52 protein-coding genes and 3 pseudogenes (2 of these 55 only partly in view) are annotated in these 57671 nt (G+C 70.7%); 28 read left to right on the top strand and 27 right to left on the bottom strand.

Annotated elements, in window-relative coordinates; all coding sequences use genetic code 11:
- On the bottom strand, window positions 1-677 hold the 5' portion of the coding sequence (locus OG828_RS34705; RefSeq protein ID WP_328365595.1) for a class I SAM-dependent methyltransferase. Its footprint begins 73 nt before the window's first position; the window shows 677 of its 750 coding nt (coding positions 1-677); its start codon is at window positions 675-677; its stop codon lies beyond the left edge, outside the window.
- Window positions 671-2053: a glycosyltransferase family 4 protein gene (locus tag OG828_RS34700; RefSeq protein ID WP_328503389.1), complete on the bottom strand. Its 1383-nt coding sequence runs from the start codon at window positions 2051-2053 to the stop codon at window positions 671-673. The genes OG828_RS34705 and OG828_RS34700 overlap by 7 nt, the downstream gene beginning before the upstream one ends.
- Before the next feature lie 455 nt (window positions 2054-2508).
- Between OG828_RS34700 and OG828_RS34695 the strand changes: the two genes are divergently transcribed.
- Window positions 2509-3123, top strand: coding sequence for a TetR family transcriptional regulator (locus tag OG828_RS34695; protein WP_328365590.1), 615 nt, complete (start codon window positions 2509-2511; stop codon window positions 3121-3123).
- 165 nt (window positions 3124-3288) lie between these two features.
- A complete protein-coding gene (locus OG828_RS34690; RefSeq protein WP_328440937.1) occupies window positions 3289-3918 on the top strand; it encodes a response regulator transcription factor in 630 nt (209 codons plus the stop codon).
- Between the two features lie 324 nt (window positions 3919-4242).
- On the opposite strand, the pseudogene OG828_RS34685 reads toward OG828_RS34690, so the two are convergent.
- The 6 genes and pseudogenes from OG828_RS34685 to OG828_RS34660 all read right to left on the bottom strand — a co-directional run.
- Window positions 4243-5814 (bottom strand): annotated as a pseudogene (locus OG828_RS34685) (ATP-binding cassette domain-containing protein); the annotation flags it as partial.
- A 253-nt stretch (window positions 5815-6067) separates the two neighbouring features.
- Window positions 6068-7780: an ABC transporter ATP-binding protein gene (locus OG828_RS34680; protein WP_328503388.1), complete on the bottom strand. Its 1713-nt coding sequence runs from the start codon at window positions 7778-7780 to the stop codon at window positions 6068-6070.
- A gap of 131 nt (window positions 7781-7911) precedes the next feature.
- On the bottom strand, window positions 7912-8040 hold the full coding sequence (locus OG828_RS34675) for a SapB/AmfS family lanthipeptide (RefSeq protein ID WP_210577625.1): 129 nt from the start codon (window positions 8038-8040) through the stop codon (window positions 7912-7914).
- Between the two features lie 35 nt (window positions 8041-8075).
- Complete coding sequence (gene lanKC / locus OG828_RS34670; protein ID WP_328503387.1) at window positions 8076-10886, bottom strand: class III lanthionine synthetase LanKC; 2811 nt, start codon at window positions 10884-10886, stop codon at window positions 8076-8078.
- Between the two features lie 374 nt (window positions 10887-11260).
- The gene (locus OG828_RS34665) at window positions 11261-11494 is read right to left on the bottom strand and encodes a ferredoxin (protein ID WP_328503386.1); all 234 of its coding nucleotides are present in this window, start codon (window positions 11492-11494) and stop codon (window positions 11261-11263) included.
- Between the two features lie 4 nt (window positions 11495-11498).
- The gene (locus OG828_RS34660) at window positions 11499-12956 is read right to left on the bottom strand and encodes an aldehyde dehydrogenase (protein WP_328440934.1); all 1458 of its coding nucleotides are present in this window, start codon (window positions 12954-12956) and stop codon (window positions 11499-11501) included.
- A 181-nt stretch (window positions 12957-13137) separates the two neighbouring features.
- Between OG828_RS34660 and OG828_RS34655 the strand changes: the two genes are divergently transcribed.
- Together OG828_RS34655 and OG828_RS34650 are read left to right on the top strand one after the other, a co-directional pair.
- Window positions 13138-14166, top strand: a complete 1029-nt coding sequence (locus tag OG828_RS34655) for an MBL fold metallo-hydrolase (RefSeq protein WP_328504993.1) — start codon at window positions 13138-13140, stop codon at window positions 14164-14166.
- 26 nt (window positions 14167-14192) lie between these two features.
- Window positions 14193-14636, top strand: a complete 444-nt coding sequence (locus OG828_RS34650) for a nuclear transport factor 2 family protein (RefSeq protein ID WP_328440933.1) — start codon at window positions 14193-14195, stop codon at window positions 14634-14636.
- On the opposite strand, the gene OG828_RS34645 is transcribed toward OG828_RS34650, so the two are convergent.
- Window positions 14626-15288 (bottom strand): phosphotransferase, encoded by a 663-nt coding sequence (locus tag OG828_RS34645; protein ID WP_328503385.1) that lies wholly within the window; start codon window positions 15286-15288, stop codon window positions 14626-14628. The two genes, OG828_RS34650 and OG828_RS34645, sit on opposite strands and share 11 nt — an antisense overlap.
- A 353-nt stretch (window positions 15289-15641) precedes the next feature.
- Between OG828_RS34645 and OG828_RS34640 the strand changes: the two genes are divergently transcribed.
- From OG828_RS34640 to OG828_RS34615, 6 genes are all read left to right on the top strand, one after another.
- A complete protein-coding gene (locus OG828_RS34640) occupies window positions 15642-16853 on the top strand; it encodes a prenyltransferase/squalene oxidase repeat-containing protein (RefSeq protein WP_328503384.1) in 1212 nt (403 codons plus the stop codon).
- Window positions 16850-17506 carry an SCO2322 family protein gene (locus OG828_RS34635; protein WP_328503383.1) on the top strand — a complete coding sequence of 219 codons (657 nt, stop codon included), beginning with the start codon at window positions 16850-16852 and terminating at the stop codon, window positions 17504-17506. The genes OG828_RS34640 and OG828_RS34635 overlap by 4 nt, the downstream gene beginning before the upstream one ends.
- A gap of 49 nt (window positions 17507-17555) precedes the next feature.
- A complete protein-coding gene (locus tag OG828_RS34630) occupies window positions 17556-18689 on the top strand; it encodes an energy-coupling factor transporter transmembrane component T (protein WP_328503382.1) in 1134 nt (377 codons plus the stop codon).
- Entirely contained in the window at window positions 18686-20365 is a 1680-nt protein-coding gene (locus tag OG828_RS34625; protein WP_328503381.1) for an ABC transporter ATP-binding protein, read from the top strand. Before OG828_RS34630 ends, OG828_RS34625 begins: the two co-directional genes overlap by 4 nt.
- Before the next feature lie 8 nt (window positions 20366-20373).
- Window positions 20374-21219 carry an ECF transporter S component gene (locus tag OG828_RS34620; RefSeq protein WP_443062458.1) on the top strand — a complete coding sequence of 282 codons (846 nt, stop codon included), beginning with the start codon at window positions 20374-20376 and terminating at the stop codon, window positions 21217-21219.
- Window positions 21220-21556: 337 nt separating this feature from the next.
- Complete coding sequence (locus OG828_RS34615; RefSeq protein ID WP_210582664.1) at window positions 21557-21976, top strand: transglycosylase SLT domain-containing protein; 420 nt, start codon at window positions 21557-21559, stop codon at window positions 21974-21976.
- 76 nt (window positions 21977-22052) lie between these two features.
- Here the strand turns inward: OG828_RS34615 and OG828_RS34610 are convergent, their stop codons facing one another.
- Both OG828_RS34610 and OG828_RS34605 read right to left on the bottom strand, forming a co-directional pair.
- Entirely contained in the window at window positions 22053-23171 is a 1119-nt protein-coding gene (locus OG828_RS34610; RefSeq protein ID WP_328503379.1) for an amidinotransferase, read from the bottom strand.
- Between the two features lie 191 nt (window positions 23172-23362).
- Complete coding sequence (locus OG828_RS34605) at window positions 23363-24598, bottom strand: cytochrome P450 (RefSeq protein ID WP_328365526.1); 1236 nt, start codon at window positions 24596-24598, stop codon at window positions 23363-23365.
- Between the two features lie 267 nt (window positions 24599-24865).
- Here OG828_RS34605 and OG828_RS34600 point away from each other — a divergent pair, with 267 nt between their 5' ends.
- From OG828_RS34600 to OG828_RS34590, 3 genes are all read left to right on the top strand, one after another.
- Complete coding sequence (locus tag OG828_RS34600; protein WP_328365523.1) at window positions 24866-26035, top strand: steroid 3-ketoacyl-CoA thiolase; 1170 nt, start codon at window positions 24866-24868, stop codon at window positions 26033-26035.
- Window positions 26036-26135: 100 nt separating this feature from the next.
- On the top strand, window positions 26136-29063 hold the full coding sequence (locus OG828_RS34595) for a GH92 family glycosyl hydrolase (RefSeq protein ID WP_328503378.1): 2928 nt from the start codon (window positions 26136-26138) through the stop codon (window positions 29061-29063).
- 351 nt (window positions 29064-29414) lie between these two features.
- Window positions 29415-30026, top strand: a complete 612-nt coding sequence (locus OG828_RS34590; RefSeq protein ID WP_328503377.1) for a hypothetical protein — start codon at window positions 29415-29417, stop codon at window positions 30024-30026.
- Here OG828_RS34590 and OG828_RS34585 read toward each other — a convergent pair.
- Entirely contained in the window at window positions 30013-30297 is a 285-nt protein-coding gene (locus OG828_RS34585; protein WP_328503376.1) for a DUF397 domain-containing protein, read from the bottom strand. The two genes, OG828_RS34590 and OG828_RS34585, sit on opposite strands and share 14 nt — an antisense overlap.
- Window positions 30257-31105 (bottom strand): helix-turn-helix domain-containing protein, encoded by an 849-nt coding sequence (locus OG828_RS34580; protein WP_328503375.1) that lies wholly within the window; start codon window positions 31103-31105, stop codon window positions 30257-30259. Before OG828_RS34580 ends, OG828_RS34585 begins: the two co-directional genes overlap by 41 nt.
- Window positions 31106-31203: 98 nt before the next feature.
- On the opposite strand from OG828_RS34580, the gene OG828_RS34575 reads away from it, so the two are divergent.
- The 3 genes from OG828_RS34575 to OG828_RS34565 are packed head-to-tail and all read left to right on the top strand — an operon-like array spanning window position 31204 to window position 33553.
- Window positions 31204-31596, top strand: coding sequence for an ATP-binding protein (locus OG828_RS34575; RefSeq protein ID WP_328504992.1), 393 nt, complete (start codon window positions 31204-31206; stop codon window positions 31594-31596).
- 3 nt (window positions 31597-31599) lie between these two features.
- Complete coding sequence (locus OG828_RS34570) at window positions 31600-32454, top strand: hypothetical protein (RefSeq protein ID WP_328503374.1); 855 nt, start codon at window positions 31600-31602, stop codon at window positions 32452-32454.
- Window positions 32447-33553, top strand: a complete 1107-nt coding sequence (locus OG828_RS34565; RefSeq protein ID WP_328503373.1) for a ligand-binding sensor domain-containing protein — start codon at window positions 32447-32449, stop codon at window positions 33551-33553. The genes OG828_RS34570 and OG828_RS34565 overlap by 8 nt, the downstream gene beginning before the upstream one ends.
- Before the next feature lie 13 nt (window positions 33554-33566).
- Here the strand turns inward: OG828_RS34565 and OG828_RS34560 are convergent, their stop codons facing one another.
- Window positions 33567-35606: a bifunctional glycosyltransferase 87/phosphatase PAP2 family protein gene (locus OG828_RS34560; RefSeq protein ID WP_328503372.1), complete on the bottom strand. Its 2040-nt coding sequence runs from the start codon at window positions 35604-35606 to the stop codon at window positions 33567-33569.
- A 205-nt stretch (window positions 35607-35811) separates the two neighbouring features.
- Here OG828_RS34560 and OG828_RS34555 point away from each other — a divergent pair, with 205 nt between their 5' ends.
- Window positions 35812-36972, top strand: coding sequence for a DUF2330 domain-containing protein (locus OG828_RS34555; protein ID WP_328503371.1), 1161 nt, complete (start codon window positions 35812-35814; stop codon window positions 36970-36972).
- A gap of 92 nt (window positions 36973-37064) precedes the next feature.
- Window positions 37065-37736, top strand: a complete 672-nt coding sequence (locus tag OG828_RS34550; protein ID WP_328503370.1) for an O-methyltransferase — start codon at window positions 37065-37067, stop codon at window positions 37734-37736.
- Window positions 37737-37750: 14 nt separating this feature from the next.
- Here OG828_RS34550 and OG828_RS34545 read toward each other — a convergent pair whose 3' ends face one another.
- Entirely contained in the window at window positions 37751-38143 is a 393-nt protein-coding gene (locus OG828_RS34545) for a hypothetical protein (protein WP_328365492.1), read from the bottom strand.
- Between the two features lie 81 nt (window positions 38144-38224).
- Between OG828_RS34545 and OG828_RS34540 the strand changes: the two genes are divergently transcribed.
- On the top strand, window positions 38225-38662 hold the full coding sequence (locus OG828_RS34540; RefSeq protein WP_328440916.1) for a J-domain-containing protein: 438 nt from the start codon (window positions 38225-38227) through the stop codon (window positions 38660-38662).
- On the opposite strand, the pseudogene OG828_RS34535 reads toward OG828_RS34540, so the two are convergent.
- Window positions 38651-38953 (bottom strand): annotated as a pseudogene (locus tag OG828_RS34535) (hypothetical protein); the annotation flags it as partial. The gene OG828_RS34540 and the pseudogene OG828_RS34535 overlap by 12 nt on opposite strands.
- Window positions 38954-38981: 28 nt before the next feature.
- Window positions 38982-39560 (bottom strand): hypothetical protein, encoded by a 579-nt coding sequence (locus OG828_RS34530; protein ID WP_328365486.1) that lies wholly within the window; start codon window positions 39558-39560, stop codon window positions 38982-38984.
- Between the two features lie 98 nt (window positions 39561-39658).
- Here OG828_RS34530 and OG828_RS34525 point away from each other — a divergent pair, with 98 nt between their 5' ends.
- A complete protein-coding gene (locus OG828_RS34525; RefSeq protein ID WP_328503369.1) occupies window positions 39659-40177 on the top strand; it encodes a GNAT family N-acetyltransferase in 519 nt (172 codons plus the stop codon).
- A gap of 73 nt (window positions 40178-40250) precedes the next feature.
- On the opposite strand, the gene OG828_RS34520 is transcribed toward OG828_RS34525, so the two are convergent.
- Both OG828_RS34520 and OG828_RS34515 read right to left on the bottom strand, forming a co-directional pair.
- On the bottom strand, window positions 40251-40856 hold the full coding sequence (locus OG828_RS34520; protein WP_328503368.1) for a hypothetical protein: 606 nt from the start codon (window positions 40854-40856) through the stop codon (window positions 40251-40253).
- 54 nt (window positions 40857-40910) lie between these two features.
- Complete coding sequence (locus OG828_RS34515; protein WP_328503367.1) at window positions 40911-42992, bottom strand: MDR family MFS transporter; 2082 nt, start codon at window positions 42990-42992, stop codon at window positions 40911-40913.
- A 159-nt stretch (window positions 42993-43151) separates the two neighbouring features.
- Between OG828_RS34515 and OG828_RS34510 the strand changes: the two genes are divergently transcribed.
- A complete protein-coding gene (locus tag OG828_RS34510; protein ID WP_328503366.1) occupies window positions 43152-44138 on the top strand; it encodes a peptidoglycan-binding protein in 987 nt (328 codons plus the stop codon).
- 272 nt (window positions 44139-44410) lie between these two features.
- Here the strand turns inward: OG828_RS34510 and OG828_RS34505 are convergent, their stop codons facing one another.
- From OG828_RS34505 to OG828_RS34490, 4 genes and pseudogenes are all read right to left on the bottom strand, one after another.
- Window positions 44411-45070 (bottom strand): HAD family hydrolase, encoded by a 660-nt coding sequence (locus OG828_RS34505; RefSeq protein WP_328503365.1) that lies wholly within the window; start codon window positions 45068-45070, stop codon window positions 44411-44413.
- A 196-nt stretch (window positions 45071-45266) separates the two neighbouring features.
- Complete coding sequence (locus OG828_RS34500; protein ID WP_210582640.1) at window positions 45267-45848, bottom strand: TMEM165/GDT1 family protein; 582 nt, start codon at window positions 45846-45848, stop codon at window positions 45267-45269.
- A 246-nt stretch (window positions 45849-46094) separates the two neighbouring features.
- Window positions 46095-47252 (bottom strand): annotated as a pseudogene (tnpB, locus tag OG828_RS34495) (IS607 family element RNA-guided endonuclease TnpB); the annotation flags it as partial.
- A 15-nt stretch (window positions 47253-47267) separates the two neighbouring features.
- Complete coding sequence (locus tag OG828_RS34490; protein WP_328503364.1) at window positions 47268-47558, bottom strand: helix-turn-helix domain-containing protein; 291 nt, start codon at window positions 47556-47558, stop codon at window positions 47268-47270.
- Between the two features lie 269 nt (window positions 47559-47827).
- Here OG828_RS34490 and OG828_RS34485 point away from each other — a divergent pair, with 269 nt between their 5' ends.
- From OG828_RS34485 to OG828_RS34470, 4 genes are all read left to right on the top strand, one after another.
- Window positions 47828-48472, top strand: coding sequence for an HNH endonuclease family protein (locus OG828_RS34485; protein WP_328365464.1), 645 nt, complete (start codon window positions 47828-47830; stop codon window positions 48470-48472).
- A 98-nt stretch (window positions 48473-48570) separates the two neighbouring features.
- Window positions 48571-50208, top strand: a complete 1638-nt coding sequence (locus tag OG828_RS34480) for an alkaline phosphatase D family protein (RefSeq protein ID WP_328503363.1) — start codon at window positions 48571-48573, stop codon at window positions 50206-50208.
- 285 nt (window positions 50209-50493) lie between these two features.
- On the top strand, window positions 50494-52440 hold the full coding sequence (locus tag OG828_RS34475; protein WP_328503362.1) for an FAD/NAD(P)-binding protein: 1947 nt from the start codon (window positions 50494-50496) through the stop codon (window positions 52438-52440).
- 96 nt (window positions 52441-52536) lie between these two features.
- Window positions 52537-52986, top strand: a complete 450-nt coding sequence (locus tag OG828_RS34470) for a DoxX family protein (RefSeq protein ID WP_328504991.1) — start codon at window positions 52537-52539, stop codon at window positions 52984-52986.
- Window positions 52987-53096: 110 nt separating this feature from the next.
- On the opposite strand, the gene OG828_RS34465 is transcribed toward OG828_RS34470, so the two are convergent.
- A complete protein-coding gene (locus OG828_RS34465) occupies window positions 53097-53621 on the bottom strand; it encodes a superoxide dismutase family protein (protein WP_328503361.1) in 525 nt (174 codons plus the stop codon).
- A gap of 292 nt (window positions 53622-53913) precedes the next feature.
- Here OG828_RS34465 and OG828_RS34460 point away from each other — a divergent pair, with 292 nt between their 5' ends.
- Entirely contained in the window at window positions 53914-54519 is a 606-nt protein-coding gene (locus tag OG828_RS34460; RefSeq protein WP_328504990.1) for a DedA family protein, read from the top strand.
- Between the two features lie 109 nt (window positions 54520-54628).
- Here OG828_RS34460 and OG828_RS34455 read toward each other — a convergent pair whose 3' ends face one another.
- Complete coding sequence (locus tag OG828_RS34455; protein ID WP_328365454.1) at window positions 54629-54859, bottom strand: DUF2277 domain-containing protein; 231 nt, start codon at window positions 54857-54859, stop codon at window positions 54629-54631.
- Between the two features lie 133 nt (window positions 54860-54992).
- Between OG828_RS34455 and OG828_RS34450 the strand changes: the two genes are divergently transcribed.
- On the top strand, window positions 54993-55895 hold the full coding sequence (locus tag OG828_RS34450; protein WP_328503360.1) for a ketopantoate reductase family protein: 903 nt from the start codon (window positions 54993-54995) through the stop codon (window positions 55893-55895).
- A 12-nt stretch (window positions 55896-55907) separates the two neighbouring features.
- Here OG828_RS34450 and OG828_RS34445 read toward each other — a convergent pair whose 3' ends face one another.
- Complete coding sequence (locus tag OG828_RS34445) at window positions 55908-56423, bottom strand: GNAT family N-acetyltransferase (RefSeq protein WP_328365448.1); 516 nt, start codon at window positions 56421-56423, stop codon at window positions 55908-55910.
- A 164-nt stretch (window positions 56424-56587) separates the two neighbouring features.
- On the opposite strand from OG828_RS34445, the gene OG828_RS34440 reads away from it, so the two are divergent.
- The gene (locus OG828_RS34440) at window positions 56588-57580 is read left to right on the top strand and encodes an alpha/beta fold hydrolase (RefSeq protein ID WP_328503359.1); all 993 of its coding nucleotides are present in this window, start codon (window positions 56588-56590) and stop codon (window positions 57578-57580) included.
- A gap of 10 nt (window positions 57581-57590) precedes the next feature.
- Here the strand turns inward: OG828_RS34440 and OG828_RS34435 are convergent, their stop codons facing one another.
- Window positions 57591-57671, bottom strand: the final stretch of a protein-coding gene (locus OG828_RS34435) for an iron chaperone (protein ID WP_328440902.1). Its footprint extends 285 nt past the window's final position; the window shows 81 of its 366 coding nt (coding positions 286-366); its start codon lies off the right edge, out of view — the gene reads right to left on this strand; the stop codon is at window positions 57591-57593.

The raw sequence follows: 57671 nt of genomic DNA, 5'->3' as shown, positions 1-57671 counted from the left end.
CCGATCAGCGGGTTCAGCGCCTGCTCGGCGACCCTGGTCGCCAGGGGTTTCTTCATGATGTCCCAGACCAGCAGCTTGTGGTACGCCTTGACCGGCAGCGCCTTGTCGTTGTCGACGCCGAACGCGCACTTGAGCCACCAGTAGGGGCTGTGGAGGGCGTGGGCGTGGTGACTGCCGTACGGCTTGAGCCCCGCCTCCTTGATCTTGCCGACCAGTTCGTCCGCCTTGTAGATGCGGATGTGGCCGCCCTCGACCTCGTGGTAGGCGTCGGACAGGGCCCAGCAGACCTTCTCGGGGCCGTAGCGGGGGACGGTGACCGCGATCCGCCCGCCGGGCTTCAACACCCGCACCATCTCCGCGAGTACGCCCTTGTCGTCCGGGATGTGCTCCATCACCTCGGAGATGATGACGACGTCGAAGGACTCGTCCGGGAAGGGCAGCGCGAGGGCGTCGCCCTCCATGGCGGTCGCGGTGGCCCCCTCCGGTGCCTCCCCCGCCTCCTTCATCGCCGCGAACCACTTCGCGACCTCGCTGATCTCCTCGGCGTTCTGATCCAGGGCCACGACCTGCGCACCCCGCCGATAACACTCGAACGCGTGCCGGCCGGCACCGCAGCCGAGGTCCAGCACACGGTCGCCGGGGGCGAGCGGGAACCGGGAGAAGTCGACGGTCAGCACGTGGCCCTGCTTTCGCGATCGGATACAACGACGTCAACAGCTTCTGCGGCGGCGGAGCGGCCGGGAGGCGTGGCGGCAGAGGGCGTCATCGCCTCGCGGTAACGGGACACCGTCCCCTCGGCGGCCCGCGCCCAGGTGAAGTGCTTCAGCACCCGCTCACGGCCGGCGCGCCCCAGCCGTGCTCTCAACTCCGGGTCCCCGAGCAGCCGGTTCAGGCCGGAGGCCAGCGCTCCCGGGTCGCCCGGCGGCACCGCGAGGCACGTCTCTCCGTCGCGCCCGGCGACCTCCGGGATCGCGCCGCCGGTCGTGGCGAGCAGCGGCGTCCCCGTGGCCATCGCCTCGGCGGCGGGAAGGGAGAAGCCCTCGTAGAGGGACGGCACACAGGCGACCTGGGCGGAGCGGATGAGGTCGACGAGTTCGGCGTCGGAGATGCCCTTGACGAACTCGACGGCGCCTTCGAGGCCGTACCGCTCGACGGCCTGGGCGACCGGTCCCTCCGTGGGACGCTTGCCGACGACGACGAGGTGCGCGTCGGGGTGTTCCGTACGGACCTTCGCCAGCGCCTCGACCAGGAACACCAGGCCCTTCAGCGGAACGTCCGCGCTCGACGTCGTCACGATCCGCCCCGGTACCTGCCGTACCGCGGGATTCGGCGAGAACAGGTCGGTGTCGGCGCCGATATGGACGACGTGGATACGGTCCTCACGGACGCCGAGATCGTCGATGATCTCCTGGCGCGACGTACCGGAGACGGTGAGCACGGACGGCAGGCGGCGCGCGACGCGCTTCTGCATGCGGGTGAAGCCGTACCAGCGGCGCTTGGACCACCGCTGCTGCCAGCCCTCGGCCGCGTCCAGCTCCAGGCGGCGGTCCACGGTGATCGGGTGGTGGATGGTGGTGACGAGGGGTGCGCCCACGTCGCCCAACAGGCCGTAGCCCAGGGTCTGGTTGTCGTGGACGACGTCGAACTCGCCGCGCCGGGCGCGCAGATGACGCCGGGCGCGGAGGGAGAAGGTGAGGGGTTCGGGGAAGCCGCCGGTCCACATCGTCGCGACCTCGAGCGCGTCGATCCAGTCGCGGTACTCGCCGGGCCTGGGGTTCCGGAAGGGGTCCGGGTGGCGGTAGAGGTCGAGGCTGGGGAGTTCCGTGAGGCTCAGGGCGTCGTAACCCTCGTCCAGGACCGGGTACGGCTGGGCGCCGATGACCTCGACGCGGTGACCGAGGCGGGCGAGTTCGCGGGAGAGGTGTCGTACGTAGACGCCCTGGCCGCCGCAGAACGGGTTCCCTTTGTAGGTGAGGAGCGCGATACGGAGCGGTCGCCCGCCGTCGGCTGCCGGATCCTCATCGGACCCCGCCTGACTGGCCTCAGCGGTCACTCTGGGCCCCCTTCTCCACGCACTGTCCCGCGAGATTACGCCGGGACGCTAATCTAGAACAAGTTTCAGACTTGATCGTTCAAGAGGCTCTGAATCTACCGGCAGGTAGGGCTGCTGTGAGCGGAGGATCAGGTGATTCACGCCACGACGGCGCGACCCCCACCAGTGCCTGTCCGGCGGATCAGGTCGCAGGAAAGCCGCGGCGCCTGCTCAGCGCGGCTGAGCGGGGGCGATGGGGGTACCTCCCGCGCGAGCCGAGCGAAGCCGGTTCGAGCGTGGGGGAGCGTGCAGCTGCAAGGCGGAGGAGGGAGTCGACGCGGAGCGTCGGCGACCGACGACAACGCCGCAGATGTGCGTGCCAGACCCCGCGTCTGCGACATGATCCGCCGGGCAGGTACTGGGCCTGCCATGCTGTCTGATCGCACGCCCTCACGGACTGTCACGGAACGGGACCCATGCCTGCGGACGCCAGTACCTCGCACCCCGCCTCTCCGCCCCTCACCGAGCGGCAGGAGGCACGCCGTCGTCGCATCCTGCACGCGAGCGCGCAGCTGGCGAGCCGGGGTGGTTTCGACGCGGTGCAGATGCGGGAGGTCGCGGAGTCCTCGCAGGTGGCGCTCGGCACGCTGTACCGGTACTTCCCGTCCAAGGTGCATCTGCTGGTCGCCACGATGCAGGACCAGTTGGAGCACATGCACGGCACCCTGCGGAAAAAGCCGCCGGCCGGGGAGACGGCGGCGGAGCGGGTCGCGGAGACCCTGATGCGGGCGTTCCGCGCGCTGCAGCGCGAGCCGCATCTCGCCGACGCGATGGTCCGCGCGCTCACTTTCGCGGACCGCAGTGTCTCGCCCGAGGTCGACCAGGTCTCCCGTCAGACGACCGTGATCATCCTTGACGCGATGGGCCTGGAGAACCCCACGCCCGAGCAGCTCTCCGCCGTCCGCGTCATCGAGCACACCTGGCACTCGGCGCTGATCACCTGGCTATCGGGCCGTGCGTCCATCGCCCAGGTGAAGATCGACATCGAGACGGTGTGCAGGCTGATCGACCTGACGACCGAACCGACCTGACGACCGAACCGCCCGGGGAACCCGCCCAACTTCCCTGTCTCCCTTTGCATGTCCAGATTTGGGCCCATGTTCGCCGACGCCGCGGGTAATCGCCCGCCAGGATGGACAGCAGCACACCGGACGAAGTGACCGGTACACGGAACCACGGGACCGAAGGAGCGGGACGTGATCCGGGTATTCCTGGTGCACGACGAGTGTCTCTTACGCTCGGCGCTCGCGGACTGGCTGGCGCGGGAAGGGGACCTGGACGTCTTCGACGCGCCGTGGCACATGGCATCGAAGTGTGTGCGGTCCCTGTCCCCGGACGTGTGCGTGGCGGACCTGAGCTGCTCCGACCCGTACGACATGCCTCCGCTGGAGGAGCTGCCGCTGGGGCTCGGCGCCCCCGACCGGCCCCCTCCGGATCCCGGACCCTGCCGGCTGCTGGTGCTCGGCACCGCGAACAGACCGGGGCCGCTGAGACGGGCGGTCGAGGCGCGGGCCCTCGGCTACCTCAACAAGGAGGGGTCGCCGGAGCAGTTGGTGACCGCCGTCCGGGCCGTCGCGAAGGGGGAGCGTTTCGTCGACACCTCGCTCGGCTTCACCTTCCTCAGGGCCGCGCAGATCCCGCTGACGCAGCGGGAGTTGACCGTGCTGTCACTGGCCGCCGCGGGCGCCTCGTTCGCCGAGATCGCGAGCAGCCTCCATCTGTCCAACGGGACCGTGCGCAACTACATGGCGGCCATCACCCGCAAGACCGGGGCCCGCAATCGGATCGACGCCATCCGGATCTGCCGGGCAGAGGGCTGGGTGTGACGCCGTATCCGGGTGTGCCTCCACGTCCGGGTGCGCCCCTTCCGCCCAGCTCCCGGCGAGATCCCGATAGAGGGCGGACCGTGCGAGCAGTTCCTCGTGTGTACCGCAGTCGGTGTGCGCGCCGTCCATCACCAGGATGCGGTCGGCGCGGCGTGCCGAGCTGATGCGGTGTGCGACGACGACCAGGGCGCCCCCGGCCCGCGCCCGCCCGCGCTCGGCGAACGAACGCTCCGCACGGGCTTCGGCCGCGGGATCGAGATGGCAGGTCGCCTCGTCGAGCAGGACGAGGGGCGCGGGGGCGAGATGGGCCCGCGCCAGCGCCAGCAACTGCCGTTCCCCCGCGGACAGGGACCCGGGAGCCACCTGTCCGTCCGGCCCGCCCAGACGGGCGACGAGCCCGTCCGCGCCGACGGCGGCGCACGAGGCCAGGACTGCGGCATCGGAGGGCGGCTCGGGACACAGATAGGCGACGTTCTCGCGCACCGTCCCCGTGAACACGTACGCCTCCTGCGGCACGAGCACCCGCAGGGCCGCCGACGCCTCCGGCCGCCGCCCGCTCACCGGCACGCCCGACAGCCGCACCTCACCCCGGTCCGGCTCCAGCACCCCCGCGATCAGCGCGGTCAGCGTCGACTTCCCGATCCCGCTGGGCCCGGCCACCGCGAGATGCCCACCCGGAACCAGATCGAGGTCCAGTCCGCGCAGCACCGGCTCGGCATGAGACCCGTAGGCGAAGGTGAGGCCGCGCAAGGAGACGGCGGGCAGGGGCCCCGCGGTGCCGGGCGTGCCCCGATCGGGCGGAAGGGAGGCGCGGGGAGGCCGAGACTCGGCCGGCTCCGGGCCGAAGGTGCGGCCGCGCACCGAGACGGCGGGCCGGGATGCCGCGGCGCCGGGTGTGTCCCGACCGGGCGGAAGGGAGGCGCGGGGAGGCCGAGACTCGGCCGGCTCCGGGCCGAAGGTGCGGCCGCGCACCGAGACGGCGGGCCGGGATGCCGCGGCGCCGGGCGTGCCCCGACCGGGCGGAAGGGAGGCGCGGGGAGGCCGAGACTCGGCCGGCTCCGGGCCGAAGGTGCGGCCGCGCACCGAGACGGCGGGCCGGGGCCCCGGGGCGCCGGGTGTGTCCCGACCGGGCGGGAGGGTGGCGGAGGTGAGGCCGCGTGACGAGACAGCGGGCCGGGATGCCAGGGCACCCGGCGTGTCCCGGTCGAGTGGCGGGCGTGGCTCGGGCAGTTCCGTGTCGTCGGGGGTCAGGCGGTTCAGGACGACGGCGAGGCGGGCGGCGGCGGTGCCGAGGGAGAGGACGAGGCTCTGGAGGGCGGGGAGCAGGGACTGGGTGAGGTAGGCGAGGGCGGCGACCAGGGCGCCGGGGGTGACGCCGTGGCCGAGCAGCCAGGGGGCGCTCGCCAGCAGCAGGACGATCGGCAGGCGGCCCGCGATCCCCACGGCCAGCTCCCGGAGGGTGCCCCAGCGGGCCAGGGCACGGGCGGCCCGGAGCTCCGCGTCGATACGGCGGGCGGTGTCGGCCTCCACCCGTGGCTGGGCGCCGGCCGCCGCGATGTCCCGCAGCCCCGCCAGCGCCGCGTCCAGGTCGGCTGTGACGGCTTCGTCGGCGACGAGGAAGGCGGTCTGCCGCCGGGCCAGCGGCCGCAGCGTCGCCGCGAACAGCGCGAGCCCGGCGACCAGCGGCGGTACGACGATCAGCAGCAGGACGGGGGCCAGTGCGAGCAGACCGGCCAGCGCCGCGACCGCCGCGAGCAGAAAGGTGCGGGAGACCAGCAGCAGGCCTGCCAGGGTGTCGCGGGCGATCTCCACCTGATGGGTCAGCCGGGACACCGCCGCCCCGTCCGGGTTCCGCAGCGCCCGGTGCACGATCCGGCACACGAGGTCGTCGCGCATCGGCTCCACGATTCCGGCCAGCGCCGCGTAGACCCGGGCCGTCCCGAACGCCCCGAGCACCACCGCGAGCGCGGCCCCGGCGAGCCAGCGCACCCCGGTGCCGGATTCGCCCCGCAGGAACCCGTCGTCGAGCGCACGGGCGAGCGCGTACCCGAACAGGAAGGTCTGGCCGGTCTCCAGGACCGACCAGGCGAGCAGCCGTACGACGGCGCGCGGCGCGCGGCGCAGCTGCGGAAGCACCGCCCGGACGGTCTCAGGCATCGACGGCCTCCTCTGCGAACACCTCGCGGTAGGAGGGGAGTTGCCACAGCTGCGTATGCGTTCCCACCGCACGGACCCGTCCGTCCGCCAGCCACACCACCTGCCGCGCGCGGGCGGCCGTGGCGGCGCGGTGGGCGACGATCAGGCAGGTGCGGGCGCCACTGCCGTGCAGGAGCGCGCGGGACACCTTCAGTTCGGTGACGGCGTCGAGGCTGGACATGGCGTCGTCGAGCACGAGCAGCCGCCCGGCGTGCGCGAACGCCCGTGCCAGACCCAGGCGTTGGGCCTCCCCGCCGGACAGCGGCGCGTCGGCGACGGCCGTGCCGTATCCGTCGGGCAGCCGGCGTACGTAGTCGTCGGCGCAGGCGGCGCGGGCCGCGTCGGCGACGGCCCGCTCGCCGGGGTCGTACGCACCGAAGGCGATGGTGCCGCCGACGGTGCCGCCGAGCAGGGCCGGCCGCGCGAAGGCGTACCCGGTCTCGCGGCGCAGTGTCCGACGGGTCAGCGCGGGGAGCGGGACACCGTCGAGGAGGACCGTGCCCGTGTCGGGGTCGGTGAGCCGCCCGGCGAGGGCGGCCAGGGCCGATTTGCCGCTGCCGGAGCGGCCGACGACGGCGACCGCCGTACCGCCCGGCAGCCGCAGGTCGATTCCGCGCAGCACCTCCCGGTCCGCGTGGCGCAGAGTGACGCCGCGGAACTCCAGAGTGCCGTCGCCCGGCGGAAGTTCGCGGACTGTGCCGTACACCGTGACGGGCTGGTCGAGCACCTCGCCGAGCCGTAGCGCCGCGCCGCGGCCGCGGATCAGGCCGCTGAGCTCTTCGACGATCCCGCCGGCGCCGGTGGCCAGGACGGCGTACCGCCATGCGGCCAGCATGCCGCCGACGCTCAGTTCTCCGGCCGCGACGCGGAGTCCGGCGACGACGAGGACGGCGAGTTCGAGCAGGGGCAGGAGCAGGGAGGCCTGCGCGGTGGAGCGGCCCATGATCCGCCAGACGAGGTGTCCCTGCCGGGACAGTTCGGGCAGCGGCGCGAGGATACGGGCCGCGTCCCGTTCGCGGGTACCGGCCGCGGCGATGGTACGGGCCCCGCGCAGCGCCTCCGTGAGGCGTCCCGCCATCTCGCCCTGGGCGCGCAGATAGCGGTCGGTGTGGTCGCCGAAGGTCCGGACGAAGACCTTGACGAGCAGGACGAGCAGGGGCATCCCGATCAGCACCACACCGGCGGTGACGACATCGGTGAGGGCGAGGGCGACCAGCCCGCCGACCGGCGTGACGACGGCAGCCAGCGCGGCGGCGAGCGCCACGGGCACGGTCCCGGCCTGAGCGGCGTTTCCGACGAGCCGCGCCACGAGGTCCCCGTGCGCGAACCGTTCGCCCGCCCGCGGCCCGGCATCGAGCAGATGCCGCAGCACCGTTGTGCGGATCCGGGCCGTCGCTCCCGCGCTGCCACTGGCGGTCACCATGCCCTCCACGGCCCCGGCCAGGACGGCGACCGCGGTGAGGACGGCGCACAGCACCACCCACCTGCCCGCCTCACCGTGCCGTCCGGCCAGCAGCAGATCGAGGGCCCGCCCGGTCACGGCGGGCAGTGCGAGTGCGGTGGCGGCCAGCAGCACACCGGCCACCAGTACGGTCACGGCGGGCGCGGCGCCCTGCCGCACGGTGTCCCGCACGAACCGCCGTGAGACGGCGGGGACTTGAGACATGTGATCCCTCCTGACCCGCTTCGTCCTTCCGTCGGCCTCCTGCGGCCTTTCATCGTCCTTTTGTCGGCATCGCACCGGCCCCGGGCGGCGGAGAAGCCGTCCGGGGCCGGCAGGGAGGCGGTGCCTCGATCTCAGCAGCTGAGCAGGCTCAGGCTGCTCTTGCCGGGGCAGCCGGTGACGCTGAGATTGCTGTTCGCGCCGCCGCCGTCCATGCCGTCGTCTTCGGGGACTTCGAGTGTCTGCAGGTCGAGCAGTGCCATGTCGGTCGTCCTTTCGTGGGGACGGGTTGTGTGTGTCACGACCCTTCTCGGGCCGGTTCGTGGGCCGCCGCAGCGGCGGGCAGCGGCGGAAGGAAGGGGAGCGCCGCGGTGCGGCCGGGGCGGGCCGCGGTGGTGGCGAGCAGGCAGCCCGCGGTGCCGGTGGCCAGGTCCATGGAGAGGCGCATCATCTGCTCGCCGGGGAAGGCGAGTTCGCCCTCGTACGGCATGGCGTACCAGCCGAGTGCGGCGGTCTGCGCGTCCAGGTCGGCACGTGCGGCCCCCGTCCGGGCGAGGTGCAAGATCATCCCCGCGCGCCCGTGGAAGAGGCCGGGCTGCGCGTAGTACCGGGATCGGGCCGCCGGCGCGATGTCGTTGCGGGCCCGGGCGAACTCCTCGTCGTCGGGGCGGTGGACGAGGTAGTCCTCGATGACCGTGCCGATGCCGGCACTGCCCGACCCGAGGTACGGCATGGTGCGGAAGCCCTCGTCCACGGCGAGGGTGCCGGTGTCGTCCCGTACGCACCGGGCGAGGTCGGCGCGGAGCGCGGACGCCGCGTGGTCGAGGAGCCCGCGGTCACCGGTGGACTCGTACAGCCGCAGGAAGAACAGCGCCGGTCCGGTCGCGCCGTCCAGCAGTCCCGCCCGCCTGCCCGCCGAGTGGTCCCGTTCCGCGAGGATGCGGGCCGCCGTCATCGCGTGGTCGCGCAGCCCCGGCTCCGCCGTCGTACGGGCCAGCTGGTCGAGGGTGAGCCCGAGGCCCGCGAGTCCGCCGTGCAGGCCGGGGGCGAGCCGCTGCCATGGCTCGTCGAGGACGCGGCTCATGAGATCGAGCGCACGGCCGGTGTGTCCGAGGCGGTCGAGAAGGTACGCCACCCCGGCGAGGCCGTCGTAGAAGCCGGGCGGTGTCCCGTCGGGCGGCGGATCGGTGTGGTCCAGGAGCCACTGCTCACCCTCCTCCCAGCGCCCGTTCCCCGTCTCGTCGAGCGCGTAGAGGACTCCGGCGGCGCCGTACGCCATACCGAGGCCGCCCCCCTCGGAGAACTGAGCGATGTCACCGGGCACGAGCCGGTCGTCCCGGCCGGGCGTGGCGGAACGGAGGATCGCCCGCACCATGGAGGCGGGGCCGGGCGCGGCATCGAACCGCTGGTCCTGGAGGCCGCCCCGTCCGCGGGCACCGCTGGGGCGCTCCACACCGCCGGCAGCCCGATCGCGAGCACCCGGCGCGCCGCCCTGCGGGGATTCCCGCCGGCCCGCGGGATCGGCGGGGAGCCTGGCCGCGGCGCCGGGCGCGGCATCGAACCGCCGGTCCTGGAGGCCGCCCCGTCCGCGGCCACCGCCAGGGCGCCCCACACCGCCGGCAGCCCGATCGCGAGCACCCGGCGCGCCGCCGGGCTGCCGCTCACCCGTGATGACACGGACCGCCTCGTCCAGGAACTGCCGCGGCAGGTCCGGGAACTGGTCGGCCGCGATCTCCGCGAGGTGCGCGGCCTTGCCGCGGTCGATGACGAGCAGGGACGTCATGGGCAGGAAGAGTGCGAGTCGCAGACAGGCGAGGGCGTAGTGGTCGACGTCGTGGCCTGCGCGGTCGGAGGGGGCGGCGAAGCCGGGGTGGGCGATGGTCTGGCCGTGGTGTTCGCCGACGGGCGTGGCGGCCTCGAAGTCGAGCAGGCGGACGGTCCGGTCGTCCGGCGCGAGCATGATGTTGAGCGGGTGCAGGTCGTTGAAGACCAGTCCGCGCTCGTGCACGGCGGCAACGGCCGTCTCGGTGGCGCGGTGCACCTCTAACGCCCAGCGGGTGTATGCGGCTACGGCGTCCGGGTCCGGTTCGGGCTGGAGCAGCGGATGACGTCGCACGATCGCGGAGTTGAGGGTGCTGCCCGCCAGGAAATCCATCACGAGGAAGCGGTGGTCGCCGAGGGTGAACCAGTCCCGTACCTCGGGTGCGACACCCAGCCCGGTGAGCCGCTCCAGAGCCGCCTTCTCCCGTTCCAGCCGGGTCACGGCATCCGCTCCGTCCACGGTGAGTCCCGCGTACGGCCGGGCCTCCTTCAGCACGACCTCCTCGCCGGTCCGCACATCGGTGCCGGCGTAGACCCCGCCCCCGTTGGAGAAGTGCAGCGCCCGTTCGATGCGGTACGGCAGGTCGCGGGTGGTGGTGGCGTTGCGCGCGTCGAGGTGCGGGCGCAGGAACTCCGGGAGTGTCACCCACGCGGGGGGCCGGAAGGCGGGGTCCCGCCGGTCGGGGACCAGCCGGCCGTCCGGGTCCTCGACGGCGGGGACGACGACGCCGTTCTCGTCGACGCAGTGGCGTTCGGTGAAGCCGCCGTAGCGCACATACAGCGGGCCCTCGTTCCAGCGCAGATCGCTGAGGATCGCGGGGCCCGGTTCGCCGGCCAGCAGGTCGCCCAACTCCTGGAAGATCCGGTGGAGTTCGGTCTCGTCCGCCGGGTAGAGCGTGGCGAACTTGCCGCTGTCACCGCGGGCGGCGTACTTGGAGTTGCGCAGGAGCAGCGGCTGGGCGCCGGGCACGAACTTGAAGGGGATGCCGCGCGGTACGCAGTAGTCCCACAGTCTGGCGGCGGTCTTCTCGGCGTTGTCGAGGCAGGCCGAGACGTGGATCTTCCAGCCCTGGCTGGGGAGCCCGGGGCACGGCGTGCCGTGCTCGTCGACCGGGGCGAGCTGGAGCCAGTCACCGGAGGTGAAGCTCCGCCAGCCTCCCGGGACCGGCCGCTGTGCGGCCTCGTAGAGAGCGGCGGCGCCGGTACCGGCGTCGACGGCGGGCAGACGGTCCGGTGTCTCGTAGAAGATCCGGTCGGCGAGACAGTAGATCTCGTAGCGCCTGTCCATCGGCCCTCCTCGGGGGCGGCGTGGATTCGAGAGTTCCACGCCGCCCGGCGAGGCGGACAGTCGCACATGTCATGAATCCGACATGCGAAACGCACGGGTCCGGACACATGAATGACCGCATGCGAATGACCTACGAGACGGGTTCCCTTCGCCGGTATGACCCGGATCAGGTGACTGGGGGTCGCCTTCCGATCGTCCCACTACTACGACCTTCCGGCCTCTCAGCCCGACCGTCGACGTCGGCAACGGCGGAGACTTCCGTCTTCCGCCAGAGTCGGCTACTTCGGTTGGACTCCCTCACTCGTCCCGTAGGCCTATTACTAGGATAAAACGTCCAAGAGGCGATGCAACCCCCTGAAATGGAAATTTTCCGGCTAATCCTCCGGCGGGAACACCGGCTCGCCGCTCCCCAGCAGGGTGATCATGATGGCCTCCACCGGGCAGCCCTCCGCCGCCGCCAGGATCTGCTCGTTGGCGTCCGTCTCGGGCTCGAGGGGGTGGGACTGCCGTCCGGAGTCGAGGCGGAAGCCGTCCGGGGCGTGGTGGAGGCACTGGGCGGAGCCGATGCAGATGGAGCGGTCGACCTCGACCTGCCAGCGGTCGCCCATGACGCTACGCCTCCCAGCCCGCCGGGAGATGGATCATCTTGTGTTCGAGGTACTCGCCGTAGCCCTCCGGCCCGAACTCCCGGCCCAGCCCGCTGTTCTTGTAGCCGCCGAAGGGGCCCAGCATGTCGAGGCTGAAGGTGTTCACGGAGTACGTGCCGGTACGGACCTGCCGCGCGACCTCGATGCCGTGCTCGACGTCCGCCGTCCAGACGCTGCCGGACAGCCCGTAGTCGGAGTCGTTCGCGATCTTCAGGGCCTCGTCCTCGTCGCCGTAGGGGAGCAGGCAGATCACGGGCCCGAAGATCTCCTCCCTTGCTATCCGCATCGAGTTGTCGACATCGCCGAAGAGCGTCGGCTCGACGTACCAGCCACGCTCGAGGCCCGCCGGACGTCCGCCGCCGGTGAGGATCTTGGCGCCCTCCTCCTGGCCGATGCGGATGTAGTCGAGGTTGCGCTGCTGCTGGCGCTTCGCCACCAGCGGGCCGACCTGGGTGGCCGTGTCCAGCGGGTCGCCGACCACCAGCGCGCCCGCGGCGGCGGCGAGGGCCTCGGCGAACTCGTCGTAGCGGGACCGCGGCAGCAGGATGCGACTCTGGGCTACACACGCCTGCCCGTTGTTCATCCAGGCGGCGGGGACGATCCCGGCGACCGTCGTCTCGACGTCCGCGTCCGGCAGCACGACCGCCGCCGACTTGCCGCCCAGCTCCAGCGTCACGCGGGTGAGGTTGCGGGCGGCCACCTCCATCACGCGCTTGCCCGCGGCGACCGAGCCGGTGAAGGCGACCTTGTCGACGCCGGGGTGCCCGACCAGGTACTCGCTGACCTCGCGGTCGGCCGGCAGGATCGACAGCACGCCCTCCGGCAGCCCGGCCTCCTTCGCGATCTCGCCGAGGATGTACGCGTCCAGCGGCGACTCGGGCGACGGCTTGAGCACGACCGTGCAGCCGGTGAGCAGCGCGGGCGCGAGCTTGGCGGCGGCGACGAACTGCGGGACGTTCCAGGGGACGACGGCCGCGACGACCCCGACGGGCTCGCGGCGCACGAGGATGCGGCCGAGCACGCCGGTGCGCGTCTCCTCGTACACATAGTCCCGCGCGACCGTGATCGCCGCGTCCCAGACCATCATCGCGCCGAGCGCCTGGGCGAGGACGCTCCAGGAGTACGGCGATCCGTTCTCGGAGGAGATCACGCGGGCGATCTCCTCGTGCCGTACGGCGATCGCGTCCTTGATCCGGGTGACCACCGCGATCCGCTCGTCCAGCGACATCCGCGGCCAGGGCCCCTCGTCGAACGCGGTGCGCGCGACGGCGACGGCCCGGTCCACGTCCGCCTGCGACGCGTGCGGGACGCGTCCGATGACCTCTTCCGTATGCGGCGAGATCACCTCGATGACGTCCTTGCCGAGGGGGTCGGTCAACTCCCCGCCGATGAACAGCTGTCCGTGTTCCACGAGCTCGGTCATGGCCGACGCCTCCCGCGAGCTGACTCTGACGCTAACGCTTCTGACGGTTCATCAGATACGAAACTGATACCAGTTCCATTCCGAGGAGTCCACGGATCTCACACCACCGGGACGGATGACTCGGGCTACCTTCGGAACTCGTTCTAGTTATAGTGGCCCGGAGACGGCGATGGGGGAGCTCATGGCGCAGGTGTCCGATCACGGCGGTGGCGTGCGGTCGATCCAGGTCCCCATCCCCGACAATCCCCTCGGGCACACGCTCGTGTACGTCGTCGACACCGACCGCGGACCGGTCCTGATCGACACCGGCTGGGACGACCCGACGTCCTGGGACACCCTCGCCGACGGGCTCGCGGCCTGCGGGACGTCACCCGCCGGCATTCACGGCGTGGTCATCACGCATCACCATCCCGACCACCACGGCCTGTCCGCCAAGGTCCTCGAGGCGTCCGGTGCGTGGATCGCGATGCACGAGGCGGACACGGCACTCGTACGACGGGCCCGCTCGACCGGCCCCGGGCGCTGGGCCTCGTACATGACCGGCAAACTCACCGCGGTCGGCGCCCCCGAGGAACACATCGCGCCCCTGCGCTCCCCCCGCCTCCGCTCCGGCGTCCCCGGCCTCTCCCCCGCCCTGCCCGACCGCGAGATCGTCCCCGGCGAACTCCTCGACCTCCCCGGCCGCCGCCTGCGCGCGATCTGGACGCCGGGCCACACACCGGGCCATGTCTGCCTGCACCTGGAAGAGGAACACCCCTCCCAACTCCCCGGCCACGGACGCCTGTTCTCAGGCGACCATCTGCTCCCCGAGATCACCCCGCACATCGGCCTGTACGAGGATCCCGAGGACGCCACCGTCACCGACCCCCTCGGTGACTACCTCGACTCCCTCGAACGCGTAGGCCGCCTGGCCCCCGCCGAGGTCCTCCCCGCCCACCAGCACACCTTCACCGACGCACCCGCCCGCGTACGGGAGTTGCTCACCCACCACGAGGACCGCCTCACCAGCCTCCTCACCCTCCTCGCCGAACCCCTCACCCCCTGGCAACTCGCCGTACGCATGGAGTGGAACCGCCCCTGGGACCAAATCCCGTACGGCTCAAGGAACATCGCCGTGTCGGAGGCCGAGGCCCATCTGCGCCGCCTGGTGAAGCTGGGGCGGGCGGAGGCGGTGACGGGGACGGATCCGGTGGCGTATGTGGCCGTGTGATCTGCCGGCGTGCGTAGATTTAGTCGATGACCATGGATGACCTTCTGGCCGCCGAGCGCGCCTGTGAACGCCTGATCATCGACTTCGTCCACCGCCTCGACCTCGGTGAACCGTCGTCCGTCGCCGACCTGTTCACCGAGGACGGCAGGTGGGAGTGGCCGGAGGGCGAGCGGGTGATCGAGGGGCGGGACGCGTTGCGGGAGTACTTCGGCTCCCGCCCCGCCGACCGGCTGTCCCGGCGCCTGATGACCAACGTCCTGGTGACGGTGACGTCCCCGGACACGGCGACCGCGACCTCGTACTTCACCACCCACCGCATCGACGGCCACAAGGGCGGCATGGCACCGGCGGGTCCCCCGGTCCAGGTCGGCCACTACGAAGACGCCTTCCGCAGGTCCGCCGAAGGCACCTGGCTGCTGACGTCCCGGACCCTCTTCCTCGCCTTCGTCGGGCCGACGCCTAGGGCATGAGAGACCGGATCAAGTCCTCTGCGTCGCCGAGGAGTTCGACCTCTGTCCGGCTCATCGTCGGGTTGGCCGCGCGCCGTCGTCGGGCCTCTGTCAACGCGTTCTCGGTGACGTGGGAGGGGTCGGTGAGGAGGTTTGTGAGGAGGGTGGTGGCGGGGGCGGTGAGGGGGGTGTCGGTGACGGCCACCTGGGCGAGGATCATTGACGAGATGGCCCAGTCCAGGGCCGGTTCGCCCTCCTCCGTGTTGGTCCAGTCGATCACTCGGGGGCCGTCGGCGGTGAGGATGACGTTCTCGGGGTGCAGGTCCAGGTGAAGGATGCGGGCCGTGCCGGAGCGGCGGGCGGGGATGGCGTGCAGGTCGCGGAGGAGGCGGGCGAGGATGGCACCGCCTTCCTGCGGACCCAGCGAACCGGCGACGAACGCCTCCAGCATCGTCGGACCCGACAGGCGTTCCATCACCAGGTCGGTCCGTGAGGAGTCGGACAGCCGCACGCGCGGGACCGGGTAGCCGTACGCGCGCACATGCTCCATTACGACGCCCTCGGCGGCCTGGTCCCCCCATCCCTGCCGGCTGCGGCGCAGGACCCACGCCGCGTCGATCTCGTACACGTCGGCGTCCCGGCCGGAGCCGATCAGTCTCCCCGGTGGCTGCATGCATCGAGCCTAGGCGGAAGTGCGCCCCGAAGGGGCGCGGGGAACTGCGCGACCAGCCCCCACCGGCCCGCAGGCTCAGAACCGCCCCTCAGCCGTTCGAATACAGGCCGGTAGAGTGGGCAGGTCGTCATCACACCCGTACGGGGGGAAGCCGGTGCGAATCCGGCGCTGACCCGCAACCGTGAACCGGTCGTCGAAGGCCGGTGAGCCGGACTGCCCCGTGCGGATCGTGACCGGCTCAGGTGTACCGGCAACCGGCCGGTGCACGGCACCGTCGAGGTATACGGAGCCGAGCCGCCCGGGGTGTCCCCGTGTGCTGCCCGGCTCCCCGCAGGGAGAGGCATCCGCCGATCATGAACGTCCGCCGCAGCGCCGCGGTCCTGGCCGCCCTCGTCGCGATCGGCGCGGCCACGCCCGCCGTCGCCGCCCCGTCCCCCTCCCCGTCGGCGGCGGTACCGGACGGGCTGTACGGCAGCACCGACCCGACGTACGACGGTGTCTGGCGCCAGTCGCTGGCCCTGATCGCGCAGATCAAGTCGGACGTGAAGCCCGCGGCCAAGGCCATCGACTGGCTGCTCAAGCAACAGTGTGCGAACGGGGCGTTCGCGGCCTTCCGCGCCGAACCCGCCAAGGCCTGCGACGCCAAGGTCATGGTCGACACCAACAGCACGGCCGCCGCGGCCCAGGCCCTGTCCCTGGCCGGCGACGGCGACCACATGGACGTCGCCATGAAGGCGGCACAGTGGCTGAAGTCCGTGCAGAACAAGGACGGCGGCTGGGGCTACGCCCCCGGCGGACCCAGCGACGCCAACTCGACCTCCGTCGTCATCGGCGCCCTCAGCGCCATCGGCCAGGACCCCGAGACCGCGGCGACCGACGGCAAGTCCCCCTACGACGCCCTCCGCGAACTGGCCCTGCCCTGCACCGACGGCGGCGCCTTCGCCTACCAGCCGGACAAGAAGGGCAAGCTGACTGCCAACGCGGACGCGACGGCCGCGGCCGTGCTCGCCATGAAGGGCATGAGCATGGAGTCGGCGAAGACCGCCGCCGACACGGACCTCGCCTGCGCCGACGCCACCCGGCCCACCCCGGACCGGGCCGCCGCCAACGGCGCGTCCTACCTGGCCGAGACCGTAGCCAGGGACGGCCACCTGAAGTCCGCGCTCGCCGGAGCCAAGGACCAGCCCGACTACGGCAACACCGCGGACGCGGTCGTCGCCCTAGCCGTGACGGGCGGACCGAAGACCGCACAGAAGCCGCTGACCTGGCTCGAGCAGAACTCCGCGACCTGGGCCGAGCAGAACGGCCCCGCCGCCTACGCCCAGCTGATCCTCGCCGCCCACGCCACCGGCGCCGACCCCCGCGACTTCGGCGGCACGGACCTGGTCAAGCAGCTCAACGCGACGGGCCCCGCCCCGCAGACCACCAAGCAGGCCGCCGCGCCCGCCGAGAAGAGCGACGACGACTCCTCCACCAACGTCTGGTGGATCGTCGGCGTCGGCCTCGTCGCCGGTATCGGCATCGGCTTCCTGCTCAGCGGCCGCAAGAAGAGGCAGCAGCCGTGAGGCTCCGCCGTGCCGCGGCCCTGCTGCTGACGTCGCTCGTCCTGGCGCTCGGCACCGGGCAGGCGCAAGCCGTCGGCTACCGCTACTGGTCGTTCTGGGACCGGGACGCAAACACGTGGACATACGCCACGCAGGGCCCGTCCACCGCAGTCCCCTCCGACGGCGACGTCCAGGGCTTCCGCTTCGCGGTCAGCGAGGACTCGGCAGACGCGACCAAGCCCCGTAGCACGGCCGACTTCGCCTCGATCTGCGCCAACACCCCACCGAAGGACGGCAAGAAGCGGATCGCCCTGGTCCTCGACTTCGGCACGACGACGGACGCACCCGAGGGACAAACCCCACCGCGGCCCCGTACGGCTTGCGCGTCGGTCTCCCCGGACGCAACCTCCGCCGAGGCCCTCGCCACGGTCGCCAAACCCCTCCGCTACAACACCAACGCCCTCCTCTGCGCCATCGCGGGCTACCCGAAGACGGGGTGCGGGGAGCCGGTGACGAAGGAGAACGACAGCAACGACAACGCCTCGAAGCCGACAGAGACAGAGGGCAAGGAGAACGACGGCGGCCCGTCGGTGGGCCTGCTCGCGGGCGCGGGGGTGGTGGCTCTGCTGGGCGCGGCGGCGGTGTGGCAAGCAAGGCGGCGCAGGAATGGCTAGTCACCAGTCTGCAGAGCCTGCGGGCAGTCGTGCCGCTGGGGCGGCACGGGTGGGCGCAGGCGGCACCCGGCCAGCGCCGGTAAGCGAACCCACCCCCGCCCAGCACCGCCCCCGCCCCCGCCCCCAGCTCCACCCCGGCGCCTGGTGGCTCTGGTCCCTCTCCCTCGGCACCGCCGCCACCCGCACCACCAACCCCCTCCTCCTCACCCTCCTCATCGCCGCATCCGCCTACGTCGTAGCCACCTGCCGCGCCAACACCCCCACCGCCCGCTCCTACACCGCGTTCGTCAAACTCGCCCTCGCCGTCATAGCCATCCGCCTCCTCTTCGCGATCGTCCTCGGCTCCCCCATCCCCGGCACGCACACCCTCGTCACCCTCCCCGAAGTCCCCCTCCCGGACTGGGCACAGGGCATCCGCCTGGGCGGCCGGGTCACCGCCGAATCCCTGCTCGCCGCCCTCTACGACGGCCTACGCCTCGCCACCCTCCTCATCTGCGTAGGCGCGGCGAACGCCCTCGCCAACCCGTCCCGCCTCCTCAAGTCCCTCCCCGGCGCGCTGTACGAGATGGGCGTCGCAGTGGTCGTAGCCCTCACCTTCGCGCCGAACCTCATCGCCGACGTCCAGCGCCGCCGAGCCGCCCGCCGCCTGCGTGGCCGCCCCGACAAGGGCATACGGGGCCTCGCCACCGTCGGACTCCCGGTCCTGGAGGGCGCGTTGGAACGCTCCGTCGCCCTCGCCGCCGCGATGGACGCCCGCGGCTACGGCCGTACCGCCGACGTCCCGCCCGCCGTCCGCCGTACGACCACCGCCCTCACCCTCGGCGGCCTGCTCGGCGTCTGCGCGGGAACGTACGGACTACTCACCGCCGAAGGCGGCACGTACGGACTCCCGGTGCTGCTCGCCGGAGTCGCCGCGGCCCTCGCCGGACTCCACCTCGGCGGCCGCCGCTCCCCGCGCACCCGCTACCGCCCGGATCCATGGGGCGCGCACGCCTGGCTGGTCACCGCGTCCGGCGCGGCCGTGGCCGCGGCCCTCACCGTCGCCGCGTCCAACGACCCGGCCGCACTCCACCCCGGCCTCGTCCCCCTGGTCGCCCCCACCCTCCCCCTCTGGCCAGCGGGGGCCGTACTCCTCGCCCTGCTCCCCGCTTTCCTGGTCCCCACCCCGAAGGAACGTCCATGATCCGCTTCGACGATGTCTCCGTGACGTACGACGGAGCGGCCGAACCCACCATCACCGGCGTCGACTTCGAGGTCCCCGAGGGGGAACTGGTCCTGCTCGTCGGCCCGTCAGGCGTCGGCAAGTCGACCGTCCTCGGCACGGTCAGCGGCCTCGTCCCGCACTTCACCGGCGGCACCCTCCACGGCAGGGTCACGGTGGCCGGCCGCGACACCCGCACCCACAAGCCACGCGAACTCGCCGACGTGGTCGGCACGGTGGGCCAGGATCCCCTCTCCCACTTCGTGACGGACATCGTCGAGGACGAACTCGCCTACGGCATGGAGTCGTTGGGCCTGCCCCCGGACGTGATGCGCCGCCGAGTCGAAGAAACCCTGGACCTCCTGGGCCTGGCCGACCTTCGCAACCGCCCGATCTCCACCCTCTCCGGCGGCCAGCAACAACGCGTAGCCATCGGCTCGGTCCTCACCCCCCACCCCAAGGTCCTCGTCCTCGACGAACCGACCTCCGCCCTCGACCCAGCAGCCGCCGAAGAGGTCCTCGCAGTCCTGCAACGCCTGGTCCACGACCTAGGCACCACAGTCCTCATGGCCGAACACCGCCTGGAGCGCGTCGTCCAGTACGCCGACCAGATCGCCCTCTTCCCCTCCCCGGGCACGACCCCGATCCTGGGCACCCCGGCAGAGGTGATGGCCGTGTCGCCGGTGTACCCGCCGGTGGTAAGCCTGGGCCGACTGGCAGGTTGGTCCCCACTCCCCCTGACGGTCCGAGACGCACGCCGACGGGCGGCGGACCTACGGCAACAACTTGAAGAACGGGACAGCATCGCCCCAAAGGGGCGCGGGGAACTGCGCGACCAGCCACACACAACCCGCACCCGCCAACAACCCACACCCCCCACCCCCGTGGGCGCCCCCACCCCCCACCGCTGGTTCCACCGCAAACGCACCCCCACCCCCCAATCCCCTCACGCAGCCGACGTCCGCGCCCTCTCCGTAACCCGCGACCACACCCACGCCCTCCACCACATCACCCTCACCGTCACCCCCGGCGAAACCATCGCCCTCATGGGCCGCAACGGCGCCGGAAAATCCACCCTCCTCAACACCCTGGTCGGCCTCGTAAAACCCACGGAGGGAACCGTCACCACCGGCGGAGACGTCGGCCTGGTCCCCCAGGAACCCCGAGACCTCCTCTACGCCGACACAGTCGCCGGCGAGTGCACAGCCGCAGACGCCGACGCAAGCGCAGAGCCGGGAACCTGCCGCACCCTCGTCTCCGAACTCCTCCCCGGCATCCCGGACGACACGCACCCGCGCGACCTGTCCGAGGGCCAGCGCCTCACGCTCGCGCTGGCGGTCGTCCTCACCGCCCGCCCGCACCTCCTGCTCCTCGACGAGCCGACCCGCGGCCTCGACTACGCGGCGAAGGCCCGCCTGGTCACGCTCCTGCGCGACCTGGCCGCGAAGGGCCACGCGATCATCCTCGCCACCCACGACGTGGAACTCGCCGCCGAACTCGCGCACCGGGTGGTCCTCCTGGCAGAGGGCGAGGTGATCGCCGACGGTCCGACAGCCGACGTCGTCGTGTCGTCCCCCTCCTTCGCCCCGCAGGTCACGAAGATCCTGGCCCCGCAGCGGTGGCTCACGGTCACGCAGGTGAGGGAGGCCCTGGCATGAGTCCTGGCATGAGTGCACGAGTGGTCCCCCTCGGCCCCCGCTCCCTCACCGCCCTCGCCCTCGTCAGCGCGGTGGGAGTGATCGCGTTCGGCTGGCCCTTCCTCGCGCCGCCCACTTCCCAGGTCAGTGCCCACGCCCAGGACGCCCCCTGGCTGTTCGCGGGCCTGCTGGTGCTCCTCGTCGCGGTCGTGGCGGCGACGATCTCCGAGTCGGGGCTCGGCCCGAAGGCGGTGGCGATGCTCGGTGTGCTCGCCGCGACCGGGGCGGCTCTCCGGCCCCTCGGCGCCGGGACGGCGGGCCTCGAGCCGATGTTCTTCCTCATGGTGCTGAGCGGCCGCGTCCTCGGCCCCGGCTTCGGCTTCGTCCTCGGCTCGGTGACCATGTTCGCGTCGGCGCTGCTCACGGGTGGGGTGGGCCCGTGGATGCCGTTCCAGATGCTGGCGATGGGCTGGTTCACGATGGGCGCGGGGCTGCTGCCGGGCGCCGGGCGTCTGCGGGGCCGTAGCGAAATCGTCCTCCTCGCCGCGTACGGATTCCTGGCGGCCTTCGCCTACGGCACGGTGATGAACCTGGCGGGCTGGCCCTTCATGGGTGCGCTCGCCTCGAACATCGCCTTCGACCCGGACGCGGCCGTCCCCGCGAACCTGGCCCGCTTCATCGCGTACTGCGTGGCCACGTCGCTCGGCTGGGACCTGGGCCGTGCGCTCGTCACGGTCGTTCTCACCGTCACGCTCGGCCCGGTGATCCTCAGGGCGCTGCGCCGGGCCACGCGGCGGGCGGCTTTCGAGGCGCCGGTCACATTCGACGCTCCCTCCCCCAGTGCCTTAAGGGCCTGGGAGGTACCCCCAGGGTGAGAAGGCGTGGACCGTCTGTCAGCGAGGCGGTGAACCACCCCACATGACTCAGATCACCTACGATCCCGCTTAGTCGGACAAATCGGATGCCATGCCCACGCCATTCCACCCTCTGACCTGCACATAGAGAGCCACGTCACACGGACCACGATCACCCCAGATGCGACCACAACTAGTAAAAGGGGTCATTGCGGACCCCCTCCCGGCCTGTTCTTCTGGATGACGTCGCACGGCGCCGACGTGCCCCTCAGGGCCGCGGCGCCGACGCATGCTCCCCCCGCCTCCGTGCGGCACCGGCATGTCCGCGGCGCACTGTCCCCGAAGAAAAAGGTTCTCCGTGTCTGTCTCCCGCATCGCTCGCCGCATCGCGTCCCCGAAGAAGGCCCTCACGACCGCCGCCGTGGCCGCTGCCGCCACCGGCCTGGTCCTGACCGCGGCCCCGGCGCACGCGGCGCCCGCTTCCTCCGCCGCCCAGGCGAAGGCGATCGCGAAGCAGATGATCCCGAGCACCGCTCAGTACAACGCCTTCAGCAAGATCGTCGAGCACGAGAGCGGCTGGGACGTCGACGCGATGAACGCCTCCTCCGGCGCCTACGGCCTGGTCCAGGCCCTGCCGGGCTCGAAGATGGCCTCGGCCGGCTCCGATTGGAAGACCAACGCCAAGACCCAGATCGAGTGGGGCCTCGACTACATGAACGACCGCTACGGCAGCCCGGTCGGCGCCTGGAACTTCTGGCAGGCCAACGGCTGGTACTGATCCCGGCCCCCACAGCAGGCGAAGGCGGCGGCCCCCCGATCCCCGGGGCCGCCGCCTTCGCCGTACCCGCTTTTCCTCACTCGTAGGACTCCAGCGTGCCGCGGCGGCGGATGTCGAGGGTGGCGCAGTGGAACGAGCCGCCGAACGGGGCGTAGTGCATCAGGTCGGACGGGACCGGCTCGAAGCCCCAGGATTCGAGGGCGCGCAGCATCCTGGTGTGGTGGCGTTCCGCGATCACGCGGGTGCCGTCGAGCACGAGGACGTTCATGCTGAGCCACTTGCCGCACATCGAGGTGACCTTGAGCAGGCGCTCGTCGATCGGGTCCGGCTCGGGGGCGATGAGGACGTCCCAGGACTTCAGGACGTCGGGGAGGTGGTCCACGTCGATGTACTCGGGGTTGACCAGGACCTTTCCCGGCGCCAGCGGGAGGAAGGTCGTGTCGATGTGCATCGGCGTGCGGCAGCGGCTCTCGATCTCGTGGATGCGGTAGCCGGGGCCGAGATGGCGGCGCAGCCACTCGATGCCCATGCGGTTGGTGACGTTGCTCCGGGTGACGAAGATGTCCCGTCCCGCGCGTACGAAGTCGGCCGCGTCGAAGACCGGTTCAAACTCGGTGAGGATGTAGCGCATCGGCTCGCCGGGCCTCGGGACGCGGAAGTCCGGGTCGAAGAGGTCGTCGGTGAGCTGCGGCTTCGGGGCCGCCGTCCAGCGCGCGCCGCGCCGGAAGTAGTCCTTCAGGAGCGTGCGGTAGGGGTGGGTCTCGAAATACCGGCACGGCCAGGCCATTGGCGTCTCGATGATCTCGTCGCCGATCACGAGCATGCTGTCGCGCGGGCAGCTGGTGCAGAAGCCGTACGACGACCAGTCGGGGGTGCCGAAGCGCCGCCGCTGGTCGACCGGGTCGGGGCGGGTGACCGTGATGCCGAGGGAGCGCAGCAGCTCGACGAACTGATCGAGTTCCTGCTGGGCCGGCTCGATCAACCTTCGCGGATACCGCAGGCCGGCGGCGATCCCCTGCATCCGTGCCGCCCACCCCGGGATGTTGCAGGTCACGACCGGGTGGCCGGAGGGGATGGTGGCGCCGTCGACACGTCCGACGACGACCTCCTCCAGCGGGTCCCACTCATTGTGGGAATTGACCGGGGAGGCGAGGGGCTCCGCTGTGGGCGCAGCAGTGGTTGAGGTTGCGGTCATGTTCCGGCGCTTTCGGTCACGGGCTGGCAAAGGGTGGGTCACCGAGTTGCCAAATCTCCGCGAGTCATGCCCTCGCTACGTCCTGTGAGATGTCGCTGTCGCGGGGGAGGCAGGAACGGGGCGTAGGGGGATGCTCCTGCCTCCCTCGGGACGGGCCGGCGGCGCGCCGGGAGCAGCCGCCGGCCCGAGCGTCAGGCCAGGCTCACCTGGAGTTCCTTCACGCCGTTGATCCACGCCGAGCGCAGCCGCCGCGGGTCACCCACCAGCCGTAGATCCGGCATCGCGTCGGCGATCGCGTTGAAGATCAGGTCGATCTCCAGGACGGCCAGGGACTTGCCGAGGCAGTAGTGCGGGCCTCCCCCGCCGAAGCCGAGGTGCGGGTTCGGGTCGCGGGTGATGTCGAAGGTGTCGGGATTGTCGAACACCTCGGGGTCGTGGTTGGCGGCGGCGTAGAAGAGGCCTACGCGGTCGCCCTTCTTGATCTGCTTGCCCCCCAGCTCCGTGTCCTGGGTGGCCGTGCGCTGGAAGGAGTTGACCGGGGTCGCCCAGCGGACGATCTCCTCGGCGGCCGTCGCGGGACGCTCCGCCTTGTACAGCTCCCACTGCTCGGGGTTCGTGAGGAAGGCGTGCATGCCGTGGGTGATGGCGTTGCGTGTGGTCTCGTTGCCCGCCACGGCCAGCATCAGCACGAAGAACCCGAACTCGTCCGAGTTGAGGTTGCCTTCGTCCTCGGCCGACACCAGGGTCGTCACGATGTCCTTCGCGGGACACTGCTTGCGGTCGGCGGCCATGTTCATCGCGTAGGCGATGAGCTCGGTGGCCGACTCCTGGCCGACCTCCTCGGTGATCGCGTACTCCGGATCGTCGTACGAGATCATCTTGTTGGACCAGTCGAAGATCTTGGCCCGGTCGTCCTGCGGGATGCCGATCAGCTCGGCGATGGCCTGGAGGGGCAGTTCGCAGGCGACGGAGGTGACGAAGTCGAAGGGGCCGGGGTGGGCGCGGGCCTCCGCCACGATGGAGCCCGCCCTCGCCCTCAGCCGGTCCTCCAACGCCCGTATGGCGCGCGGTGTGAAGACCCGCTGGACGATCTGGCGGACCCGGGTGTGCTCCGGCGGATCCATGTTGAGCAGGATCAGGCGCTGGGCGTCGATCGCGTCCCGCTCGATGTGCTCGTTGAAGCGGATGATCGCGGTGTTGAGGGTGGAGGAGTAGAGCTCGGGGTGCGTGGAGACGTACTTGACATCCGCGTGCCGGGTGACGGCCCAGTACCCCTCGTCCTGGAAACCCGCCAGGTTGGACGCCTGGGGGATCCAGCGGACCGGTTCGGCACGGCGCAGCTCGGCGAACTCCGGCAGCGGGACTCGGTGTTGCAGCAGATCGGGGTCGGTGAAGTCGAACCCGTCGGGAAGCGCTGGACAGGACATCGGCGGCTCCGGCCATCTGACGGTCCATCAGTAATGGGGAATCGCCGTGAAGGTAGTAACGGGTTCTACAAGTAGCAAGGGGTACGGCGCCCCCAATTGCGTGCAGAACTCGTGCAGATCGCAACTTCGGAGGCTGCACGACCCTTGCGGCAATGGACGGCGTGTCAGCAAACTGCTGACAGAACTAGAACGCGTACTAGTTCTGCGTGGCGGGCTGGGCCGGGACGCCCCCGCGCCGCGCGGGTCACCCGAGGAAGGACCACCCCCATGGCCGCGGAACCCGTGATCGTCGAAGCCGTACGCACCCCCATCGGCAAGCGCGGCGGCGCGCTCGCCAACCTCCACCCCGCCTATCTCCTGGGCGAGACCTACCGTGAACTCCTCGGCCGCACCGGCATCCCCGCCGACTGCGTCGAGCAGATCGTCGGCGGCACCGTCACCCACGCCGGCGAGCAGTCCATGAACCCCGCGCGCACCGCGTGGCTGACCATGGGCCTGCCGTACGAGACGGCCGCCACGACCGTCGACTGCCAGTGCGGCTCCTCCCAGCAGGCCTCCCACATGGTGGCCAACATGATCGCCGCGGGCGTCATCGATGTCGGCATCAGCTGCGGCGTCGAAGCCATGTCGCGCGTGCCGCTGGGGTCGGGATCCAAGCACGGGCCCGGGAAGCCGTTCCCCGACGAGTGGAACGTCGACCTGCCCAACCAGTTCGAGGCGGCGGAACGGATCGCGCGCCATCGTGGGCTGACCCGCGAGAACGTCGACTCCCTCGGACTCATCTCCCAGGAACGGGCCGCGGGCGCCTGGGCCGAGGAACGGTTCAAGCGCGAGACCTTCGCCGTCCAGGTGCCGACCACCGAGGACGAGCAGCGCGCCGGACAGGGCATGTGGCGGCTCGTGGACAAGGACGAAGGCCTGCGCGACACGTCCATGGAGGCGCTGGCCGGCTTGAAGCCGGTCATGCCGACAGCCATCCATACGGCGGGCAACTCGTCGCAGATCTCCGACGGGTCGGCCGCGATCATGTGGGCGTCGAAGCGGATGGCACGAGCGTTGAAACTCCGCCCCCGGGCCCGGATCGTCGCCCAGGCCCTCGTCGGCGCCGACCCGCACTTCCACCTCGACGGGCCGATCGACGCGACGCGTGCCGTGCTGGGCAAGGCGGGCATGACGTTGAAGGACATCGACATCGTCGAGATCAACGAGGCCTTCGCCTCCGTGGTGCTGAGCTGGACCCAGGTCTTCGAGCAGGACCTGGCGAAGGTCAACGTCAACGGTGGCGCCATTGCCCTTGGGCATCCGGTGGGCGCGACAGGGGCCCGCCTGATCACCACCGCCCTGCATGAACTGGAGCGCGCGGACAAGGAGTTCGCCCTCATCACCATGTGCGCGGGTGGCGCGCTGTCCACCGGCACGATCATTCAGCGGCTGTAGCCACCGGTCGTTGACCTGCGGGTCAACCGGACGTCGGACGAACAACGCCTTCGGGCCGGATACTTGCGCGATTCCGATCCCCGCGTGAAAGGGAACGCGCATGCCCTTCCGGAAATCCGCGCGCACGTGGCGCCTGCCCGTGCGCGCGGCCTGCTCCCTGGCCGCACTGCTGTCGACGTCGCTCGTCGCCGCCCCGACCGCCGCGGCCTCGGAGCTCGCGCCCTTCGAGGCCGTCGACCAGTTCATCGGCACCGAGATGGACACGACCCAGAACAAGAGCAACGACGCGTACGGCAACACCTACCCGGGCGCCGCGGTGCCGTTCGGGATGGTGCAGTCGAGCCCGACCACGTACAAGCCGGGCCCGGCGCTCGTCGGTGAGAAGGGCGGGTACGAATACACGGCCGACCTCATCCGCGGATTCGGCATGACGCGGTACTCGGGCTCCGGCTGCACGGGCCGCTACGGCGGCTACGAGTTCCCGGTGATCCCCTTCGCCGGAAACCTCGACAACGATGTCCTGCCGGTCGATCCCTCGACGAACATCAAGGACTACTACCTCGGCTTCGACCACGCGAACGAGACCGCCGAACCCGGCTACTACTCGGTCGACCTGGACAACGGCGTCACCGCCGGACTCACGGCGAGCGCGCGCACGTCCGTGAGCACCTTCGACTTCCCCAGGAGCGGCGATTCGACGCTCCTCCTCGACGTGTCGGGGCCGAACAACCGCACCTTCGGCAGCGAGGTGACGATCGACCCCGAGACCCGCACCGTGAGCGGATGGACGTACGGCGTCGACGTGTGCGACAACGGCAACTACTACAAGGCGTACTTCTCGACCACGTACGACAGGGACTTCGCGTCGTACGGCGTCTGGAAGGACGGCGCGATGACCGCCGGCGCGACGCACGTCCTGAAGAGCACGGACGACGTGGGCGTCGACTACCGGCACGACACCGGCGCCTGGATCACCTTCGCCGACGGCGCCAAGGTGACCTCGAAGACCGGCCTCAGCTACGTCAGCGTCGAGAACGCCGCCGAGAACCGTGACCGGGAAGTCGGCAGGGCGGGCTTCGGCACGGTCCGGGACCGGGCGGCACGCCTGTGGAAGGACGCGCTCGGCACGATCGACGTCGACGGCGGCACCGACGAGCGGCGTACGACGTTCTACACGGCCCTCTACCACGCCTTCCTGCACCCGAACATCCGCGACGACGTGAACGGCGAGTACCTCGGCTACGACAACAAGGTCCACACCGTCGAGCGCGGCCGTCACTTCTACAAGAACTTCGCGGGCTCCGGCTGGGACATGTACCGCAGCCAGGCGCAGCTCATCGGGCTCACGTTCCCGAAGGTCGCGAGCGACATCAACCAGTCGATCGTGCAGCTCACCCGGCAGACGGGCTCCTGGGCGCCTGGAGCGGCCCGTATGCAGGGGGACAACCTCCAGGTGATCGTGTCGACCCTCGACGACATGGGGGCGACCGACTACGACCGCGAGGCCGCGCTGAAGTCCATGGTCTCCACGCAGCGGCTCCCGGCGACGCGGACGACCCGCACGGACGGCTACCAGTACCTCGCCACCGGGATGATCGAGAACCGCAAGGGTGACTTCGCGACCTCACGGGTCCTGGAGTACTCCATCGACGACTTCGCGATCGCCCAGCTGGCCCAGCGGCTCGGCGACAAGCGGTCGTACGACGTCTTCATGGCGCGTGCCCAGAACTGGATGAACGTCTTCGATCCGCAGACCCGGCACATCCGCCCGCGCGAACGCACCGGCTTCGACCGGAACTTCGACCTGCGGGTACGTGAGGACGGCGCGGGGCGCGGCCAGTTCAACCAGTCCACCGGCTACCAGTACGGCTGGCTCGTCCCGCACAATCTCGCGGCGCTCATCGAGAAGCGCGGCGGGATCGAGGCGTCGACGGCGGCGCTCGACGTCCTGATGGAGCAGCTGGACGCGGGCGCGTACACCCAGACCGGGAACTACCTCTCCAACCAGCCGGCGTTCAGCACCCCCTGGGTCTACAACTGGCTGCGGGCACCCGAGAAGACAACGGACGTGCTGTACCGAGCGGTTGAGGAGCTGTACGACACCTCGCCGTCCGGCCTGCCGGGCAACGACGACCAGGGTTCGCTGAGCGCGTGGTACGTCTTCGCCCACCTCGGTGTGTCCCCGACGATCTACGGCACCGGTGACCTCGTCGTCAGCGCGCCGATGTTCGAGAGGATCACCATCGATCCCGTGGGCGTGGACCGCCGGGACATCAGGATCAGGGCCAAGGGCGTCGAGGACGGGAAGCGGTACACCACCGGGCTGCGCGTCAACCGGGCGGCGCAGAGCGCGACTTGGATCGATGCGGGGTTCGTGCGCTCCGGGGGCACGCTCGACTTCTCGATGGCGGCCACTCCGGGGACATGGGGCACCGGTGCCGGCGACGTGCCGCCCTCCTACGCCGACGGCACCGACGCGCGCAACAACGCCGGTACGACCCCCGACGGGCGGGGCGACCTCGGCTCACTCGACCTCAGCGACTGGTCCCTCTCCCGCGAGAGCCTCGCGGCGGCCGGTGCGTCTCCCGGCGCCCGGCTCCCGCTCGCCGGTACGGGGATCACGTTCACCTGGCCCGACACCGCGCCGGGCACGCCGGACAACTGGATCCCGCACGGCCAGCGCATCGACCTGCCGAACGCACGGGCCGACAGCGTCTCCTTCCTCGGCCTGGCGACGAACGGCCCTGCGGCGGGAACGGCGACGGTGGTCTACACGGACGGCTCGACTCAGCGGGTCCCCCTCGAACTCGGCGACTGGGCCGCGCCCGCGTCGGCAGGCAACACGGCGCTCGTCACCGTGACGGGCCGCAACAACACGGCCGGACCGAGCACCGACGGCACGTTCCGCGTGTTCGCGACGAGTCCGGCTGCGCTCGCCCCCGGGAAGGTCGTGGACGCGGTTCTCCTGCCGGAGGGCAGCGATCGGGGGGTGATGCACGTCTTCGACGTCGCGACGCAGGGGTCATAAAAGCTGTTTCTGAACCTCGCTCGAAGCGACGGATGCGACTTGGGACCGGTCCCGGGCCGGCGTCGGTATCGTCCGCGAGATGTCTTCCGATGACTCGCACAGACCACCGGCGCCGGCCGTCGCAGCGGCTGGGACCCACATTCACCACACTCGCGCTGCCGACGACCCCGACCTGCCACCCAGGGGTACCGCTACTGTCGCGCTACCGCCGGACCGGGCACCGAAGGTGAGCATCTGGACCACAACTACCTCAGGGAAGGCAAATGACCAGCTGTAGAGCGGTGCATGCACAGATGCCCCTCATCCTGCTTGGCAGCCTCGCCGCAACACCGATGCGGGGGAGGGGGCTCGATGCGCTGGCGATCGCTTAATGGTGAACGACGGACGGTCACCGGCGCCATCCGACTCGGCGACGACGCGATCGCTCGCGGCCAGTGGGACCTTGCCCTGCACCACTATGGGAAGGCCAGCCACCATGCGGTCAAGGTCGCCCAGGCGGGAGAAAGCGACCAGGACCAAGCGGTATTGGGCTCCGTCTACTACAACCTGGCTGAGCTCCGCGTGAAGACCGGCGAAGTCTCGATGGCCTGGCTGTGCGCGCTCCAGGCCTGCCAGGTGTACGGCCGGCTGGACCCCACGAACGCTCGTCCCACCGCCGTGTACTCCTGCCTCACGGACCCCCTGGCCAAGGAACGGATTGCCCTGAACGCCGACGCCCGATCCCGCTACGTCCTGCTCAGTGCAGGCTTGGTGCGGGAGTTCGGGTCTCAGGCCCTACGGGTGGACATCGGTGGCGGTGCACTCGACGGGATCACCGATGTCCGCGAAGTGGTCGAACAGATCGGTGAATCAGCTGTGCGCACCTACCAGGAGCTGGTGCGTCACAACACCGTCTACACCGAGGCCGACGTCACCCGCACCCGAGAGCGCGTTGCCAAGGCACGCAGCATCATCGGCTCCTGATCAGTGCTCCGGACGTCCAGGAGATGAAGGTCGTGAACGCGGCGGGATCGAGGGTGAGCATCGGTCCCGCCGGGTTCTTGGAGTCGCGGATGGCTACGCAGGTGGGGGCTTCGGCGATCTCTACGCACTCGCCGCCTTGGTCACTGCTGTGTGTGGACTTGCGCCAGGCCAAGGGCCCCAGAGGCGAGCACTCGACGCACTGGCCCCCCTGGTCACTGCTGTAGCTGGACTTACGCCACTGGACCCCTGCCGGAATCGCATTGCTCGCCATAGCGTTCCTCCATTACGCACCGGATCAGGTCCGCCGAATCCCTGAGGGAGAGCGCGGCGGCTTGAAGATGATCGTAACGGAGCGAGCAGTCCTTGACGGTGTCCGGATTGGCGGTCGGATGTCCGCTGCCGTACCCCTCGGTATAGACAATGGTCGGGTCGCTCGCGAAGCGATAGAGGTCGAACGAGCCTGTCAACCCCGCGTGCGCCCCCGCCGAGAACGGCAGCACCTGGATGTTGATCCGAGGGTTGTTCTCGAAGGACAACAGTTGGGCTAGTTGGCCCCTCATCGTCTCGGAGCCGCCGATCCCCTGGTATAGGGCCGCCTCACTGAGGATCGCCCAGAAGACCGGCGGGTCCGACTTCTCGAAGAGGCGCTGACGGGCCAGCCGTACAGCGGTGCGATCTTCCAGGTTGCTCTCGTCCAGGGCGCCGAGCACGGCACGTGCGTAAGCCTTGGTCTGAAGCAGACCGAGAACCATGTGGTCCTGGAAGGAGCAGATCTCGATCGCCCGCGCCTCCAGTTCCGCCACCTGCTGAAACCAGGCCGGCAGTTGACTCCGCAGCACCAGATCGACCAGCCGGTACAGCAACCCGCCCGTCTCCAGCGCCGCATCCGCCCGCTGGCTGAACTCCGGCGTCGGGAGCTTCCGGGCCGTCTCGATCTGGCCGACCATCGAACCGGTGTAGTTGAGGATGTCCCCGAGCTGCTTCTGCGTCAGACCGGCGACCTCCCGGTGGCGGCGCAGCTCGAAGCCGTAGTAGTCGAGCGGTGAGGCCCCGGGATCCAGGACATTGATGTGCGTCACTAACAGCCCCCACTGCAGAGCTAGTTGTATCCGTTCGGTAGCCCAGAGTAGTTGCGCCAGGCCAACCTCGTAGTGTGAACGAACCAATCCAGTACGCCATGCGCCTCACCGTCGGCGCACACTCGGCTCGCCATATCCGCCGTATCGTCCGCTCGTTGCTGCACGAGTGGGAGATGGCGGAGCTGTCGGACGCGGCCGAACTGGCCGTGACCGAGCTGGTCGCCAATGTCGTACGGCATGTTCCGGACCGGCGATGCCAGCTGGTGGTGCTGCGGCAGGCGGGGGCCGGAGTGCGGGTGGAGGTGTCCGACGGGTGCTCCCGACTGCCGTCTGTGCGGAGCGAGTTGCCGCCGGAGGCGGAGGGCGGGCGTGGGCTGGTGCTGCTCGATGCGGTGGTCGACAAGTGGGGCGTGGATCGGCGGGCGGACGGTGGGAAGACCGTGTGGTTCGAGCTTTCGGGAGGGGTCCCGACCGGAGACCGGTTGAGTTAGGGCGTGAGCAGACTCGTCCCCCGGTTTGAGACCACCGCGGCTCTGATCCAGGCAACCAACGAAGTGCGGGAGCAGGTCGTGCGCGCGCTCGCCACATACATCGAACTGTCCGGCCGGATGCGGGAGTTCGAGGACACGTTCAGCGCGCAGGTGCTGCACGCCGCGCAACAGCTGCACGACATCATCGGGCAGCGCAGGCGTCTGGAGGCGGAGCTCGACCGGATCCGTACGCGGATCGAGCGGGACGGCTACGAGAGCGCCCAGGAGATCGAGGACGACGTCCACGCCGTGCTCACCGCGGAGCCGGACGACGCGGCGGAGGCGGCCCGGCATGGTGCCGTCCCCGACGCCGAGGACGAGCCGGGTGCGGGCGACGGCGACGACGGACTGGACGACGCCGCGCGCAAACGCATCGTCCGGGACTTCAAGCGCATCGTCCTGCCCTCGGTCCACGCCGACACCTCGGACGCGTCCTTCGCGGTCTTCGACGTGGCGTACTCCGCGTACAAGGCCAAGGACTACGTCGTCATGGAGGCCCTCGTCATCCAGTACCGGGGCGAGATCGGCGTGGAGGACGACGCCGGGCGGACCGTGCTCCAGGAGGAGGCCGCGGCCCGGCTGGGCGAGTACCGGGCGGCGGCGCGGCGGCTGGAGGAGCGGCTGCGGGCCGTCCGGCGGCACGTCACCGACGCCGAGGTCCACAACCCGGAGGAGACCCGGCTGCGGATGCGGCAGCGCAACGAGCAGATCCGGCGGGCCATCGACGAGGAGGCCGAGCACGTGCTGGAGCTCCGCCGCCGGCTGGAAGCACTCCTCGACAGCGCACGCGACGGATCGGACGGTACCCCCGATGAATGACAAATCACTGCGCCGCTGGTCGTCCCGCGGGCCGACGGCCCGTAGCGACGTACGCGACCTGATGAGGGAGTTCCTCAAGGAGGACGAGCAGGCCGAGACCCTGGAATGGGACTCCTTCACCACGGCCAACGGACTGCCGCACAACTGGATCTACGACCTCTTCCAGGACTCCGCCGGACGCATCTGGGCCGGCACCTGGGGCGGCGGTCTCGCCCTCTACGAGCACGGCACCTGGCGGGTCTACGACCGTCGGCACGGGCTGGCCAGCGACGCAGTGACCTGCCTCGGCCAGGACGCACAGGGGACGATCTGGGCGGGGACGAACGCCGGGCTGAACCGCCTCGACGCCGAGAGCGGCAGGTTCGTCAAGGCGGGACTGACCGGCAAGAGCATCCTGAACATCCGCTTCGACCGCGCGCAGAACCTGTGGGTGGGGTGCTGGCGGGCGACCAGTTCGGGCGGCGGTCTGCACCGGTTCGACGGGCGGAGCTGGCATTCCGTCTCCAAGAAGGACGGCCTGCCGAGCCTGGAGATCCTGAAGGTGTTCGAGGACTCGCGCGGTCACATCTGGGTGGGGACCTACGAGCACGGACGCGGCGCCGGCGTCGGCCGCTGGGACGGCCGGTCGTGGCAGCGGTTCACGCGCCGGGACGGGCTGATCAACGACTGCGTGTACTCGATGTTCGAGGACCCCGAGGGCCGGATGTGGTTCGGCACGCTCGGCGGCATCTCGGTCTACGACGGCCGGAGTTGGCACCGGATGACCATGATGGACGGTCTGGTGGACGACCGGGTCTACGCGATGTTCATCGACCGGGACGACAAGATGTGGTTCGGCACCGAAGGGGGCGTCAGCCGCTTCGACGGCACGGCGTGGGAGTCGTTCACCCGCGACAACGGCCTGGTGGAGAACCTGGTGCGGGCGATCATGCAGGACCGCGACGGGAACCTCTGGTTCGGCACGTACCCGTACGCGCCCGACGCGGGCGGCATCAGCCGGGCCCGCAAGCGCGAGAGCCGTCAGGACATCGCCGAGCTGACCCGGCGATACCTGCAGCCCGGCTCCCCCGGCTCCAGAAGGGAACTGCCCGGCGAGTGACCGCGCCGCCGCTTCACGCGCCCGGTTTCACCAGCTCCCGTTCCTCCCCGACAGCGGCCTCCTTCACCATCCGCGCCCGCGGCCCCTGGAACACGTACGCCAGCCCGAACCCGCCACCGACCACCATCGCGCCACCCACCGCGTCGAGGATCCAGTGGTTCCCGGTGACGACGATCGCCGTGAGCGTGAAGAACGGATGCAGCAGCCCCAGCCCCTTCATCCACCACTTCGGCGCGATGATCGCGATGACGAGCCCGCACCACAGGGACCACCCGAAGTGCAGCGACGGCATCGCGGCGTACTGGTTGGTGAGCGCGGTCAGGGTGCCGTAGTCCGGCTTGGAGAAGTCCTGGACGCCGTGGACGGTGTCGATGATGCCGAGGCCCGGCATCAGGCGGGGCGGGGCGAGCGGGTAGAGCCAGAAGCCGACCAGGGCCAGCAGCGTCGTGAGGCCGATGGAGGCGCGGGCCCAGCGGTAGTCGACCGGGCGGCGCCAGTACAGGACGGCCAGCACGCTCAGCGGGACCACGAAGTGGAACGACGTGTAGTAGAAGTCGAAGAAGTTCCGCAGCCAGTCGACCTTGACCACGGCGTGGTTCGCCCAGTGCTCGATGTCCATGTGCAGGAACCGCTCGAGCGACAGGATCTGGTCGGCGTGGTGCTCGGCCGTCGCCCGGCCCTCCGCATTGCTGCCGCCGGTCGCCGCGAGGCGGACCTTCTGGTAGGCGGCGTAGGTGACGCGGATGAGCAGCAGCTCAAGGAGCAGGTTCGGGCGGGTGAGGACGCGGCGCAGGAACGGCAGGAGGGGGACGCGCTTGAAGCGGGCCGGGACGGGTGCGGCGTACTCTGTGGGGATCGGTGCGCGGTAGTACGGGGATGTCCTCGACAGGAACGGGATGGCGGTGGCGGCGGCCAGGGCGGCGATCAGGACCACGTTGTCGCGCAGCGCGTACACCGCCGACATGTTCGGCAGCAGCATCTTCGCCGGGAGGGTCATCACGATGACGACGGCGACCGGCCAGACATAGCGGTCCGAGGCCCGCTTGCCGACCCGGCCGACGACCGCGAGGAGCACCCACAGGAGCTGGTGCTGCCAGGTCGTCGGGGAGACCGCGATCGCGGTGCAGCCCGTGACCGCGACCGCGAGGAGCAACTGGCCGTCACGGGCGTAGCGCACTGCCCGGCGCAGACCGAGGACGGCGACGGTCGCGCCGAGCGCCAGGAACAGGCCGATCTCCAGCGGCCCGGACAGCCCCAGCCGCAGCAGCGCACCGTGCAGGGACTGGTTGGCGAGGTCGTCCGCGGCGCCACCGAGGCCGACGCCGGCCATGTGGTGGACCCAGTAGGTGTACGAGTCGTGCGGCATCGCGGCCCATGCGAGTGCCGTGCACGCGGCGAACGTGATCCCGGTGGACAGGGCGGCCCGGCGTCTGCCGGTGAACCACAGCAGCGGGGCGAAGAGCAGCACGGTCGGCTGGAGCGCGGCGGCGAGGCCGATCAGGACGCCGCTGGCGCGCTCGCCGCGGACCGCGAAGCAGCCGGCCAGGACGAGCAGGACGGGGATGATGCCGGTCTGCCCGAGCCAGAAGGCGTTGCGTACCGGCAGCGACAGCATCAGTAGGCTGATCGCGACCGGCGCGGCCAGGATGGAGGCCCGCCAGGTCACCGGCTTCGGCAGGGCGCGGGCCACGACCAGGCCGAGCGCGACGACCAGGAGCAGGGTGCCGAAGGTCCAGCCCCAGCCGAGCGCCTGTTCGGCCGACCGGGTGAGGGGCTTGAGGACCATACCGACCACGGGGGTGCCGGTGAACTGCGTCGAGTCGTACAGCGAGCCCTTCACGTGCAGGACGCCGTTGTCGCCGACCCAGGTCTCGAGGTCTGTCAGCCGCTCTCCGCGCGGGGTGCTGAGGACGACGGCCACCTGCCGTACGGCGAGGATCGCGGCGACCAGCCACAGACCCAGGCGGGCCGCGCGCAGGCGTGCCCTGGCCGTACCGACGGCTGTCGCTCCGAACGCACCCGCCGGTCGCCCGCTGTGTTCCGCATTCGCCACGCCTCGTCGGCCTCCCGCCCCGTTCGCGAACCCTGTGGGGCTCGCACCGCCCCCGGAGAAGGACGCAGGCCATCCCCACTTCACCTGACGTCTCTTCTTCTTTTGTCTGCAAGACGATAGTCCGGGGGTGGGGAGGTTGCCTCTTCAGGGCGCGAGATGGATCACAATGCGACGGGTTCGTCGCACAAGGGGAGGGGCACAGACCATGGCGGTTCGACCAGTTGGACCAAAGGAATGGGCGACCGCACGTGTCCTCACCGTCCTCCTGGCCGTGCTGACCCTCCAGCCGGCCTCCCTGCTCGCCCCGGCGTACGCCTGCGGCTGCGGCGCGCTGATCCCGGGCGCACAGCAGAACGTCGCCGTCGACCGGGAAGTGTCCGTCGTCAGCTGGGACGGCCGGCGGGAGCAGATCGTGATGCGGCTGACGGTGACCGGTGACGCCGAGCGTGCCGCCTGGATCATGCCGGTCCCGCAGCGCGCGACCGTACGCCTGGGCGTCCCCTCGCTCTTCGACGAGCTGGACCGCGCGACGGCCCCCGTGCACCGCGACCGCCACCACTTCTGGCCCCAGGACGGCGACTGGCCGCTCGTCACCGGCGACGGAGCCGGCGGCCCCCCGCGAGGCCCCGGGGCCGGACCGCCCCAGGACGTCGGTGTGGTCGACCGCCAGCGCCTCGGCCCGTTCGACGTGGCCCGGCTGACCGCCCGCGACCCGGACGCGCTCGGCGACTGGCTGGACACCAACGGCTTCGCCCTCCCCGCCGGCCTGGAGAGCGAACTGCACCCGTACGTCGACCGCCGCTGGGAGTACGTGGCGGTCCGCCTCACCCCCAGGACCGCCGACGCACCCCTGAGCGGCGCCCTGGACCCCCTCCACCTCACCTTCGCCGCCGACGAGCCCGTCTACCCCATGCGCCTGTCCCGCACAGCGGCGACCCCGCAGTCGCTGGGCCTGTACGTCCTCGCCGCCCACCGCATGGAACCGGCCTCCGCGATCGGCGGCTCCCGCCCCCGCGTCCTCCACGCCGGCCGCGTCACCGCACGGACCGGCCCGCTCGCCGAACTCGCCGAAGGCACCCCGTTCCTCACCGCCATCGGCCAGGAGTTCCCGCGGCCCGCCGCCATCTCCGGCGACCACGTCCTGCGGCAGGCCCCGGCCGACACCGCCTTCCAGCAGGTGATCTACGAGGACCGCCTGCGCACGGTCGCCGGCATCCCGGCCTGGCTGCTGACGGTCGTCGGCGCGGTGGGCGCGGTCGTCACGGCCCTGGTCCTGATCGCCGTACGACGCTCCAGGCGGCGCCCGCTGCCGCTGCCGCCGGACGCGCCCCCCATGCCGACGCACGCACCTGGGCCGGTCGACTGAAGCGTGGGGCCGGGATCACACTGGCAGGGAAACCCGTGGTTCATGGAAACCCGTGGTTCATTCTGAACAGCCCTAGGGAAGGCAGCAGGCGCATGAGCGAGTCGCAGCGCTGGGACGACGTCGACTTCTACTTCTCCACCCACCTCTCACCGGACGACGACGTCCTGCACGCCGCCCTGCGCGACAGCGAGGCCGCCGAGCTCCCGCATGTCAGCGTCACGGCGCCGCAGGGCAAGCTGCTCCAGCTCCTGGCCGAGATCCAGGGCGCCCGGACCATCCTGGAGATCGGCACGCTCGGCGGCTACAGCACCATCTGGCTGGCCCGCGCGCTCCCCTCCGACGGCCGCCTGGTCTCGCTCGAGTACAGCCCCAAGCACGCCGAGGTCGCCACGCGCAACATCGCCCGCGCGGGCCTCGACAAGATCGTCGAGGTGCGGGTAGGCCCGGCCCTGGACTCGCTGCCCCACCTCGCCGACGAGAACCCGGCCCCCTTCGACCTGGTCTTCATCGACGCCGACAAGGCCAACAACCCGGGCTACGTGGAGTGGGCACTCAAGCTGACCCGCGCGGGCAGCCTGATCATCGTCGACAACGTCGTCCGCGGCGGCCGTGTCGCCGACGCCGACGACACCTCCCCGGACGTCCGCGGCACCCGCGCCGCCCTCGAACTCATCGGCTCCCACCCGAGGCTCAGCGGCACGGCGATCCAGACGGTGGGCAGCAAGGGTTACGACGGTTTCGCGCTGGCGCGCGTGCTCGCGTAGGGCCTGTCCGGCGCTCAGGCCTCGTGATAGAAGCCGACGTTGACGCTGCGGGGGGCGGTGCGGTCCACGATGATCAACTCGCCGCTGCCGCCCCTCGGCAGCGGCACGGTCCCGCCGTAGCCCAGCGGCTGCGCATGCTCGCCGACCGTCAGCCGCACCTCGGAGGACGGATCGGGCTGCGAGCCGCGCAGCCAGGTCACCTGCCAGGAGCCGTCCGGGCCGCACAGGAACTCCAGGTGGACCCGGGAGACGAACAGCCAGTCGTCGGGCGTCGACAGCCTGCACACCGACTTGTCCCGGCCCACCCGCAGCACGGCGCCCGGGTCACTGGGCGAGTCGGCCATGAGCATGCCGGCCGTGGCGCCCGCGTCCGCCGCGGAAACGGCGGCCATGGTGAGTTCGAGCACGTCGCGCTCCTCGTGAAGTGTCCCTACCTGGCCGCCGAATGATAAATCGCCCGGCCCCACCGCGTCCGGCACAATGGACTCATGACCGAGCGAAAGCCACCGGGTGTGCCGTTCGAGTCCTGGGTCGACAAGCAGATCCGAGACGCCGAGGGGCGCGGCGAGTTCGCCCAACTGCCCGGCGCGGGCAAGCCGTTGCCGTCGGGTTACGACACCACGTACGACGAACTGTGGTGGATCAAGGAGAAGATGGCCCGCGAGGGATGGTCGGTGCTGCCGCCGAGCCTCGCGCTGCGCAAGGAGGCGGAGGACGCGCTGGCGTCCGCGCTGGTCGCACCGTCGGAGCGGATCGCCCGGAAGATCATCACGGACGTCAACGTCAAGATCCGCGAAATGATGTACAAGCCGCCGCCCGGTCCCCCGCTCGGGATGAAGCCGTACGACGTCGAGGACGTCGCACGGCAGTGGCGGGAGCGCCGAACGGCGGATGGCTCAGTCGACTCAGATACCTCAGATGCGTAGGAGCCGTTCCGCGAGCTCGCGGTAGTCGCGCAGGGCGAGACGCAGTTGCTCGGTGTCGGTGCTGGCCACGGACTCCTCGGCCTCGGCGGACTGCCAGGTCCTGCGCAGGGTGCGCCGCCGCTGGGTCAGGGAGTCGGTGACTCGGCCGGTGATCTCCTCGACCACCCGGTCGACCTCCTCGACGGAGGCCCGGGGCGCGTCGACGAATCCGGAGACCGCGTGCTGAAGGCGCTCCGTGAGCTTGTCACGCTCGTCGTGCGGGAGGAGCGGGGTTGTCGCGGATGTCGCGGTTGTCGCTTCCGGCATGTTCTTCAAGTCCTCAACTCCTTTGCAGCTGGTGCGTGTCGACGAGGTCCTCGAACAGCTTCCGCGCCTCGATCAGGGCCTCCCGCATCTCCTCCGTGCCGGCGCGGGCGTCGCCGTCGGTGCCCACGCTGGCGTTCGCGACGCGGTGGATGCGCCGGTAGCCGTGCACATGGTCCGCGTGGTGCACGGACAGCGCGGCGAGCTGTTCGTCGTAGTGCTTGCCGTCCGGGAATCCGCGGACGGCCGCGATCTCGGCCAGCAGCCGATCGGCCTCGGTGACCGCCACGCGCGGCGATTCGACGAAGTGCTCCTGTACGGCCGTCCAGCGGGCCGCGTACTGGTCACGCACGGCAGGCTCCAGCGGCTGCTCCCGCAGCGCACCGTGCCGCTCCACCCGCTCGGCCAGCTCGCGCTCGGCGGCCTGCCTGTCCCCGTCGTGCCGGGCCACGGTCCTGTCGTACTCGGGCCCGAAGCGCTTCTTGAGATCCCTGCCGCCGCCGAACGCACCCCGGCCGCGCAGGGTCAGATAGACGGCCGCGCCGATGACGGCGACCGCCACGATCACGATCAGAGCGATGATCACGCCAGACATGAATGCCTTCCGGGTTCTCGACCCACCCGACTCTCCCTACGAGCCGGTCCACAGCCCGAGTTGCCCCAACCCCCCACCTCAAACGGCGGCCCCCGACAATGACAGCCATGACCTCCTGGACCGTCGCCCCCGAACCCGTCGACTCCCCCACCGCCGCCGCGCTCTGGCGGGCGTACTACACAGAGGTCAGCGACCGCTGGTACCTCCTCCACGAGGGCCACCGCACCGACCCGGCAGAACTGGAGCGAGAGATCGCCGCGGATACGGGCGCCGAACTCGTCCCGCCGACTGGCCAGTTGCTCGTTGCCCGATACGAGGGCGAGCTCGCGGGAACAGCAGGCATACGACTGCTGGACTCAACGACCGCCGAGCTGAAACGGGTCTTCGTGCGCGAGGACATGCGGGGCAAGGGCGGCGCCCCACTCCTAGTGCGGGCCGCGGAGGATGCCGCCGCAGCCCTGGGCGCCGAACGCATGATCCTGGACACCCGCCACGACTTGGTCGAGGCCCGCACCCTCTACACGCGCCTCGGCTACGAGGAGACGGAGCCGTACAACGACGACACGTACGCCGAGCATTGGTTCAGCAAGAAACTCAAGGGTGACTGCACGCCCTAAGGGGCGCGGGGAACTGCGCGACCAGCCACGACGAACCCGCAGCCGCCGACGCACAGAAAGCCCCCCCGCCCCGCTACGCGGACTTCCGTACCCGCAGCGACCAGGACGTCATCGCCCCCCACGCGAGATCTTCACCTTCGACCGCGAGAAGCCCGGCGCGAGGAATCGTGACGACATCCTCGAAACGTCCCGAGTGTCTTGTCAGCACCTGCCGTTCCTTGCCCTCAAAACTGTAGAGGGCAAGACAACCGCCGGCCGATCCGAATTCGACGGAAACCTCGACACCGGGCACGCCGACGGAGAAGAACCGCGACGCTTCCGCCGTATTCTCCGAGGCCAGTTCGGGCAGGGAATCCAGGGCGAGAAAGCGAACATTCCAGCGCCCCGGACTGCGTACCCCTCCGTCGATACGGATACGGGGGTAGATCCCCACGGGGAACAGAACGTGGGCCCGCCCACGCCCCACCCCCGAGCGCCCGAGGAATTCCTCTTTCCGCTGTCGGCCGTTCTCCCGCACTACGTACATCTGGAAACCAGGGGCCAAGAATCCGGCCCACGCCTCCAGGATCACGCGTCCACCGGATCCACCGGACAGCCCGTCCGGAACTTCAAGCACATGTTCGCCACGGCCCGTGAACTCCGGACCGCCATCGCCGCTACCCACCACGAACCCCTCCACCCCCTCCAGGAGACAGCGTGGCGATCAGCCTAGGACACGAACCGCCGCCGGCGATCAACTCACCCGCCCCGCCGCCCCGTTCCGCGGCCGCTCCCGTTCCGACCCGCACAGCTCCTCGTTCAGCTCCTTGACCAGCTGGGTGAGATCGGTGGGCCGGTCGGAGGTCCACCAGTTGCCCAGGAGGTCCGCGAGGGAGTCCTCGCGGGCCTGGGCGAGGCGTTCGGCGATCGCGCGGCCCCGGTCGGTCAGCACGAGGTCCATCCCCTCACGGACGGCCAGCCTCCGCTCCTCGACCTGCCGCGCGGCCTCGAGGATGACGGTGAGCGGCACGGAGCTGCGCTCGGCGAGAACACCGGGTTCCGCCCACCCGTACTTCTTCATCCGCAGCAGCAGCCAACTCGCCGCCGGCAGCAGGTCGTACCCCGCCCGTTCAGTGATCGTGCGATAGATCTCGCGCCGCCCCTCCCGCGTACCGAGCACCGACAGCGCCCGGCACACCTCGTCGTACGACGACCGCTCGACCGGATTGCTGGCGAGCGTCTCCGTGAGGTCGGGCGCCGTCACCGACCCCCGCAGCCGGTCCTCCTTGAGGAACCAGGCCAGCACGAAGCCGAGGAGGGCGACGGGAGCGGCGTACAGGAAGACGTCGGTGATGGAGGACGCGTACGCGCCGAGCGCCGACGGCCGCAGCGCCGCGGGCAGTTCCGCGATGCCGCGCGGGTCGGCCTCCAGTGCGTCCACCGAGACACCGGGCGGCAGTTGAGCCCCCCGGAACGCGTCCGTGAGCTTCTCGCCGAGACGCCCCGCGAAGATCGTGCCGAAGATCGCCACGCCGAACGACGCCCCGATCGACCGGAAGAAGGTCGCACCGGACGTGGCGACGCCCAGATCCTCGTACGACACCGCGTTCTGCACGATCAGCACCAGCACCTGCATGACCAGGCCGAGACCGAGACCGAAGACGAAGAAGAACGTGCTCATCTCGGCCGTCGAGCTGTGCTCGTCGAGCTGGTGGAGGAGGAGCAGACCCAGCGCCGTGACGCCGGTGCCCGCGACGGGGAACACCTTCCAGCGGCCGGTGCGGCTGACGATCTGCCCGGACCCGGTCGAGGCCAGCAGCATGCCGAGCACCATCGGCAGCATGTGCACGCCGGACATGGTCGGGCTGACGCCCTGGACGACCTGGAGGAACGTCGGCAGATACGTCATCGCGCCGAACATCGCGAAGCCGACGATGAAGCTGATGACGGCGGAGAGGGTGAAGGTGCGGATGCGGAAGAGTTTCAGCGGGAGGACCGGTTCCGCCGCCTTCCGCTCCACGGCCACGAACGCCACCGCGAGCACGACCCCGAGCACCGCAAGACCCACGATCTGCGGCGAACCCCAACTCCACGTCGTACCGCCGAGAGAGGCCACCAGTACCAGGCAGGTCGCGACCGACGCGATCAGGAACGTGCCGAGGTAGTCGATGACGTGCTTGGCCGCCCGGTGCGGGATGTGCAGGGCCGTCGCGATGACGGCGAGCGCGACGACGCCGACCGGCAGATTGACGTAGAACACCCAGCGCCAGCTCAGATGCTCGGTGAACAGCCCGCCCAGCAGCGGCCCGAGCACACTCGTCGCGCCGAAGACCGCGCCGAACAGCCCTTGATAGCGCCCGCGTTCACGCGGCGGCACGAGGTCGCCCACGATCGCCATCGACAGCACCATCAACCCGCCGCCACCGACGCCTTGTAGCGCTCGGAACGCGATCAGTCCGAACATACTTTGCGCCATTCCGCACAACGCCGATCCGATCAGAAAGATCACGATCGCGATCTGGAACAGCCGCTTCCGTCCGTACTGGTCACCGAGCTTGCCCCACAGCGGAGTAGCCGCGGTCGACGCCAGCAAGTACGCGGTGACCACCCACGACAGATGATCCATGCCGCCGAGGTCGCTGACGATGGTGGGCAGCGCGGTCGACACGATGGTCTGGTCGAGGGCCGCGAGCAGCATCCCGAGGAGCAGGGCGCCGATCGGGACGAGGACGTTCACGGAGACGTTCTCCCGGGCGGCGACCCCCTTCTTCGGGGGCCGCTCCCAGGGTTGTCCATCTTCCACATTCCCCGTCCTACCGTGCGTGTCCCCGGCCATGAAGACCTCCCGCGGCTCTCGTTACTCCTCCATCCTGGCCGGTGTGACCGGTTATGGCCTGTTCAATCCAGGTGGAATGAGTTATTCCGGGGCGTGTGTGGGACGTGTGGAGGAAGGGTCTGCATAATCGCTTGAGTTCGCAAGGGGAGGAACGAAAGCGTGGCAGAGTCAAAGGGTCACCAATGCCCGGAATGCGGGGCGCCCAGGGGACCCGACAACACCCCGTCCTGCGCCTGCACCGAGCGCGCGGCCGAGGCGCTGCGCGATGTGCGTACGGCGGAGGCGGCCGCGGCGGAGGACTTCGATCCGCTGCGCATCCGGCCGTACGTCGAACTGGAGGGCGCGGCGGAGGTCCCACCCAGAGCCGCGGACCCGCACGTCACGATGCCGCTGCCGGCCGTACCGCCGACTCCACCGGCACCGGCACCGGCTGGCACCGAGCCCAGTGACGCCGACCTGAGCCTGTTCACAGGCGGGCCGGGCGCCTTCGAGGGCACCCCGGACGCCCTGGACGCCCTTGACGCCCTGGACGAGGAACAGCCCCGCCGCCCCCGCCGCACCCTCATGTTCGGCGTCGCGGGCGTCCTCGTCACCGTCGTCACCGCGGCGGGCCTGGCAAGCGGCGTCTTCTCGTACGACACCCCCACCCGGGACCAGGCCGCGCCCGAGGAGGTCCGGGCGAGCGTGCCGGACACGACACCCTCGTCCGAGTCACCGTCCGCGAGCACGCCATCCGCAACCCCGACGTCCGCGGCACCGTCCCCCAACCCCACGGGAAACGGCTCCCCCTCACCGACCCCGACCCGCCCGAACACCCCCGCACCGACCCCGACCGGCGCCCCCGACCCGACGCCCACCACCGCCCCGACAGCCACCCCGACCAACTCCGCCGGCGCCCCGGAAAACGGCCGCGAAGCCGAACCCCCCGTCCTCAGCCGCGGCGACGAGGGCCCAGAGGTACTCGAACTCGAACTACGCCTGACCCAGGCCGACGTCTACACGAGGGAAGCCAAGGGCACCTACAACGAGGGCGTCGAGGACGCGGTCCGCCAATACCAGCTGTGGCGGGGCATCGTCCCGAAGGACTACGGCGTCTACGACCTCGAGACACGGGAACGCCTGGAGTCAGAGACACAGGAGCCGTAACTCGTAGACCGACTCACCCTGCAGGCAGCCGCGCCGCAAGGGGCAGCGCCCACCCACCAAGCTGCGGGCAGCCGTGCCGCCTGGGGCGGCGCCCACCCACCAAGCTGCGGGCAGCCGTCCCGCCCAGCTGCGGCTCCCGCCCTCCCGCCAAGCTGCGGGCAGTCGTGCCGCCTGGGGCGGCACGGGTGGGCGCAGGCGGCACCCCGTCAGCGCCGGGCAGCGCGACCCACCCCCGGCCCACTGCAACCCGCGCACCTCACAGCACCGGCGCCCTACCCGACGTACACCCGCAGCGTCCCGTCCCCCACGCCCTCCACACGCACCTGCGTAAGGTCCCGCACCACCACATCCGGCCCATGGACCCCGGCCCGCGCCCCGACCCCCACAACCCGCATCCCCGCAGCCCGCCCCGCCTGAATACCCGCCCCCGAGTCCTCGAAGACAATGCAGTCGGCAGGGGCAACACCCAACTCCGCCGCACCCTTGAGGAACCCCTCCGGATCGGGCTTACTCGCGCCGACAGACTCGGCAGTGACCCGCACATCGGGCAGAGCAAGACCCGCCGCAGTCATCCGAGCCGTGGACAGCGCAACGTCCGCAGAGGTGACAAGCGCATGCGGCAACCCCCGCAGCGAGGCCAGAAACTCGTACGCGCCCGGAATCGCGACGACGCCGTCCACATCAGCCGTCTCCTCGGCGAGCATGCGCGCATTGTCCGCATGGTTACGCTCCACCGCCCGCTCCGGCAGCAGCAACGCCATCGTGGCGTGCCCCTGCCGACCGTGCGCGACCTTCATGACCTCGTCCCCATCGAGCCCGTTCCGCTCGGCCCAGCGCCGCCAGATCCGCTCGACGACGGCATCGGAGTTGACGAGGGTGCCGTCCATGTCGAGCAGCAGGGCACGGGCGGTGAGCACGGTCGTGGCCGTCATCGGCAACTCCAAGGCGCGGAAGAGGAAGAGCAGAAGGAGAAGGAGAAAGGGAAGGCTGGCCCCCGAAGAACGACAAGAACAAAGCGGGCCCGCCCGCCGGTCAGGGAAAACGGGCGGAGCCACTTTGTTTCTCCACGGTACAAAATCGGACCCGTTCCCGCCACCACCTTCGAGAAGCGTTCACCGACCGTTCAGCTCACCCGGCCACCGCTTCCCAGAGACTCCACACCCCGAGCCCCAGCATCAGCAGCGCCGCGATCTTGGTGATCAGCGCCAGCGGAACCCGCTTCATCAGGGCCTTTCCACCGACGATGCCGAGCCCCGCGACCGCCCACAGCGCGAGCACCGCACCGAGCCCGACAGAGAGCGGGTCGTCGTACCGGGCGGCGAGATTCGCCGTCATGATCTGCGTCAGATCACCGAACTCGGCGACCAGGATGAGCATGAACCCGGCCCCGGACACCTTCCAGAAGGTCTGGTTCTCCGGCTTGCGGACCTCCGCCTCGTCCTCGTCCTTCTTCATCAGCAGCACGGCCGCCCCACCGAGGAAGAGCACGCCGGTCAGGGCATGCAGGATCTGCTGCGGCAGCAGCGTCAGCACACTGCCGGCCGCCACGGCGAGCGCGACATGCAGCGCGAACGCGGCGGCGACGCCGGCGAAGACGTACGAGGCGCGATAACGGGTGCCGAGGACGAGCCCGGCGAGTGCGGTCTTGTCCGGCAGTTCGGCGAGGAAGACGACGCCGAACACGACGGCCGTCACGGTCAAGCTGATCAAGGTTCCTCAATCGGTCGGGGCTGCCCCACCGAGAGTGCTGCACATCCTGCGAAGACACCCCGGCACGGCAGCGCACGGTCGGTGCACTGCTTGCCGAAGGTCTCGCCGGCTAGCCTCACGCATGAGGCTAGCCTCCGGGCTCCGGCTCAGACGAGCTGAGGTTCCGGCGAAGAGCTACTCCGTTACTCAAAGTCTCAGTGACTTTCAGCATCCCAGGCGTTTCCGTCTGGAAGGTCCGTGACGGTGTCACCAGAGCGCGAGTTGCGCTTCGGTGTCCTGACGACGGTCTCCCGTTTCCTTCTGCCGCGGGTGCGGCAGGCTTGCGCCACCTGCCCGCCCGCCTCGGCCGGTGTTCCGGCCGAGGCGTTGGCGGCGAGTCTTACGGTCGGCTCCACGGGGCTTCGACACGCGTGGCGTGTCCTGGTCTCCGGCCACTCCGGTACCAGTGGTGACGGCCGCCACGCGGGCGACCAGGTTGCGGGCCGCGTTCTCGTCCCGGTCCATGACCAGGCCGCAGGCGTCGCAGGTGAAGACTCGGACGTGCAGCGGCAGCTTGGCTTTCACCGCGCCGCAGTCCGAGCAGGTCTTTGAACTGGGATACCAGCGGCCCGCCACGACGGTGCGGCAGGCATTGCGTCGGCCCTTGTAGGAGAGCTGGCGCCGGATTTCCCCGAACCCGGCATCGGCCACGCGGCGGGCGAGCCGCTTGTTACGGAGCATGCCGGCGACGTTGAGGTCTTCGACCACGACGGTGCCGTACTCGGCGCGTACGCGGGCGGTGAGTCTGTGCAGCGCGTCGGTGCGCAGGTTTGCCACCCGGTGGTGGATCTTGTTGCGCTCGGCGTTGGCCTTCTCCCACCGTTTCGACGGCTTCTGGCCGGTCCTGCGGTCCGGTCCCTGCCGCCGGGAGGCCCGGCGGGAGTGGAACCTGAGCAGCTTGAGGCTGCCGTCCAGGTGCTTGGGGTTCGGCACGTAGCCGATCTCGCCGAAACTGTCGGCCAGGACTGCCGGGTGCTTGACGCCCAGGTCGATCCCGACTGCGACATCCGGCCGGGCCACGCGGGTGATCTCACGGACGGTCTCCACCTGGAAGGAGACAAACCAACGCCCCCGCTCGTACCGGACGGTCGCGGACAAGATACGCGCTATGCCGGGCTGGATGCAGGTCAGGAGCTTGATCGTGGGTTCGTGGGTACGGATTGCGCCCAGCCGAGGAAGAGTGACATGTCGGCCGTCCCGTTCGACGCGGATCGTGCCGGTGGTGAACCGGCAGGTCAGGCGGGCTTTCCGCTTCGGCTTCCGGCGCGGGACACCCACCCGGCCGCCCTTGCGTTTGCCCTGTTTGGACTTGGCGTAGTTGTCGAACGCGGCAGCTGCGTTCGCGAGGCCGGTGCTGTAGGCCTCCTTGGAGTTCTCCTCCTACCAGTCCGCGAATCTCGGGTCGGTGGTCTTGACCCTGTTGAACTCCTTGCGCAGCGCAGGCAGCGACCACGACCGCCACGGCGTCAACTCCTCCTCACCGATTGCGTAGGAGGCTTCGGCCTTGCGCTGCCACCACGAGGCAGTCACCCACGACACGGCCCAGTTGTAGGCGGCGCGAGCGGCACCGCAGTGCGAGCGCAGCGCCTGCTCCTGCCCGGCGTTCGGATCGAGAGCGAACTTGTAGGCCTGCACCACGAAACCGGGCCGTGGCCGGAACTTCCCGCTCACTCGACACCCCCCGGTCCGAAGATCCCCTCACCCGCACCCAACGAGCACTACACCCAAAGGTCACGCATTCGAAGAGGGAACTCTCGTTCCCGGCAAGGGGGTGCCATTCGTCGCCCGGGACCACCAACGGACCAGAAAGTTCCGCTCTCAACCTTGATGTGTCATGCGCACGTCACTAGCTTCTTACCGAACGAACACCCGAACGCAACACGGCGTCGCGAGCATGTCCTCGCTCGCGCCCAACACCCCCACGACCCAAGGGAGTTCGCATGCCGAAGTTCTACGCGCGTCGACGCCTCAGCATACTCGCGGCTTTCACCGGACTCATAGCCTCGGTCGGGCTGTTCAACGGCCCGACCGCCTCCGCCGCCCTCCCCACCCCCGTCAGCGGCGCCACCGCGCGCAGCTACCTCGCCCAGCTCACCGTCACCACCGAGGACCGCACCGGGTACAACCGTGATCTGTTCCCCCACTGGATCACCCAGTCCGGCGCCTGCAACACCCGCGAGGTCGTCCTGAAGCGCGACGGCACGAACGTCGTCCAGGACTCCTCCTGCGCCGCCACCAGCGGCCGCTGGGCCTCCCCCTACGACGGCGCCACCTGGACCGCCGCCTCCGACGTCGACATCGACCACCTCGTTCCGCTGGCCGAGGCCTGGGACTCCGGTGCCGACAGCTGGACCACCTCCCGCCGCCAGTCCTTCGCCAACGACCTGACCCGCCCGCAGCTCATCGCGGTCACGGACAACGTCAACCAGTCCAAGGGCGACCAGGACCCGGCCACCTGGATGCCGTCGGTCTCCTCGTACCGCTGCACCTACGTCCGCGCCTGGGTCCAGGTGAAGTACTACTACGACCTCTCGGTCGACTCCGCCGAGAAGAGCGCGCTGACGAACTACCTGTCCGGCTGCTGACCGACGTACCGACGGAGTTCGGCAAACCGTGATCTGCGGAACCTCCCCGCTGACCTCCGTCGTTCCGTACCGTACGGGGCGACGGAGGAGGGCATGAGGTGGCCGAACTGCGCCTGGGACCACTGCTGAGATACGCCGACGGCTCGTCCGCGACCATCTGGGTCGAGGCGGGCCGTCCGTGTACCGCCGAGGTGCGCTGCGCCGACGGCACACGCGGCGAGTCCCCCACCTTCCAGATCGCGGGGCACCACTACGCGCTCATCGAGGTGAACGGCCTCACTCCGGGCACGTCGCAGTCGTACGAGGTGTTCCTCGACGGCGCGCGCGTGTGGCCGCTGCCCGACTCCCGTTTCCCGCCCTCCCTGATCCGCACACCGGCCGAGGACGACGCCGTCCGTGTCGCGTTCGGCTCCTGCCGCTGGGCCGCCCCGCCCGCCGACGAGGACGACCCTGTCGGCCCCGACGCCCTGGACACGCTGGCCGCACGGATGGCGGCCGACCCCGACGGCGAACGGCCCGACGTACTGCTGCTGTTGGGCGACCAGGTCTACGCCGACGAGGTCTCCAAGGCCACCCGCCGCTGGCTCGCCGCCCGCCGCGATCTGCGCGAGCCGCCCGGCAGCGAGGTCGCGGACTACGAGGAGTACACGCGCCTCTATTACGAGTCGTGGCTCGACCCCGAGGTGCGGTGGCTGCTGTCCACCGTGCCCAGCTGCATGATCTTCGACGATCACGACGTCATCGACGACTGGAACACCTCCGCCGCCTGGCTCGCCGACATGCGGGCCACCCCGTGGTGGCGCGAGCGGCTGCTGAGCGGCCTGATGTCGTACTGGGTCCACCAGCACATCGGCAACCTCTCCCCGGCCGAGCTGGCCGACGACCCGCTGTACACGGCCGTACGCGAGACACCCGACGGTACGGACGCGCTGCGCGCCTTCGCCGCCAAGTCCGACGCCGACCCGACCACCGTCCGCTGGAGCTATCGGCGCGACTTCGGCCGCGTACGGCTGCTGATGGTGGACACCCGCGCGGCCCGCGTCCTGGAGGAGGGGAGCCGCGCGATGCTCGACCCGGGCGAGGAGCGGTGGCTGCGCGAACAGGCGCTGGAGGAGCCCGGTTCGTACGACCACCTCCTCATCGGCACGTCCCTGCCCTGGCTGCTGCCGCATCTGGTGCATGACGCCGAGGGGTGGAACGCGGCCCTGTGCCGGGGCGAGAAGGGCGCGCGCTGGGCGAGGTTCGGGGAGAAGATGCGCCGGGCGGCGGACCTGGAGCACTGGGCGGCGTTTCCGGCGTCCTTCAACGCGCTGACGGAGCTGATCGCGGAGGCAGGGTCGGGGGACGGTGCGCCGGCGACGGTGTGCGTGCTGTCGGGGGACGTCCATCATGCGTACGTCGCCGAGCCGACGTGGTCCGCCGGCGGTCCCGACGCCCGTGTGTTCCAGCTGACCTGCTCCCCCGTCCACAACGCCATCCCCAGCGCCATCCGCGTCGGCTTCCGCTTCGGCTGGTCCGCCACCGCCCGCGTCCTCGGCCGCCGGTTCGCCGGACACGGCAAGGTACCCCGGCCACCGATCGACTGGCGGCGCACCGGCGGGCCCTGGTTCGGCAACCAGCTCATGACCCTGACACTGCGCGGACGTTCCGCACGGCTGCGGCTCGATCAGGCCCGGGCGGAGAAGGCGGGCGGGGCGCGGCTGAAGACGGTGGAGGAATCACAGCTGACGCGGTGAAGGGGCCGGTTCGCGCGGGATGCGGTGCAGTGCCCGTGATGCGGCGCCGCGCGATGACCATGGGCCGCCGATGCCGTGGTCCCCATGATGCCCGCGATGCTGCGGATGCCCTTGATCCCCGCGATGCCTCTTATCTGCCTGATGCCCGTGATGCACGTGAGGCGCCCCACACTCCGTGACCCCGAGGCTCGGATCTTCCCTCTCCCGACGGCATGATGAGGCGGACCGTCCGCTTCCCCCGGGCGGTTTGCCGCAACGCGCCCCACACGCCCGGGAGACACCGTTTTGTCTGCACCGCCCGCGGAATCCGCAGCGCACGCCGAGTCCGACGAGGTCCGGGTCGCCCTCGTCGGCGCGGGGCCGCGCGGCACCAGCGTCCTGGAACGCCTCTGCGCCTCCGCGCCGGAACTCCTCCCACCCGGCACCCGGCTGAAGGTCCATGTGATCGACCCGGCGCCGCCCGGCCCCGGCCGTGTCTGGCGCTCTGCGCAGTCCGCGCAGCTGCTGATGAACACGGTGGCCAGTCAGGTGACCCTGTTCACCGACGACAGCGTGGACTGCTCGGGCCCGGTCCGCCCCGGCCCCAGCCTGCACGAGTGGGCGGACGGCGACCTGGGCCCCGACGAGTACCCGACCCGCGCGCACTACGGCCGCTATCTGGAGTGGGTGTTCGCGAAGGTCGTCCGCGAGGCACCGCGTGCGGTACGCGTCGAGACCCACGCGGCACGGGCCGTACGCCTCGACGACGCCCCCGACGGCCGCCAGACCCTCACCCTCGACGACGGCCGCACCCTCACCGGCCTGTCCGCCGTCGTCCTCGCCCAGGGCCATCTGCCGACGGTCGCGGACCTGGCCCAGCGACGGCATGCGGCATACGCCGAGACGCACGGCCTGCGCCACATACCCCCCGCCAACCCGGCCGACGTCGACCTCTCCGCCATCTCCCCCGGCGAACCGGTGCTGTTGCGCGGCCTGGGCCTCAACTTCTTCGATCACATGGCCCTGTTGACCACCGGCCGCGACGGCCGCTTCCTCCGCACGGCCACCGGCACCCTGCGCTACGTCCCCTCCGGCAACGAGCCCCGCCTGTACGCCGGTTCACGCCGCGGCATCCCCTACCAGGCCCGCGGCGACAACGCCAAGGGCCCCTACGGCCGCCACCTCCCCCTCGTCCTCACCGACGAGACCATCGCCCGCTTCCGCAAACGCGCCGACTCCGGCGAGGCACCGGACTTCCTGACGGAGATATGGCCGCTGGTGGCGAAGGAGGTGGAGACGGTCTATTACGAGGCACTGCTGGGGGTGCACGAGGGCGCGGAGGGGGCCTTCGATGCCCCCGCTGGGGAGTTCCGCGACCACTTCCTCGCCGCCCCGCACCGCAGCCCTCAAGAAGCCGCCGTACTGGATGAGTTCGGGGTGGCGGAGGCCGATCGCTGGTCCTGGGACCGTATATCCCGCCCGTACGCGGGGCGGGACTTCGGCGATCCCGGCGCCTGGCGGGCGTGGCTGCTGGCGTATCTGCGGGAGGACGCCGCTCAGGCCGCGCTCGGCAATGTCGCCGGTCCGCTGAAGGCGGCGCTCGACGTACTGCGGGATCTGCGCAACGAGTTGCGGCAGATCGTCGACCATGGCGGCCTCGCGGGCGCGTCCCGCCGGGATCATCTGGACCGCTGGTACACGCCGCTCAACGCGTTCCTCTCCATCGGCCCGCCCCGGCGCCGGATCGAGGAACTGGCGGCCCTGATGGAAGCGGGCGTGGTCGAGGTGCTCGGACCGCGGCTGGAGGTGCGGGAGGGCGAGGGGGCATGGCTCGCGCGCTCCCCCGACGTCGCGGGGTCCGCCGTACATGTGACGACCCTCATAGAGGCGCGGCTTCCGGAACCCGATCTGCGGCGCACGGCCGACGACCTCCTGGCCCGGCTGCTGAAGACAGGGCAGTGCCGGCCGCACATCGTCGACGGTTACGAAACGGGCGGGCTGGATGTGACCCCGCGGCCGTATCGCCTGATCGACCGTCAGGGGCGGGCGCACGCACGGCGGTTCGCCTTCGGGGTGCCGACCGAGGGCGTGCACTGGGTGACGGCGGCGGGCGCCAGACCGGGTGTGGATTCGGTCACGCTTTCGGACGCCGACGCGGTGGCGAGAGCAGTTCTACGTGCGGCGGCGACCGAACCGGAGCCGCAAGCGGAATACACGCCATGGCCGAATGTTGAACTTGCAAGCATCGATTAGGCCCACCTAGCCTGGGTCACTCGCTCGGTTCTGTCCCCCAGGCCGGTCCACCCCATGGACCGACCCGACCGAAGGAGTACCCCCCACATGTCCGGACTGACCGCACGTCTCAACGGCGCTCAGCCCTACGCCCTCGGCCTGTTCCGCATCGTCATCGGCCTGCTCTTCTTCTGCCACGGCGCCTCCAAGCTCTTCGGAGTCCTGGGCGGGGCCGACGGCCAGGGCGGGACGCTGTCCGCGGGCACCTGGCCCGACTGGTACGCCGCCGTCATCGAGGTCGTCTGCGGCGGCCTCGTCCTGCTCGGCCTGGGCACACGCGCCGCCGCGTTCATCGCCTCGGGCGCGATGGCGTACGCGTACTTCAAGGTCCACCAGCCGGAGGCCCTGTGGCCGATGGAGAACAGCGGCGAGGGCGCGGCGATGTACTGCTGGTCCTTCCTGCTGCTCGTCTTCACCGGTTCCGGCGCATTCGGCCTGGACCAGCTGCTCGCGAAGCGCTCGAAGAGCGAGCAGCCGGCCTCGCACAAGTCGCCGGTGGCCGTCTGACCGGCACCGGTTTCCACAGCGGCACTACGGCGCCTCTCCCGCGTGTGCGGGGGAGGCGCCGTCGCGTCTTCGGGCGGTGCGGCGGTTGCGGCGCCCTACAGACCTGCGCCCTACACGAAGGGAACCGTGAAGCAGGCCACCCGGCCCCCGCTCGGGCCGGGCACGTCGTGGATCACCACGGAGGACGCCTCACCCTCCCGGAAACCCCAGTCGTGGTAGGCGCTCGCCCGGCCGCTGCCATTCTGGCCCGCGGTGAAGTCGAGCCAGACCTCGTTCTCGGCGTTGACGTCCGCGGGGTCGGTGGACACCTTGTTCTGGTAGTGCCCGCCCGCGGCGGCGGGGTCGGCGGCACACGGCTTCTGATGCACATGGACGCCGTACGCGTGCCCGGGCTTCATGCCCTTCACCCACAGCCGTACGGTCGTCCTGCCAGTCTTCTCCTCGGTCAGCTGACGGACCTCGATCCACGACCCGGCCGGGACCAATGCCGTGTCATATGTGACGGCGTCCGTCGCCACATGGGCCGAGGGCGGCACGAAACGCCCGTCCTCCTGCACCGAGCAGTACTCGGCGGCGCCGCTGCCGGCCGCGAGCACGGCCGCGGCGACGGCGCCCGCGCATATACCTGCCACCATGATGTGTACCGTTCCTCACGTTCAGGAGTGATGTGTCGCCCCTTGTCCGTGCTACGGGACACCGGCCGACGCCGCCCCCGGGGCGCGGCAGCCGGGTGAACATGCCGTGCCTGAACGTGCCGTGCCTGAACGTGCCGTGCGTGAACGTGCCGTGCGGGACCCACGCGCCCCCCGTGAATCCGCTGTCACACCCCCGGCGTACGCTGTATGGCTGTTATGGGCCGCCCCTGCCGCTCCCCGCGACGTCGCGGCGCGATCGGGCGGTTCCACGGGGGAGTCACGGGGAGTGATGGTGTTCGAGAGTGTGGGGTCGCTGACGGCCAGCCCATGGATTTATGCCGTGGTGGCCCTGTCCATCCTCCTGGACGTCTTCGTCCCGGTTCTGCCGAGCGGGGTCCTGGTCATCACGGCGGCGACGGCGGCCGCGGCGGGTTCGGCGACGGGCGGCGTACCGCAGCAGGTCCCCGACATCCTGGTCCTGACGCTGTGCGCCACGACGGCTTCCGTGCTGGGCGATCTGGTCGCCTACCGTCTCGCCTGGGCGGGCGGCCCCCGCCTGGACCGCGCGATCGCCCGCTCCCGGCGCCTGAGCACCGCGCAGGAACGTCTCGGCGCGGCCCTCGCCCGGGGTGGCGGAGCCCTGGTCGTCCTGGCCCGGTTCGCCCCCGCCGGCCGCTCGGTCGTGTCCTTCTCCGCGGGCGCGGCACACCGTCGCGCCCGCGACTTCCTCCCCTGGTCCGCGCTGGCCGGTCTCTCTTGGGCTACGTACAGCGTTGCCCTGGGCTACTTCGGCGCGCACTGGCTGGGGGCGACGTGGGTGGCGACGGCTGTGTCGGTGGGGGCGCTGTTCGGGGCGGGGGCGGGGGCGGGGTATCTCATGCGGCGGCGCCCTGCGTAAGGGCTCCGCTGGGAGGACGGTGATTCGGCTGCGGGTCGGTGGGGGCTGGTCGCGCCCACGCGGCGGAGCCGCATATTGACACAGCCCCGCGCCCCTTCGGGGCGCGCTACTACCCTGCCCGTCGCGCCCCCACCCCCCGGATCTCCAACCCCTCCAGCAACTCGGCCGTTGCCTCTGTGATCGCGTCCACGGCTCGGTCGAACACCTCCTGGTTGTGCGCGGCCGGGGCCCGGAAGCCGGACACCTTCCGCACGTACTGCAAGGCAGCGGCCCGGATCTCTTCCTCGGTCGCTTCCTCGGCCAACACCGGCGGACGAAGCGTCTTGATACTGCGGCACATGACTCCAGTCTCACCCTCCGCAAGGCGACCGGCAGAGATTCCGCCGAGAAACCTGGGCCGGTGCGCACGCGGCCTGGGATGATCACTCGGAGGCGGCCACCGCTCCGGGGCCGACCGACGAATGGGGACACACATGGCGAACGACGAACTCACCGTGGCCGTACTCGGCCCCGGTGGCATCGGCGGACTGCTCGCCGGACTCCTTTCCCGTGCTGGGCATCGCGTGATCTGCCTGGCCGGAGAGGACACCGCCAAGACACTCAACACGGCCGGAATCCAGATCAGCAGCGGAATGTTCGGCGACTTCACGGCCCGCGTCGAGGCCGGCACCGAGCTGCGGGAACCGGTCGATGCCTGCCTGATCGCCGTCAAGCACACGGCACTCGACGCGGCCCTGGACCGCGTCCCGCCCACCGCGCTCGGCGACGCCCTGCTCGTACCTTTCCTCAACGGCGTCGACCACCCCGCGACCCTGCGCGCCCGCTACCGCCCCGACCGGGTCGCCCCCGCCGTCATCCGCGCGGAGTCGACGCGCGTCGCGGCGGGGCGGATCGAGCACACCAGCCCGTTCGCCGAGATCGACCTGGCCGGCACGGAAGTGCCCCCAGACCGCCTCGACACCCTCGCCGCCACCCTCACCGCCGCGGGCCCGACCACGCGCGTCCTGCCCGACGAGACGGCGGCCCTCTGGGCGAAGATGTCCTTCCTGGCGCCCTTCGCCCTGCTGACCACCCGCTACGGCCTCCCTCTCGGCGACGTACGCACCCACCACCGCGAGGAGTTGACCGCACTGGTGGAGGAGACAGCGGCTGTCAGCCGCGCCTGTGGCGGGCCCGGCGACCCCGCCCAGTCACTCGCCCGCTACGACTCCTTCCCGTCGCACACCAAGTCGTCGATGCAGCGCGACGCTGAGGCCGGCCGCCCGCTGGAACTCGACGCGATCGGCGGCGCGTTGCTGCGCGCGGCCGAGCGGCACGGGGTGTCGGTGCCGGTGGCGGCAAGGGTGGTACGGGAGTTGAGGGACGCCGGTCACTGACAGGACAGGTGTCTAAGACGCCTCCCCGAGATCCACCCGCCAGTCGTTGGACGTGATCCAGTGCCCCTTCGGGTACTCGAACCGTGACTGCCCCATGAGCGTGAACCCGGCTCTTCGGCAGACGGCGTTCGACGCGGGGTGGTCCACGCTCGGAAAGGCGTGCAGATACCGGTTCCGGCCGGCCGCCCGCGCGGTCTCGACGACGGCGCGGGCGGCCGCCGCCGCAAGCCCCCGCCCCTGGAACTCGGGCAGCACCCCCCACCCCGTCTCCCACACGGTCTCCCCCTGCCACTCCCGCTCCCAGAACCCGATCGCCCCGACGCTCTCGCCACCGTCCGCCGGCACGACCCGGAACATCCCGCCGACCTCCATCTCGACATACCTCCGATGCCGGGCGGCCAGCTTCTCTTCCGGCTCCGGCCCGCCCAAGTGCTCGGTCATCTCAGGGCTGTTGTTCCTCCGCAGCAGCCAGAAGTCGCCCTCCGCCCAGGGCACCAGCCGCACCTTCTCCACGCTCGCCGCATCCATACCGATCACAGTAGGCCGAGGGTCTGACAATGGCCCTGAGCTGCGCATCCCGCCGCTCCGTTTGCCGGACCGGCAAAAATCCTCGCCCGCGTCCGCCCCGGCCCCGCAGGATCGCCGTACGAGCACAACCCGGCCCCGACGGCCCGCCACGGAGGATTGGACCCATGCCCCACCAGGACCCGCTCCCGAACGCCAACGTCACCCACCGACTCGTCCCCTCCCCCGCCGGCCGGATCCACCTGGTGGAACAGGGCAGCGGCCCGCTCGTCCTGCTGGTGCACGGCTTCCCGGAGTCCTGGTACTCGTGGCGCCGCCAGCTGCCGGTGCTGGCCGCGGCGGGATACCGCGCGGTCGCCGTGGACGTGCGCGGCTACGGGCGCTCGTCGCGGCCGGAGGCGGTGGCGGCGTACCGGATGACCGAGCTGGTGGCGGACAGCGTGGCCGTGGTGGAGGCGCTGGGCGAGCGGTCCGCGGTGATCGTCGGGCACGACTGGGGCGCGAACATCGCCGCGCACTCCGCCCTGCTGCGCCCCGACGTCTTCCGCGCGGTCGGCCTGCTGAGCGTGCCGTACACACCGCCCGGCGGCCCCAAGCCGAGCGAGGTGTTCGCGGGCATGGGCGGGGAGGACGAGTTCTACGTCTCCTACTTCCAGGAACCGGGCCGCGCCGAGCGCGAGATCGAACCGGACGTACGGGGCTGGCTCGCCGGCTTCTACGCCGCCTTCTCCGGCGACACGATGCCCGCGCCCGGCGCCCCGGACCCGCATTTCGTGAGCCCCGGCGCGACCCTGCGCGACCGCTTCCCCACCGACCGTCTGCCGTCCTGGCTCGGCGAGGCTGAACTCGACGTCTACGCCGCGGAGTTCGAGCGCACGGGCCTCACCGGCGCCCTGAACCGCTACCGCTGCATGGACCGCGACTGGGAGGACTTCCAGCCCTTCGCCGGCGCCCCGATCCCCCAGCCGTCCCTGTTCCTCGGCGGCGCACTCGACGCGTCCACCACCTGGCTGGCCGACGCGATCGAGGCATACCCCACGACCCTCCCCGGCCTGCACAGCTCACACCTGCTGGAGGGCTGCGGCCACTGGATCCAGCAGGAACGCCCCGACGAGGTCAACCAACACCTGACGGCCTGGCTCGCCAACCTGCCCACCTGAACCGGGCGGGTCAGCAGACCTCGCCGGGGCGTGCGGCGGTGGCGCGCAGGAGATCTCGTACGAGATCGAGGTCCACGGCCTCCGGCTTGCG

It is taken from the genome of Streptomyces sp. NBC_00457, assembly GCF_036014015.1.
Taxonomy (GTDB): Bacteria; Actinomycetota; Actinomycetes; order Streptomycetales; family Streptomycetaceae; genus Streptomyces.
Note: the sequence above shows the minus strand (reverse complement) of the source record. Positions and strands in the feature narration are given on the sequence as shown.

Coding starts and splice junctions, on each gene's coding strand:
- OG828_RS34655 (WP_328504993.1), top strand. CDS start 13,138: ATGGCGCAGGTGTCCGATCACGGCGGTGGCGTGCGGTCGATCCAGGTC.
- lanKC (WP_328503387.1), bottom strand. CDS start 10,886: ATGGACAGGCGCTACGAGATCTACTGTCTCGCCGACCGGATCTTCTAC.
- OG828_RS34455 (WP_328365454.1), bottom strand. CDS start 54,859: ATGTGCCGCAGTATCAAGACGCTTCGTCCGCCGGTGTTGGCCGAGGAA.
- OG828_RS34550 (WP_328503370.1), top strand. CDS start 37,065: ATGAGCGAGTCGCAGCGCTGGGACGACGTCGACTTCTACTTCTCCACC.
- OG828_RS34650 (WP_328440933.1), top strand. CDS start 14,193: ATGACCATGGATGACCTTCTGGCCGCCGAGCGCGCCTGTGAACGCCTG.
- OG828_RS34625 (WP_328503381.1), top strand. CDS start 18,686: ATGATCCGCTTCGACGATGTCTCCGTGACGTACGACGGAGCGGCCGAA.
- OG828_RS34675 (WP_210577625.1), bottom strand. CDS start 8,040: ATGGCACTGCTCGACCTGCAGACACTCGAAGTCCCCGAAGACGACGGC.
- OG828_RS34640 (WP_328503384.1), top strand. CDS start 15,642: ATGAACGTCCGCCGCAGCGCCGCGGTCCTGGCCGCCCTCGTCGCGATC.
- OG828_RS34555 (WP_328503371.1), top strand. CDS start 35,812: ATGGCGGTTCGACCAGTTGGACCAAAGGAATGGGCGACCGCACGTGTC.
- OG828_RS34665 (WP_328503386.1), bottom strand. CDS start 11,494: ATGGGCGACCGCTGGCAGGTCGAGGTCGACCGCTCCATCTGCATCGGC.
- OG828_RS34680 (WP_328503388.1), bottom strand. CDS start 7,780: ATGTCTCAAGTCCCCGCCGTCTCACGGCGGTTCGTGCGGGACACCGTG.
- OG828_RS34445 (WP_328365448.1), bottom strand. CDS start 56,423: ATGGATGCGGCGAGCGTGGAGAAGGTGCGGCTGGTGCCCTGGGCGGAG.
- OG828_RS34465 (WP_328503361.1), bottom strand. CDS start 53,621: ATGGTGGCAGGTATATGCGCGGGCGCCGTCGCCGCGGCCGTGCTCGCG.
- OG828_RS34695 (WP_328365590.1), top strand. CDS start 2,509: ATGCCTGCGGACGCCAGTACCTCGCACCCCGCCTCTCCGCCCCTCACC.
- OG828_RS34485 (WP_328365464.1), top strand. CDS start 47,828: ATGCCGAAGTTCTACGCGCGTCGACGCCTCAGCATACTCGCGGCTTTC.
- OG828_RS34595 (WP_328503378.1), top strand. CDS start 26,136: ATGCCCTTCCGGAAATCCGCGCGCACGTGGCGCCTGCCCGTGCGCGCG.
- OG828_RS34525 (WP_328503369.1), top strand. CDS start 39,659: ATGACAGCCATGACCTCCTGGACCGTCGCCCCCGAACCCGTCGACTCC.
- OG828_RS34575 (WP_328504992.1), top strand. CDS start 31,204: ATGCGCCTCACCGTCGGCGCACACTCGGCTCGCCATATCCGCCGTATC.
- OG828_RS34565 (WP_328503373.1), top strand. CDS start 32,447: ATGAATGACAAATCACTGCGCCGCTGGTCGTCCCGCGGGCCGACGGCC.
- OG828_RS34620 (WP_443062458.1), top strand. CDS start 20,374: ATGAGTGCACGAGTGGTCCCCCTCGGCCCCCGCTCCCTCACCGCCCTC.
- OG828_RS34645 (WP_328503385.1), bottom strand. CDS start 15,288: ATGCAGCCACCGGGGAGACTGATCGGCTCCGGCCGGGACGCCGACGTG.
- OG828_RS34605 (WP_328365526.1), bottom strand. CDS start 24,598: ATGTCCTGTCCAGCGCTTCCCGACGGGTTCGACTTCACCGACCCCGAT.
- OG828_RS34660 (WP_328440934.1), bottom strand. CDS start 12,956: ATGACCGAGCTCGTGGAACACGGACAGCTGTTCATCGGCGGGGAGTTG.
- OG828_RS34585 (WP_328503376.1), bottom strand. CDS start 30,297: ATGGCGAGCAATGCGATTCCGGCAGGGGTCCAGTGGCGTAAGTCCAGC.
- OG828_RS34590 (WP_328503377.1), top strand. CDS start 29,415: ATGCGCTGGCGATCGCTTAATGGTGAACGACGGACGGTCACCGGCGCC.
- OG828_RS34440 (WP_328503359.1), top strand. CDS start 56,588: ATGCCCCACCAGGACCCGCTCCCGAACGCCAACGTCACCCACCGACTC.
- OG828_RS34540 (WP_328440916.1), top strand. CDS start 38,225: ATGACCGAGCGAAAGCCACCGGGTGTGCCGTTCGAGTCCTGGGTCGAC.
- OG828_RS34610 (WP_328503379.1), bottom strand. CDS start 23,171: ATGACCGCAACCTCAACCACTGCTGCGCCCACAGCGGAGCCCCTCGCC.
- OG828_RS34600 (WP_328365523.1), top strand. CDS start 24,866: ATGGCCGCGGAACCCGTGATCGTCGAAGCCGTACGCACCCCCATCGGC.
- OG828_RS34450 (WP_328503360.1), top strand. CDS start 54,993: ATGGCGAACGACGAACTCACCGTGGCCGTACTCGGCCCCGGTGGCATC.
- OG828_RS34530 (WP_328365486.1), bottom strand. CDS start 39,560: ATGTCTGGCGTGATCATCGCTCTGATCGTGATCGTGGCGGTCGCCGTC.
- OG828_RS34515 (WP_328503367.1), bottom strand. CDS start 42,992: ATGGCCGGGGACACGCACGGTAGGACGGGGAATGTGGAAGATGGACAA.
- OG828_RS34505 (WP_328503365.1), bottom strand. CDS start 45,070: ATGACGGCCACGACCGTGCTCACCGCCCGTGCCCTGCTGCTCGACATG.